Genomic DNA, 55,177 nt, shown 5'->3' with positions numbered 1-55,177 from the left:
GAGGACATCGGCCTCGAAGCTCGCATCGGTCACTTTCGTCGTCGCCATGGCTGTCGCCTTTTCGATTTGCGGACGGCTTCGCGCCGTCGTTCGGAGTGGAAGCTATGAACCGAGCCCGCCAGGGTCAAGGCTGGCTCGCCTCACGATGAAGCAGGTCTACCCTGCCAAATTCGCCAGAACGGCATCGAGTTCCGCCGCGCTCGGCTCGAGCACGGTGAGGCTCGCCGTATAGATCGCCAGCGCCCTCACCGGCCGGCCGGGATAGATCTCGCCGACCAGCCGGCGATAGACCGCGAGCTGCGCCAGCGTCGCCGCCGGCAGGGAGGCGGCGTCCTTCGGCGCCCGGGCGGCCGTCTTGAAATCGGCGATCAGCACCTCGTCATCGGTCGCGGCCAGCCGGTCGATCCGCCCGATCACCGGGCGCTTCTGGCCGCCGGGCAAGGTGACCTCGCCGGCGAGTGGCGCTTCGGCAAGGCTGCCCGGCGCGAACAGCGCCGCGAGCTCCGGCCGTTCGATCAGTGCCAGCGCGTCGGCGCAGATGCGCTGGCGGCGCTCGGCCGAGAGATTGGCCCCGCGCGCTTCCGCCAAAGCGCGGGCGGTCTCGCCGCGTCTTTCGTGCGGAACCTCCGGCAGGATCTGGAGCAGGAGATGCGCCAGGCGCCCGGCCGCGGCCGCCTCGGCGAGGAAAGGGCCATCGGCCGGGCGGGCGGTCGCATCGGCGGCGCCGAGCGCGTTGGAGGGCCGCAGCGGCGGCAGGGCTTCCTGCTCCGGCGGTGCGGAGCGGGCGAGCCATGCCGGGGCAACGGCGCCGACCGGCGCGGTCTGCGTCTCGGCCTTAGCCTGCGCCTGCGGCTGCGAGACCATGAAGCGCCGGACCGTGCCGTCGCCATCGGGCGCCGCGACCTCGCCGAGCCCGCTCGTCGAGGCGGTGAGCCCGAGCTCGGCCATGGCGTACCAGGAGCCCTCCGGCGCCTCGCCCTTGGCCTGCACGCCGCACAGTATCAGCCGCTCCTCGGCCCGCGTCATCGCGACATAGAGCAGGCGGTGATGCTCCTCGATCATCTGGGCGACGATCTCGTCCTTGGCGCCGCGGGTCGCGCTGGAATCGCCGGCCCTGGCCGGCGCCCAGATCGGCACCGGCACGCCGCCCGGCGTCTCGACGCCGATCAGTTTCGGCAGGCGCCGCTCGCCCGGCGCGACGCCGAGATCGGCGAGGATGACGATCGGCGCCTCCAGCCCCTTTGAACCGTGCACCGTCATCACCCGGACCTCGCCGGCGCTGGCCGAGAGATCGCGCTTCACCTGCGTCGCGACCGCCCCGACATGGTGCAGGAAGCCGGCGAGCGAGGGCCCGTAGCGCCGCTCATGGTCGAGCGCGGCGCTGAGGAAGGCGTCGAGCGCGTCGCCCGCCTCCGGCCCTAGCCGTGCCAGCGCCAGATTGCGCCCGCCGCCGGGGCCGAGCAGCCCGGCGAAGAAGCGGAACGGGCCGTTGCGCCCGGCATCCTCGGCGAGTTCGGTCAGCCTTGCGTGGGCAGCGGCATAGCGCGGCTCGCTCTCGGCCGCCTGGTGCAGCGCCTCGCGCAGCGAGCCTGTCCGCTCCGGCGCAAAGCGCAAGAGGTCGTCGTCGTCGAGCCCGAACAGCGGCGTCTTCAGCGTGATCGCCAGCGAAAGGTCGTCCTGTGGCAGCAGGATGGCGCGGCCGAGCGCGACCAGGTCCTCGATGGCGGGGTGCTCGGCGAGCGTCAGCCGGTCGCGCCCGGCGACGGGCACGCCGGCATCCTTCAGCGCCTTGACGATCGCCTCGAACAGCGCCCCGCGCTGGCGCAGCAGGATCATCACGTCGCCCGGCTTGAACGGCCGGCCGAGATCGTCATGGCCGGCCTGTTTCCAGCGCTTCAGCACCTCGGCGATGCGCGCGGCGAGCTTGACCAGCCCGGAGCGGCGCTCGGGCGCATCGACCGGTGTCGTCCAGGCGTCGGGCTTGTCGCCGGCATCGTCGGCGGAGATCGGCCAGAGATCGACCGCGCCGATCGCCGCCTGCCTGACCGTGTCGTGCCGTTCCGGCCCGGCGCCGCCGTCGAAGACGAGTCCGCGCCAATGCGCCTGCGGCGCGAAGACGGCGTCGACCGCTTGCATGATGTCCGGCGCCGAGCGGAAGGAGGTGTTGAGGCTGATCGGCGCGAAGCGCTGGCCGGCAGCGTCCAGGCGCTTGCCCAGCCTGGCGCGCTCCTCGCCGAAATGCCGCGGCGCCGCGCCCTGGAAGCCGTAGATCGACTGCTTCTCGTCGCCGACGACGAACACGGTGCGCGGCCGCGCCTGATCGCGTGCGCCCTCGCCGGCGGAGAATTCCTCGGCGAGGCGGCGCAGGATCGCCCATTGCGCCTCGCTGGTGTCCTGCGCCTCGTCGAGCAGGATATGGTCGATCCCGGCATCGAGCTTGTAGAGCGCCCAGGCCGGATCGACCCGGTCGAGCAGCGAGCGCGTCTTGCCGATCAGGTCGTCATAGTCGAGCAGCGAGCGCTGCGCCTTCAGCCGCTGATAGGCGGCGAGGATATGGGTCACCAGCACGGCCAGCGCATTGCTGCGCTCGCGCACGGCGATGGCGTTGAGCTGTTCGATCGCGCGGAGCAGGCAGCCGGCGACGGTATCGAGCGCCTCGTCGAGATGAGCCGGCAGGGCGCTGTTGCCCTTGCCGCGGACATGCTGGCTGACCGTGCCTTCGAGGGTCAGGATGCCGGCTCGGCAGGCGGCGACCGGGTCGATGCCGGCTTCCGTCGAGAGCGCGAGACGCAGCGCCGCCGCCGCCTTCTGCCGCGTTGCGCTGCCGGCATCGAAGCTGTCGATCAGTGCCGAGATGCCGCCGATGCTGGCGAGCTCCGCCCCGAAGCGCTGCTGAACTATCTCCGGCGTCAGCGCCGTCGCGATGCCGAGGAAGGCGGCGATGCCGGCTTCCATCTCCTCCGGGCTGCGCGCCCGGCCGAGGCTGTCATTGAACAGCGCGCGCTGGTGCAGCGCCTCGCGCATGATCTGGTCGAAACTGTCCTGCGCCGCCTCGCGCGCCATGAAACGCAGCGCCCGCGCCTGCGGTCCGTCGGGGTCGGCGGCGGCGGTCGCGAGCAGGTCGCGCCTGGCATCGCGCATCAGCTCGTCCTGGGCGAGATCGTCGGCGACCTCGAAGCGCGCCGGCACGTTCGCCTCGAAGGGCGCGCTCTGCAGAACGCGGGTGCAGAAGGCGTGGATGGTCTCGATCTTGAGCCCGCCCGGCGTCTCCAGCGCCTGTGCGAACAGCCGCCGCGCCCTGGCGAGGCCGGCGGCACCGGGCGCCTGCCCGGTCAGCTTCGCCAGCTCGTCCCGCAGGCCGTCATCGGAGGCGACGGCCCAGGCCGAGAGCGCCCGGAACAGCCGGTTCGACATGTTGGCGGCGGCGGCCTTGGTATAGGTGATGCAGAGCATCCGCCCGGGCGCGACCCCGTCGAGCAAGAGCCGCAGCACCCGGTTGACCAGCACATGGGTCTTGCCCGAGCCGGCATTGGCGGCGACCCAGGCGCTGAGATCGGGCTCGGCCGCCAGCGCCTGGTTGGCCTTCGTCAACTCAGGGATGACCCAACCGGCCGGGGTCGCGTGGGCGCTCATGCCTCCTCTCCCGCCTCGGAGCCGAGGCCGGGCGCGGCCGACCATTCCTTGACCCGCGCGAGCTGGTCATAGGGGCTGGCATATTTGATGTAGGCCGGCGCCCGCCGCGAGACATAGGGCTCCTTGCCGGCCCGCAGCGCCGCAAGATGGGCGAGCAGATGCGCAAGATGGCGGGCGGTGACGTCGGCCTGGCTCTCGTCCTTGAAGGCGAGCTTCTTGTCCTTCTGCCAGCTTTTCGGGTCGTGGCCGAGCTTCAGGTACATGAGCGCCTCGACAGGCGCGGCCCTGACGGTGGGCGGAAAGCCGTGGCGCAGCGCAAGCTCGGCTTCGAGCGTCAGTTGCGGCGCGAAGCCGAGCCTGACCTGCTCGTCGCTCGGCGGCGCGCCGGTCTTGAAGTCGATGATCCTGAGCTTGCCTTCGCGCGTCACCTCGATCCGGTCGGCGCGGCCGGTGAGCAGGATGCCGCCGCCGCCCGGCAGGGGAAACTCGCCTTGGGTGTCGTGCTCGACCGCGACCCTGGCGAGTTCCGGCCGGCGCCTCTCCTCCCAGCCGACGAAGTTCTGCACGATCATCAGGAAGCGCGGCCACCAGAAGGCGCGCACCTCCGGCGTCTCGTCGAAGGCGCGGAACATCCGCTCGCCGATCTCGATCAGGCTCGCGGCGGCGCCGGCCGGCATCTGCTCGGGATAGGTCTGCGCGAACTCGGCGACGATGTCGTGCAGCAGCGAGCCGCGATCGGAAGCGCCGGGATCCTCCGCCATCTCGGGCAGGGCGTCGAGCTTCAGGATCTTGCGGGCGAACAGCGCATAGGGGTCGCGATAGAGCGTCTCGACCTCGGTGACGCTGAGCCGCTTCGGATGCAGATGCGGCGCCGGAACCGGCTTCGGCCGGCTCGCCGGCCTCGCCCGTGCCGGGGCGCTGAGCAGGCCGGCCCAGCCGATCAGCTCGCGGCCGCGCGCCTCGGCCGCCTGCCAGGTATCGGCCGGCGTCACCGCCTTCAGGCGCTGCCAGAAGCGCGAGGGGATGGTCTCCGCCTCGCCGGCCTTGCGGGCGCGGGTCAGCGTCACATTGCCCGCCAGCGCCGCCTGGACGAAGTCATGCCCGGTCTGGCCGATGCGCCGTTCCGGCGAGGTGAGGCCGAGCTCGGCCCGCATCGGCCGGTTGAGGAAGGAATCGGTCTGCGTCGCCGGCGGCCAGACGCCCTCGATCAGGCCGCCGAGCACGACATGCTCCGCTTCGAGCAGGCGGGCTTCGAGCAGGCCCCAGATCTTCAGGCGGGGATGACCGGGCTCGCGCCTGACCACCGCGCGCTCGTCGATCAGCCCGGAGAGGATAGCGATCCAGTCGCGCGCCCGCCCTTCCGTCGGGGCCTCCGCCAGCGCGGCCTCGATCTCGTCGAACAATGCGGCCAGCGCCTCGCCATCGGGCCCTCGAAAGACCAGCGAGCTGCCGCTCTCGTCGCTGCCGAGTGCCGCGACGGCGGCGCGGGCGGCTCCCGCGATCTCTGCGAGTACCGGCTCGCGCCGGGCGGGCGCCACCGCCAGCGGCGACAGGGCCGCGTCGAGGCGGGCGAGAACCTGCTCGGCGGCGGCGCGATCCTCCGCTGTCAGCTTGCGGCGCGGGCGCGGAGCATGCTTGGCATCGATCAGGTCCTCGATCCCGGCAAAGGCCCGGTGCAGCCCGGCAAGGCCGCGGCCGACCGTCTCGCCGCGCCAACAGCCGATCTCCAGCGTCGCCGCACCCTGGCGCAGCATGGCTTCGCTGAGGCCGAGCCGGCAGAGCGGGTGCGCCAGCAGCGCGACCAGGCTGGCCGGCGCGAATTCCGTCGCGACAGCGTCGAGCACGAGGCGCAGCAGCGCCCCGGCCGGCCAGCGCCCGAGCGCCAAGCCGGCGGAATCGTCGGCCACGATGCCCCAGCGCCGAAGCTCGATCGCGACGCGCTCGGCGAGACCGCGATCCGGCGTGATCAGCGCGGCCCGTTCGCCCGGCCGTTCCAGCGCCTCGCGCAAAGCAAGCGCGGCGACCAGCGCCTCCTCGCGCTCATCGGCCGCTTCGACCACGCGCAGGCCGGCGAGCGCCGTGTCCGCGCCGGGCGCGGCGGCGATGCCGGCCCAGCCATCGGTCACCGTCGCCGGCAGCATCGCCTGCCGCAGCAGGTCGCGCCGGGCGGCCAAGGTCTCGGTGGGCTTCGCCAGGCTCTCGACCTCGTCGCGGTCGGCCCCGATCACCTCGAGGAGATGATGCAGGGCGGCCTGCGGGTGCGAAGGCGCCGGCTCGCCGGAGATCGCGCGCCAGGCTTGTTCCGGCAAGGCTTCGTCTAGATCGGGCAGGACCACCGCGCCGTTCGGCAGGCGCGCGATCGTGGCGAGCAGCCGCGCTGTCGCCGGCACCGTGCCGGTCGAGCCGGCGGCGATCACCGGGCCGGAAAGTCCGCCGGCCTCGAGGCGCCGGCGCTCGGCCTCCAGCATGCGGTTGCGGAAGTCGGCCGGGTCGCATTCGCAGCGCTCGGCAAGGATCGCCGGCCAGGTCTCGGCGACGATATCGAGGAAACGGGCGTTGAACTGCCAGATCTCGTCGAAGCGGGCGGCGTCGAGCCCGCGTAGCCGCTCCGGCGCCACGCCCTCGGTCTGCATCTGGTCGAGCAGGCCCGCGAGGTCGCCGGCGAGACCCCAGGCCTCGGCGAGCGTCGAGGGCACCAGAGCCGGCTCTGCCGGATCGAGCCGCAGATGCTGGCGGTTGGCGGCCTTGCCCCATTGCGCGATCAGCCGGGTCAGGATCAGCCGGCGCTGCAGCGGCTCGATCGGCGCGACGCGCGCCAGCATCTCGCCGGAGCCGGCGATCAGCGCCGTCTCGGCTTCGTCGACATCGCCGAGCGGCACGATGCGCGGCAGGAGCAGCGGCCGGCCGCCGAGCTTTTCCGACAGGATCGCCGCCAGCGCGCGGGCGGCGCGCTGGGTCGGCAGATAGAGCGTCGTGCGCGACAGCGCCGTCGGGTCGCCGGGATCATGGGCCTTGCCGAAGCGCCCGGCCAGCAATGTCTCCGCCAGCACCGCGAGAAACGGCGCGCCGGCCGGGATGCTGAACAGGTTGAGCCCGGCCATGCCGTTCAGGCCCGATGGGCGGCGTAGGCGGCCTCCGCCAGCGGGATCGCCTCCGGCGTGCCGACATGCAGCCAGCGCCCGTCGAGCTCATGGCCGAAGAGTCGCCCGGCCGCGATCGCCCGGTCGAAGAGCAGGTTGAACGAGAACGAGCCCTCGGGCGTGTCGGCGAACAGCTCCGGCTTGAGGATCGCGACGCCGGCATAGACGAAGGGGGCGCTGGTGGCCTTGCCGCGCCTGGTCAGCCGGCCCTCCGCATCGCGGAAGAAGTCTCCGGCGCCGTCGAAGCCGACGCTGCCCTCGCGTTCCGAAAGCAGCAGCAAAAGGTCCATCCGGGCCGGGTCCCAGGCCGCAGCCATGGCGGAAAGATTGGAGACGCCATTCTCGCTCCATAGCGAATCGGCGTTGACGCTGAAGAACGGCTCGCTTCCGAGCTCGGGCAGCGCCTTCTTGGCGCCGCCGCCGGTTTCCAGCAAAAGGCCGCGCTCGTCCGAAATGATGATCCGCGGCCGATGGCGCGCCGCGACATGCTGCTCGATGCGCTCCGGCAGATGGTGGACATTGACCACCGCCCGCTCGACGCCGGCTTCCGCCAGCCGGTCGAGGGCATGGTCGAGCATGGTCTTGCCGCCGATCGCGACCAGCGGCTTCGGCAAGGTGTCGGTGATCGGGCGCATGCGCTTGCCGAGCCCGGCCGCCAGCACGATCGCGCGGCGGATCGGCGGCGTTGTCGTCTGCGTCAAGCGAATCTCCTGGCCGTTCGGCATGTCCAGCCTATCAGCCACGGCGACGGGATTCGCTCAAGTCCCGCGCCCGCCGACGCGTCATCCCAACGCTCGGCTTCGCTGCGGGCGGGATGACGCAGATATGGGGTGCTCAGCTGGGCTGGCCGCCGTCGTCGGCATCCGGCCCGGCTTCTGCCGCTGCCTCCGGCTCGGCCTCGGCCGGCGCTTCGGTGGGCGTCTCCGGCACGGCGAACAGCTTCGGCAGATGCGCCTGGTACCAGGCCTTGAGCTCGGCCAGGGCCGGGTGCTCGAGGTCGCGACGCAGATAGGTTTCGATGCGCGGCAGGTGCTTCAGATAGCCCGGCTTGCCGTCGCGCTTGTCGAGACGGGCGAAGATGCCGGCGATCTTGGTGTTGCGCTGCGCGCCGAGGATCGCATAGGCGCGGGCGAAGCCGGCGAGGTCGAACGCCGGGTCGTTGCCGCGCCGCGCCCCGGCATAGGCGGCGAGCAGCTTCAGCTCCAGGGCCGCCGGCACGTCGATGCGTGCGTCCTGGCCGAGCGAGACAAGGTCATAGGCGGGGTGGCCGAGCACCGCGTCCTGGAAGTCGATCAGCCCGAGCCGGGCGTGGCCGACCCGGTCGGGCAGCCAGATCAGATTGGGCGAGTGATAGTCGCGCAGCGTCCAGGTCGCCGGCGTCTCGAAGACCTCGTCGAACAGCCTGTCCCAGATCCGGCCGAACTCGGCCCGCGTCACCGCCGGCAGGGTCACCCCGGCGATGTGCGGGGCATACCAGTCGAGCACCAGTTCGGTCTCGATGGTCAGCGCCTCGCGGTCATAGTCGGGGATGACGTGGTCGCGCGCCTCGGCCACCGGCAGGATGGTTGGCAGCGCATGGCGATGCATCTCGGCAAGCAGACGCGCAGCCGCCTCGTAGCGCTCCGGAATCGGCCCGTTCTCGTCGATCACCAGGCCGGGGCCGAGATCCTCGATCAGCAGCAGTCCGGTCGAGAGGTCCTGGGCGAGAATCTGCGGTGCCGAGAGCCCGAGCGAGCGCAGCCCCTTGTCCATCGCGACGAAGGCGTCGACCGTCTCGGCGAGATGGGCGATGGCGCTGTAGGGCTTGCCCTGCCGGATCGCCGGGCCGTCGGGCCGCGGCGGCGAGATCATCAGGATCGCGGTCTCGCCATTCTCCCGCGCCAGCCGCTCATAGGCCCGGCTCGAGGCATCGCCCAGCATGAACTGGCGGTCGGCATCGCTCCAGCCGGCGGCGTCGATCATCCGCCGTGCCCCGATGGCGATGGCAAGGCGGGCGCGCCAGAGCACGCCGCCCGAAAGGGTCGCGATCCGCCCGGTCTCGGGATTTTCCGGGTCGACCTCGATGACGATGTCGAGCCGGCGCCCGGCCGGCAGCCGCGCCCCGGCGCGGTCGGGCCACTCGACCAGCGTGATCGCCCGCTCCAGATCCTCGATCAGCCCGAGATCGTCGAGCTCGTCGGGGCTGCGCACGCGGTAGAGGTCGGCGTGCAGCAGCAGCCCCTTCGGGGCGTCGTAGCTCTGCACCAGGGTAAAGGTTGGGCTCGGCGCCTCCAAATCCGGGTCTTCGGCCAGCCGCCGCAGCATCGCCCGGGCGATCAGGGATTTGCCGGCGCCGAGATGGCCGGAAAGCGCGACGATGTCGCCGGTCCTGAGAATGTCGGCGATGTCGCGCGCCAGCCGGATGGTCGCGGCCTCGTCGGTCAGGAGGACTGTATGCGTGCCCGCCCTGGCGGCTTCCTCGCTCATTCCGCGGCGTCCGAGATGCGCATGCCCTCGGGCGGGAAGACGGCGGTGACGCGAGTGCCGGCGCCCGGTGCCGATTCCAGCTCGATCCGCCCGCCATGCAGCTCGACGATCGAGCGGACGATCGAGAGGCCGAGGCCGACGCCGCGATGGCGCGACCCCAGCGAATGGCTCTCGAACCGGTCGAACACCTTCTCCTTGACCTCGTCGGGGATGCCGCGGCCGTCATCGGCGACGGTGATGCGGATTTCGCCGCCGATGCGTCCGGCGCTGACCCGGATGGTCTGGCCGGGCTGCGAGAAGCCGATGGCGTTCGAGATCAGGTTGAACAGGATCTGGCGCAGGCGTTTGCCGTCCGCCCGCAGCGGGCCGGTATGCGGCGCGATCTCGACCTTGAGTTCGAGCTTGCTGTCGGCGAGCCGGTCCTGCAGGCCGGTTGCCGCCTGGGCGATGGTCTGGGCGACGTCGACCTCTTCAAGATCGAGTGAGAGCGCGCCATTGTCGATCGAGGCGAGGTCGAGAATGTCGTTGATGATGGCGAGCAGCGCGCCGGAGGAACGCACGATATGGCCGGCATAGTCGCGCTGCTTCTCGTTGAGTGCGCCGATCGTCTCCTCGCCGAGCAATTGCGCGAAGCCGATGATGTTGGTCAGCGGCGAGCGCAGCTCGTAGGAGACGTGATGGACGAATTCCTCGCGCAGACGCGAGGCCTTCTCCAGCGCCTCGTTGCGCTCGGTCAGCGCCCGCTCGACATTCACGCCGGCCGTGACGTCGGCGAAGGTGATCAGGGTCGCACCGTCCGGCAGCGGCGCGGCGCTGCAGTCCAGCACCGTGCCGTCGCGCCGGGCCATATGGCAGCGGTAATCCTCGCGCGCATCGCGCACGCCGGCGACGGCGCTGCGGATCTCCGTCCAGACCGCATCCTCCGGGAAGAGCGGGCGGCACAGGCTGACGACCTCGTCGATATGCGGGGTTCCGGCGGTGCGTTCCGGCGTCAGCTTCCAGAGCTGTGCAAAGGCCGGGTTGGAGAGCTTGAGGCGACCGTCGGAACCGAACACCGCGACGCCTTCGCGCAGCGAGTCGAGCGTCTCGCGCTGCGTGCGCGACAAGGCGTTGAAGCGCGATTCCAGGGTGAAGCGTTCGGTCTCGTCGTCGAAGAGATAGGTCACGCCGCCCTGCGGATGTGGGCTCGCGACGACATGGATGGTGCGCCCGTCGGGCAGGTACCACCAGTCCTCGCTGGCGCGGGTCGCGGTGTAGGCGGCCTGCACCCCGGCCTTCCAGCTCCGGTAGTCGCCGAGCTCGGGCAGGCGGCGCTCGGTGCGCAGCCGGTCGAGAATCTCGCCGTCGCTGGGCCGGCTCTCCAGGAAATTCGGGTCGAGCGACCACAGGGTCTCGTAGCCGCTATTGTTGTAGACCAGCCTTTGCGAGGCGTCGAAGACCGCGACCGCGGTCTTCAGCCGGTCGAGCGTGCTGACATGCGCATCCATCTGGCGCTGCAGATCGGCGCGCACCGCCTCGAGCTCGCTCATATCGGTGGCGATGCCGGCGGAGCCCGTCGGCGTCGGCGTTTCCAGGATGTCGACGATGCGGCGCTGGCCGGCCATCACCACCGGCGCGCGCATCGTGAAGGCGCGGCCCTCCTGGCGTGCCCTGCCGGCGGCCTCCCGTTCGGAGCGGTCGAACAGCTCGAGGCCGTTCTTGACCGCCTCGGCGCCGTCGGCCGCCTCGACCGCCCTTGCATAGGCGCCATTGACCCAGCTCAGGCGGCCATTGGCGTCGCGCGTCCAGACCGGCTGAGGCAGGCCGGCGAGCAGCGCGGCGAGAGTCGCCTGGTCGGCGCTGACCCGGACGAGATCGTCCTGCAGCGTGAGGGCCCGGGCCCTTTCGCCGCTGGCCTCACGCAGCCGGATCACGGCGCGGCCGGCGACCGGGCGGCCCTCGGCATCGACATATTGCCCGCCCTTGGCCCGGAAGGTGAAGGCGAAGGCCTCGCCCCGCTCCTTCAGCGCCTCGGTCGCGACTTCCAGCCGCTTGGCGTCGGCGGGCGGCGCCCAGGAGCCATAGGCGAGCGCCATGGCCGAGCCGCTGACACCGAGGAAACCGCTATCGCCCTCGAAGACCGGCTTGGCGTCGGGACCGTCCCAGCTCAGCACCACCTGCGGGTCGGCGGCGAGCAGCGCGGCGAGGCGTTCCTGGTGTCCGCGCGCCGCCTCCAGCCCGGCTGCGAGCTCGCCCTCGCGGCGCTGCCAGCGCGAGCGCTCGCGCACATAGAGGACCGAGGTGGTGGTGGCGAAGACCACGAGGCCGGTGAACATCAGCGAGAGCCCGCCGGCGCTGAGCGTGTCGCCGTGCAGCGAGAGGAGGGACTCGGCCTGCGCCAGGACAGGACTCGGGCACAGGCCGCCGGCCAGGCCGGGAAGGACGAGGCGGGTCGCCGCTCCGTCCAATCTGCGCCCCAACTGCCTTGCACGTCTCATCATCGCTTCCGTCATCTCGTCCGGCCAGCCTTGGATGGCCGGAATCGGAAAGGGCCGCCGTCATAGCGCGCAAGCGCCACGGCTCCGGGAAATGTCCACGCCGCAACGCCGCAAAGCCACTTGTGAACGAAATCCGGCCGCAACCCGCGTGGGCGGTCGATGGTCCGAATCACTGCCACTCTAATCATCGGGAGAGTCCGGCAGGAAGAGCTTAATCGTCCGTAAAGCATGATGATGCGCCGCAGCCCCGGGACGGCCCCGAAAAGGCCTGTCTATTCAGCGCGTCCGCTTCGGGGATGCCGGACGGCATTCGCCGTGAAGCGGGCAAGACCGCCCGGATTCGGTCATTCGCCGCCCGCCCGGCGTTTGCGGCCTTCGCGATCCGGATCATTCTCGGCCGTGCCGCGTTGTCGGCTCGAATGGACCGGGGGGTGCGATGGCTATCGGGCAAGAGAACGGGCAGGCGCGCCTGCCGGATTCAAGCAAGGCGGGGTCCCTCGCCGGCACGGCGATCATGCCGGAGGCGTTGCCGCCGCTGCTGGTCCTGGTCGGCGCGATCGCGGTCCTCTATTTCGCGCGGGAGGTCTTCATGCCTCTCGCTATCGCGGTGCTCCTGACCTTCGCCCTGGCGCCGGTGGTCTCGCTGATCCGCAAGACCGGGCTGCCGCGCATGCCGGCAGTCATCGCCGCCGTCACGGCGGCCTTCATCGCCATATCCGCCTTCAGCTTCGTCGTGATGACGCAGGTCGGCGAGCTCGCACAGCAATTGCCGACCTATCAGTCGAACATCCTGACCAAGATCAGGTCGGCCAAGGATACCGGTGCCGGCAGCGGCATCGTCAAGCGGATCACCGACGCCGTCGAACGCGTCGGCAAGGAGATCAGCCAGCCCGAGGATGCCGGAAAGACCCTCGAGAGCCCGCGCCCGGCGAACCCGATCCTGGTCGAGATCTACTCGCCCGAGCGGCCGATCCAGCTGCTGACGAGCATGATCCTGCCTCTGGTCGGGCCGCTCGCGACGGCGGGACTGGTCATTGTGGTGGTGATCTTCATGCTGCTCGAACGGGAGGATCTTCGCGACCGCTTCATCCGCCTGGTCGGCTACAGCGACCTGCACCGGACCACCGAAGCCCTGCAGGATGCCGGCAGCCGGGTCGGCCGCTATCTCCTGATGCAGCTCGTCGTGAACGTCACCTATGGCATTCCGATAGCCATCGGCCTGTGGCTGATCGGCATCCCCAATGCGATGCTATGGGGCGCGCTCGCCATCATTCTGCGCTTCGTGCCCTATATCGGCCCGGCCATCTCGATGGTGCTGCCGCTCTTCCTGGCCGTCGCTGTCTCGCCGGACTGGTCGCTCGTGCTCTGGGTCGCGGCGCTCTTCCTCGTCATGGAGCTGATCAGCAACAATGTCGTCGAGCCTTGGCTCTACGGCTCGGGGACCGGGCTTTCACCGCTCGCCATCATCGTCGCCGCGATCTTCTGGACCTGGCTCTGGGGGCCGGTCGGGCTGGTGCTGTCGACGCCGCTGACCGTCTGCCTCGTCGTGCTCGGCAAGCACGTCCCGCAGTTCCGCTTCTTCGAGGTCTTGTTCGGCAGCGAGCCGGTGCTCGATCCCGAGGCCAGGCTCTATCAGCGCCTGCTCGCCAATGACCCGGACGAGGCGACCGACCAGCTCGACGAACTGCTCGAGGAGCAGACCCTGCCCGAGGTCTATGGCCGGGTCGCAATCCCGGCCCTGATCCTCGCCGAGCGCGACCGCGCCCGCGGCGTGATGAGCGCCGAGCAACGCGAGGGCGTCGCGGCGACGGCGCGCACGCTGGTCGCCAATCTCAGCGAGCTGGCCGAGCCCAGAGGCGATCCGGATCAGGCCGAGGAGCACGAAGCCTCGCAGAACGGCGACGCGGCCGGCAGGAATGGGCAGCTGCCGTCCCTGGCTGGCCGGAGCATCCTCTGTCTCGGCGGCAGGAACGCGCTCGACGATGCGAGCGCCGCCATGCTCGCGCAGGTCCTCGTTCATCAGGGCGCGGACGCATCGAGCGCCGGCTTCGCCGATCTGGAGGCCGCGCGGCTGCGGGAGCGGCTGGCCGAGGGGCCGGATGCCGTCCTGCTCTGCCTGCTGAGCCGCGATTCCCTGCGCCATGGCCGCTTCCTGGTGCGGCGGCTGAAGCGGGCCAGGCCCGACCTGCGGATCGGCCTGGTGTTCTGGCGCGACGCCGACGAGCCCCGTGGTGCCGATGAAAGCGCCGCCGCGCTCGACGCCGATTTCATCGCCCACGATATCGAGGAAGCGGTTGCCGGGCTCAGCCCCGCGGCAAGCGAGCCCGCAGCGGCGGCTGCGGCCGGTCGAGGGGCCGCATAGAACGAGCGGCATGAAAAAAGCCCGGCGCGAGGCCGGGCTTTCGTCGTCTCAGCAGTTCATGCCGCTCAGTAGCGGTAGAGTTCCGGCTTGAACGGGCCGGCCTGCGCCACGCCGAGATACTTCGACTGCGCGTCGGTCAGCACGGTGAGCTTCGCGCCGACCTTGGCGAGATGCAGCGCCGCGACCTTCTCGTCGAGGTGCTTGGGCAGGGTGTAGACCTTGTTCTCGTACTTGGCGTGGTGGTTCCACAGCTCGATCTGGGCGAGCGTCTGGTTCGAGAACGAGCAGGACATCACGAAGGACGGGTGGCCGGTCGCGTTGCCGAGGTTCACCAGGCGGCCTTCCGAGAGCAGGATGATCCGCTTGCCGTCGGGGAACTCGACCTCGTCGACCTGCGGCTTGACGTTGTCCCACTTGAAGTTCTTCAGGCCGGCGACCTGAATCTCCGAGTCGAAATGGCCGATATTGCAGACGATGGCGCGGTGCTTCATCGCGCGCATATGGTCGACGGTGATGACGTCGCAATTGCCGGTGGCGGTCACGAAGATGTCGCCGCGCGAGGTGGCTTCCTCCATGGTGACGACCTCGTAGCCCTCCATCGCCGCCTGCAGTGCGCAGATCGGGTCGATTTCGGTGACGAGCACGCGGCAGCCGGCCTGGCGCAGCGAGGCGGCCGAGCCCTTGCCGACGTCGCCATAGCCGGCGACGACCGCGACCTTGCCCGACATCATCACGTCGGTGCCGCGGCGGATGGCGTCGACCAGCGACTCGCGGCAGCCATAGAGGTTGTCGAACTTCGACTTGGTGACGCTGTCGTTGACGTTGATCGCCGGGAAGGGCAGGCGGCCGGCCTTGGCGAGCTCGTAGAGGCGGTGCACGCCGGTGGTCGTCTCCTCGGAGACGCCCTTGATCGCGGCGCGGGTCTTGGTGAACCAGCCCGGATTGGCGGCCAGCTCGCGCTTGATCAGCTTGAAGAAGATCGTCTCTTCCTCATTGCCCGGCTTGTCGAGGAAGGCGGCGTTGCCGGCCTCGGCCTCGGCGCCGAGGATGATCAGCATGGTCAGGTCGCCGCCATCGTCGAGGATCATGTTCGGCGTGCCGCCATCGCCCCAGGTCGCGGTGCGCAGCACGTACTCCCAGTACTCCTCCAGCGTCTCGCCCTTGATGGCGAAGACCGGCACGCCCGTCGCGGCGATCGCGGCGGCGGCGTGGTCCTGGGTCGAGAAGATGTTGCAGGACGACCAGCGGACATCGGCGCCGAGCTCGGTCAGCGTCTCGATCAGAACGGCGGTCTGGATGGTCATGTGCAGGCAGCCGGCGATGCGGGCGCCCTTCAGCGGGGCCTTGCCCTTGTGCTCGGCGCGGATCGCCATCAGGCCCGGCATCTCGTCCTGGGCCATGTTGATTTCCTTGCGGCCGTAATCCGCAAGGGTGATGTCCTTGACGACGTAGTCCTGCTTCGACACGGGAGCGCTCCAATCGATGGTTCTGCGATGATGGCGCGTTCTCTAGCAGGGCCGTCGGCCGAGCGCAATCAAAGATATAAAGATGTCTTTATGTGCTCTGTGTCGGCTGCCGAAATGCTCGGCAAGGCCATTCGGGCGTCCCGCGATCCTGAAAGTGGTCAGCCGGCCTATGCCGCGGCGAGCTTGCTCAAATCGGTGCCACTCGCAAGCTGCTCGGTGGCGTCGAGGATCTCCACTGCGACGATCTTGCCCTCGGCATCGAAGTCGAAGACGATGCCCGGGCGCACTTCCTCGCTCTCGCTTACCGGGGTGTCGGCGAAGCGGAGATAGAGAGCGTCGGCCTCGGCATCGTAATGGGTCTTCATCGCTTACGGCCCCGGTCGAGGAAGAGCGTGATCACGCGAAAAGCCTGATCCGATCGAACATATACCACACGCAGAACTCTTCCGTCGCGCTCGGGCAAAGCCTTGTATGCCCTTGTCCGGTCGGCGTGCTTGGGGTCGGTTTCGATCGCATCGGGATCGAGCACCGTCCTTTCGACCAATTCGCGCGAAATTCCGCGCTCTTTCAGCATCTCGGCTGCGTGGTCGGAATAGTCGAAACGACCTCTCCGCTCGATCATCTGTTGTCCCTTCGCGAGAAGCCTGCCGACTTGCACAGCGATACAACGTGAATGGTTGCGCGGATGAGCTCCGGGGCGCGACCGGAGTTAGTCGAGTTCGTGCTACTCGCCTTCGCCGAACTTGTCGGCGACGAGCGCTTCCAGCGCCTTCAGCGCCTGCTGGGCCTCGGCGCCCTGGGCGACCACGGTGATGGTCGAGCCGATGCCGGCGCCGAGCGTCAGGATGCCCATGATCGAGGTCGCGCCCACCGTCTCGCCGCAGCGGGTCACGGTGATGTCGGCATCGAAATTCGAGGCGCATTGCACGAATTTTGCCGTGGCGCGGGCGTGCAGGCCCTTCTTGTTGACGATCTCGAACTCGCCGTGGACGGCGCCGGCCGGGATCTCGACCTCGGGGCAGTCGCAATCCTCTTCGCGCATCTCGTCCAATTCGGGCCTCATTTGCCAGCCAGTACGCGGCTGGCGACCGTTATGTATTTGCGGCCGGCATCCTGCGCGCTGGTGACGGCCTCGTCGAGGGTCTTCTCCTCGCGCACGCTGGCGAGCTTGATCAGCATCGGCAGGTTGATGCCGGCGACGACGTCGATGCGACCCGGCTCCATCACCGAGATGGCGAGGTTGGAGGGCGTGCCGCCGAACATGTCGGTCAGCACGATGACGCCGCTGCCGGTCTCGACCTGCTCGACGGCCGCGATGATGTCGCGGCGGCGCCCTTCCATGTCGTCATCGGGAGCGATGGCGATGGTAGCGAGATTCGTTTGGGGGCCGACGACGTGTTCAAGGGCGGCGCGGAATTCCGTCGCCAGGTGCCCATGCGTCACAAGCACTAGTCCGATCATTCAACACCACCGGAGAGCGCCTGCGCGCCCGGACAAGGTCGCGGTTTATGCGGCAGGTGCGAAGGATAGGCAAGCCATTGTCTCGAACTCGTCGAATCCGACTTAGCCGGCATCGTGGAAAAGTCCGAGCGCGGCCAGCACCAGACGCTCGTCTCCGGCCCGCCCCAGCACCTGCAGGCGCGGCAGGGCGACGCCGGCGAGGGTTTCGACCAGCTCTTCCGGCTCCGGCATGCGCTGCGGCTCGGTGCCGCAGTCGACGACGAGGCGGATGACCACCGCGGCGAGATGCGGCTCGGGCGTCAGCCCGAGGCCGCGCCGCTCGACGAGCCCCTCCAGAGGCGCGACGGGCCGGGCGATCAGCCGCCCGGCATGCGCCGTGATCCGGGTCCGGTCATCTGAGACAAGCCGGGCGAAGCGGCCCTGCGCCTTCGCGAGGCTGATCAGGGCGAGGGCGAGGCTCGACTTGCCGGAGCCGGCGGGGCCGCGGATCAGGATGCCATCTTCGCCGATCGCGACGGCGCCGGCATGGAGATTTTCAGAGCGGATTGAGGTCATGCCGGTTGCGCGACCGCCGGCAGGCGCACGACGAAGCGTGCGCCGAGGCGCTTGTCCTCGCCCTCGGACTGCTCGGATTCGTAGCGGTTCTCGGCCCGGATCGAGCCGCGATGCGCCTCGACGATCTGGCGAGAGATCGACAGGCCGAGGCCCGAGTTCTGGCCGAAGCCATGTTCCGGGCGGTCGGTGTAGAAGCGCTCGAAGATCCGTTCCAGCGCGTGCGGCGGAATGCCGGGCCCGTCATCCTCGACGGTGATCAGCACGTCGCCGGCGACGCGCGAGAGCTTGACCCTGACCGGCTTGTCCGCCGGCGAGAAGGAGCGGGCATTCTCGATCAGATTGACGATCACCTGGCCGAGGCGGGAATCATGGCCGAGCACGCGGAAGGCGCTGCTGCCGGCGGGCGCTGCCGGCCTTTGCCCGCGCCGCTCGACCGAAAGCTCGACCTCCGGCTGGCCTTCGCGGCGGGTCTGGTTCTGCACCGAGACCACCGCCTCGAGCAGCTGCGCGACATCGAGCGGCACCGCGTCGTCGCGGGCGAGCTCGGCGTCGAGGCGCGAGGCGTCGGAAATGTCGGAGATCAGCCGGTCGAGCCGCTTCACATCGTGCTGGATCACCGCGAGCAGCCGGCCGCGCGCCTCGTCGGTCTTGGCGAGCGGCAAGGTCTCGACGGCGCTGCGCATCGAGGTCAGCGGGTTCTTGAGCTCGTGGGCGACGTCGGCTGCGAAGCTCTCGATCGCCTCGATGCGGTCGTAGAGCGCCCGCGTCATCTCGCGGAAGGAGGTCGAGAGATGGCCGATCTCGTCATGGCGGCTGGAGAAGTCCGGCACCTCCTCACGTGACTTGACCCCGCGGCGGACGCGCTGGGCGGCGTCCGCGAGCTTGCGGATCGGTTCGGCGATGGTGCCGGCCAGCAGCACCGACAGCACGATCATCACGCCGGCGGCGACGGCGAAGACCTGGAAGATGGCGTAGCGCTCGGAGGCGATGACGGCATCGATGTCGCCGCCTTGCGTCGAGAGCAGCAGGGCGCCGCGCACGGCACGGAAGCGCTGCACCGGAACCGCCACCGAGACGATGGTCTCGCCGCGGGTGTTGACGCGCACGACGCTCGCCGGCGAGCCGGCCAGCGCCCTGGCGACCTCGGCATAGGATTTGCCGTTGGCATTGGCGAAATCATCATAGACCGGCAGGTCGGCGCGTCCGAGCCGGTTGCGGAACAGGTTCCAGGTCCGCTCCAGCAGCGGTGGCTCGTCGGATTCGCCGACGCGCGGCAGGTCGAGCCGCATGATGTCGCCGCGCGTATAGAGATTGCGCGAATCGAGCGTCAGCATCCCGTCCTTGTCGTAGATCCGGGCGCGGGTCTTGGTCGGGGTGACCAGCCGGCGCAGCAGCGGCGCGACCTTTTCCGGATTGATCGAGAAATCGAGCGGATCCTCGGCGATCGAGCCGCTCTCGCCGGCCTGCATCTGCAGGAGCTTGTCGGGGTCGATCGCGATCGTGTCGGTCTCGACCGTGGCCGAGGCCGCGATCGCGCCGGCGATGATCTCGCCCTGGGTCAGAAGGCTCTGGACCCGGGCCTCGATCAGCCCCTCGCGGAACTGGTTGAGATAGAGAAAGCCGACGAGCAGCGCGACGAGCCCGGCGAGGTTGAGCACGACGATGCGCCGCGTCAGGCTCGAAGCGGCGCGGGCCGAGACGGCGCGCAACGCCCGCCGGCCGATCAGCGCCAGCCGGCGGCGCAGCGTCGAACTCCAGCCTGGTGCGGCGGGGCGGGGCCCATCCTGTTCGATCGTCGCCATAACCGGCTCATACCCTCGCCATGCGAGCCTGTGAATCCGTTATCGGCGGCACCGATGCCGGGCTCAGCTCTCCTTGAAGCGATAGCCGACGCCGTAGAGGGTCTCGATCATGTCGAATTCGGCATCGACCTGGTTGAACTTCTTGCGCAGCCGCTTGATGTGACTGTCGATGGTGCGGTCGTCGACATAGACCTCGTCGTCATAGGCCGCGTCCATCAGGGCGTTGCGGCTCTTCACCACGCCCGGTCGCTGCGCCAGCGACTGCAGGATCAGGAATTCGGTGACCGTCAGCGTCACCGGCTCGCCCTTCCAGGTGCAGGTGTGGCGCTCCGGGTCCATGCGCAGCAGGCCGCGCTCGAGCGCCTTGGCGTCTTCGGTGCGGGCGGGGGTGGCGGCGTCCTTGGCGCCGGCCCGGCGCAGGATCGCCTTGACGCGCTCGACCAGCAGGCGCTGCGAGAACGGCTTCCGGATGAAGTCGTCGGCGCCCATCTTCAGGCCGAACAGCTCGTCGATCTCCTCGTCCTTCGAGGTCAGGAAGATCACCGGCAGGTCAGATTTCTGGCGCAGGCGGCGCAGCAGCTCCATCCCGTCCATGCGCGGCATCTTGATGTCGAAGATCGCCAGATCCGGCGGATTCTGCTTCAGCCCGTCCAGTGCCGAGGCGCCGTCGGTGTAGGTCAGAATCCGGTATCCTTCGGCCTCGAGTGCAATGGAGACCGACGTCAGGATGTTGCGGTCGTCGTCGACCAGCGCAATGGTTGGCATAAGGCTTTCATCTTTCGACGTTGCAATCAAAGGGTCCACTCTCGCGCGAGAACGGCCAAAGCATGGCTGCAATCTAGCCAAGCCAAGGCGGTTTCGCTACGTCTTCATCGAAAAACCCGGCAACAACGGAAAAGTGCCATGGCGATCGATCCGATCCGCCCGACCGACGCGACTGCGCGCGGCCTGGCGAAGACCCTCCTGCGCAGTGCGCGCTCGGCCGCCCTGGCGACGCTGACCCCTGACGGGCACCCCTTCGCCAGCCTGACCAGCCTCGCCACGGACGTCGACGGCACGCCGCTGATCCTGATCTCCGCGCTCTCGGGCCATACCGGCAACCTCGAGGCCGATCCGCGCGCCTCCCTGCTGATCGCGCCGGGCGGCAAGGGCGATCCGCTCGCCCATCCGCGCATCACGCTGCTGGCGCGCGCCGAGAAGGTAGAGCGCGACAGCGAGGACGGGCGGCGCATCCGCCGGCGCTTCCTCGCAAGGCAGCCGAAAGCCTCGCTCTACGCGGATTTCCCTGATTTCTCCTTCTTCGCCCTCAAGCTTGAGCGCGCCAGCCTGAATGGCGGCTTCGGCAAGGCCTATGAGCTCGAGGCGTCGGACATCATGAGCGACTGCGCACAGGCGGCGGCGCTGATCCAGGCGGAGGAAGGCGCGGTCGAGCACATGAACTCCGACCATGCCGATGCAATCGGCCTCTATGCGACGGCGCTGCTTGGCGCCAAGGACGGGGCATGGCGGATCAGCGGCCTCGACCCGGACGGTTGCGATCTCGCCCTCGGCGATCAGGCGCTGCGCCTCAACTTCGACGAGCCGGTGACCAGCCCCGACGCGCTGCGCAAGACATTGGTCGCGCTGGCGGGGAAAGCGCGCGCCGCAGCATGACCGCGACCATTCACCACGCCTGAATTTTTTAAACGATTTAGTTGGAGATCCCCCTATTGCGCGCTTTCCAGGTGACTTGAGCCGGCCTCATCATGCGCCTAAAGAGCCGTCGCATTCATCGCCCTTCGGCGCGGGTCGGCATGGTCTGACCCCGCTACATCCCCAAGCGCCGGCGTCCAAAGCAGGCGGCTACATGGCAGGAGGAATTGCCAGTGGAGACCATCGGTCACGTCAACGCCGCTTACGGCGCCGACAAATTCGGGCTGCAGCGACTCAAGGCGGTCTACTGGAATCTCGAGGCGGCGCGGCTCTATGAGGAGTCGCTGAAGCGCGGCGAGTCGCAGATCGCCCGCGGCGGCGCGCTCTGCGCCGATACCGGCACCCATACCGGCCGCTCGCCCAAGGACAAGTTCGTCGTCAAGGACGCGACCACCGAGAATACCGTCTGGTGGGAGAACAACGGCGCGATCTCGTCCGAGCAGTTCGATGTCCTGCTCGGCGACTTCCTGAAGCATGCCGAGGGCCGCGAGCTCTTCGCGCAGGACCTCTATGGCGGCGCCGATCCGGCCCATCGGGTCAAGGCGCGCGTCTTCACCGAGCTCGCCTGGCACTCGCTCTTCATCCGCAATCTCCTGATCCGCCCCGAGGCGGCCGAGATCGCCTCCTACGTACCCGAGCTCACCATTGTCGACCTGCCGAGCTTTCGCGCCGACCCGAAGCGCCATGGCTGCCGCAGCGAGACGGTGATCGCCATCGACTTCACCCGCAAGATCGTGCTGATCGGCGGCTCCGCCTATGCCGGCGAGATGAAGAAGTCGGTCTTCACCTATCTGAACTACACCCTGCCGACCAAGGGCGTGGTGCCGATGCACTGCTCCGCCAATGTCGGCTCCAAGGACGATCCGGCCGTCTTCTTCGGCCTCTCCGGCACCGGCAAGACCACGCTCTCGGCCGATCCCGACCGCACCCTGATCGGCGATGACGAACATGGCTGGTCGAAGGATGGCATCTTTAATTTCGAGGGTGGCTGCTACGCCAAGACGATCAAGCTCTCGGCCGAGGCCGAGCCGCAGATCTACGCGGCCTCGCAGCGCTTCGGCACGGTGCTCGAAAACATCGTCATGGATCCGATCTCGCGCGAGGTCGATTTCGACGATCAGACCAAGACCGAGAACACCCGCTCGGCCTATCCGCTCGATTTCATCCCGAACGCTTCGCGCACCGGCCGCGCCGGCACGCCGAAGAACATCGTGATGCTGACCGCCGACGCCTTCGGCGTGATGCCGCCGATCGCCAAGCTGACTCCGGCCGAGGCGATGTACCACTTCCTCTCCGGCTACACCGCCAAGGTCGCCGGCACCGAGCGTGGCCTGGTCGGCGTCCAGCCGGAATTCTCGACCTGCTTCGGCTCGCCCTTCCTGCCGCGCCACCCGTCGGAATACGCCAACCTGCTGCGCGACTTCATCGCCAAGCACCATGTCGACTGCTGGCTGGTGAACACCGGCTGGACCGGCGGCGGCTATGGCGTCGGCCGGCGCATGCCGATCCGCGTCACGCGGCGCCTGCTGACGGCGGCGCTCGACGGCTCGCTCAACCGCGCCGATTTCCGCCGGGATCCTTATTTCGGTTTCGCCGTTCCCACTTCGGTGCCCGGCGTCGAGCCGCACATCCTCTATCCCGTCAAGACCTGGGCCGACAAAGCCGCCTTCGCCGAGACCGCGAAGAACCTGATCGGCATGTTCGCCAAGAACTTCGAGAAGTTCGAGGAGCATGTCGACGATGCGGTGAAGGCGGCGGCGCCGACCAACTCGCTCGCGGCTTGAGCGTCTGCCGACATGGCGTGCTATGAGAGGCGGCGATGAGCCGCCTCTTTCTTTTTCTCCTGCAAGCTCTGCTGACGCTCGTGGTTCTCGGAACCACGCTGTGGGGCGTCGGGCTTCTGGTCTTTCGCCTGCCCGGCGCGATCGGCATTGCCGGCGCGGTCGGCTTCGGGCTCGCGGGCCTCGCCGGCGCAGTCGGCCTGTGGACCGGTGCACCGCGGCTGCCCTTGTCCTTCGCCGTGCTCTTCATCGGCCTGCTCGGCTGGTGGCACGGTATGCAGCCCTCGCATCAGCGCGACTGGATTCCCGAGCTTGCCCGGCTGCCCGAGATCGCCCGCGAGGGTGACAAGCTCACCGTCAGCAATCTCCGCAATTTCCGCTGGCGCACCGAGACCGATTACGACCAGCGCTGGGAGACGCGCAGCTTTGACCTGACCAAGGTCGAGGGCGTCGATCTTTTCCTCTCCTACTGGTCGGGCGAGGCGATCGCCCATCTCCTGGTCAGCTTCAACTTCCGCGATTCCCTGCCGCTGACCTTCTCGATCGAGGTCCGGCGCGAGAAGGGCGAGGAATGGTCGTCGCTCGCCGGCTTCTTCCGGGTCTACGAGATGGCCTATGTCGCGGCCGACGAGCGCGACGTCGTCGGCCTGCGCACCCATGCGCGCGGCGAGGATGTCCGGATGTTCCGCCTGCGCGCCTCGCCCGAGCAGGCCCGCGAGGTGCTGCTCGCCTATGTCGCGGATGTGAACCGGCTGGCGGCGCAGCCGCGCTGGTACAACACCATCACCACCAACTGCACCACGGTGGTCTACCGGCTCGTCCGCTCGGTCGCGCCCGAGTCGAGCTTCACGCCGCGGCTCGATCCGCGCGTCCTGCTCTCCGGCTATCTGCCGGGCTATCTCAAGGATATCGGCGCGGTCAGGCAGGACATGCCGCTCGACGAACTCGTGCGGCTCGGCAGGATCAGCGAGCGGGCGAAGGCGATCTCCCTCGATGACCCGGATTTCTCGCGCCTGATCCGCGAGGGCGTACCCAAGCCCTGAGACCGGCGCTCAGCCATAGCCGTGCAGCGAGGCGCCATGGCGCTTCAGCCAGGCCTCGGCCTCTTCCGTGCGCGGGCAGAGCTTGTGCGTCAGCGCCCAGAAGCGGTGCGAGTGGTTCATCTCCTTGAGATGCGCGACCTCATGGGCGGCGAGGTAGTCGAGCACCAAAGGCGGCGCCAGGATCAGCCGCCAGGAGAAGTTGAGATGGCCCTTCGACGAGCACGAGCCCCAGCGGCTGGTGGTGTCGCGGATGGTGATCTTGCGGGCGGGGATGCCGAGCGTCGCCGTATGGACCCGCACCGCCCGCTCGATATCGGCGAGCGCCTCGCGGCGCAGGAAATCCTTGACCCGCCTTGCGACATGGGCCGCCTCGCCGCAGACCGTGATGATCGGCTCGCCCTCGCTTGAAAGCGCGGCGCGGGTGATGCCGCGGACCTTCGTCCAGTGCACGATGCGGTGCGGCGTGCCGCGCAGCGGCACCAGCGCGCCGGGCTCGAAGGGCACCCCGGCCGGCCGCTTGGCCAGCCTTGCCGCGATCCAGCCGCCATGGTTCTGGGCAAAGCTGCGGCCCAGGGCGAAATCGGCGCGCTCGGGCAGGGTCAGGGTGATCTCGCCGGTCGCCTGCGAGACCCGCAGCGTCATGCGCCGCGCCGTGGCGCGCCGCTTCACGGCCACCGGGTAGACGGCGCCGGCATGCGCGACCTCGATCCGGTCCGGATCGGGCTGACGCTTGAACAGGGAGAACCGCATCGCCGCGATTGTGCGGGATTCGCGCCGGGAGAGGAAGGGGCGGGCTCGCGGCCCGCCGTCTCAGCCGGCGACCTTCAGCGCCTTGCGGGCGGTGGCGGCGCTGTCGTTGCGGCGCTCGCTGGCTGCCTTCATGTCGAGCGTCAGCATGAAGTCGGAGATTCGCGGCGCGATCTCGGAGCGGAAGCGCGAGCCGTTGAAGACGCCGTAATGGCCGACGCCCATCTGCAGATACTCGGCCCGCAGATCGTCCGGGATGTTGACGCACAGATCATGCGCCGCCTTGGTCTGGCCGACGCCTGAGATGTCGTCCTTCTCGCCCTCGACCGTCATCAGCGCGACGCGGCGGATCGCGGTCAGGTCGACCGGCTTGTCGCGATGCATCAGCTCGCCCTTGGGCAGCGCATGCTGGACGAAGACCTTGTCGACGGTCTGCAGATAGAACTCGGCCGTCAGGTCCATCACGGCGAGGTACTCGTCGTAGAAGTCGCGGTGCTTCTCGGCCGAATCGCCGTCGCCGGCGACGAGATGCTTGTACATGTCGTAATGCGCGGTCAGGTGGCGGTCGAAATTCATCGCCATGAAGCCCGAGAGCTGCAGGAAGCCGGGATAGACCTCGCGGAAGGCGCCAAGATGCGGGAACGGCACCCTTGTGATGCAGTTGCGGCGGAACCAGTCGGTGCCGCGCTCCATGGCGAGCTGGTTGACCGCGGTCGGCGAGCGGCGGGTGTCGATCGGCCCGCCCATCAGCGTCATCGAGCGCGGCGCGTTCGGGTCGCCCTCGGCCTCCATGCGCGCGACCGCCGCCAGCACCGGCACGGAAGGCTGGCAGACGGCCATCACATGGGTGTCCGGGCCGAGCTTCTGCAGCATGGCGATGACGTAGTCGATATAGTCGTCGAGATCGAAGCTGCCGGCCGCCATCGGCACCAGCCGGGCATCGATCCAGTCGGTGATGTAGACCTCGTGATCGGGCAGGAAGGCCTCGACCGTGCCGCGCAACAGGGTGGCATAGTGGCCCGACATCGGCGCGACCATCAGCACCTTGGGCTGCGGCTTGCGGCGCTGGCCGATCTGGCGGTCGAAATAGATCAGGTTGCAGAATGGGCGCTGCCAGACGATGCGCTCCTCGACCGCGACCTTGACGCCGTTCATCGTGGTGGTGTCGAGGCCGAAGGCCGGCTTGCCGTAGCGGCGCGTCGTGCGCTCGAACAATTCGCAGGAGGCGGCGACCGAGCGGCCGAACGGGGTGTAGGTCAGCGGATTCGCCGGGTTCTTGAAGGCCAGGTGCATGGCGTCGGACACGGCCCGCGCCGGGCTGACCATCATATGAACCGCTTCATAGGCGTGATAGGCGAACGACATGGCAGCCCTTTCGTCCCGGCAGTTACCTTTTCGCAGTGCCAAATTCTGTATGCACTGCAACAGGGGAACGCAGCGTAGATGGAATTTGTTCTCATTCAATCGTTCAAAGGGCTAAGATTTCCTTGTGATGCCGGTTAGACACAGTTTTGCACTGCCGAAGAGCCTCGCCCGTTCCAGAAATTGCGCGACCTGACCATGTCCGACCTCTTCCCCGAAGCGCCGGTCCGCGCGCTCCGCCATCTGCGCCTCGACACGCTGGTGCGCCTGCGCTGGCTCGCCATCGCCGGTCAGAGCCTCGCGGTCGCCGGCGTGCATTTCGGCCTCGGTTTCAGCCTGCCCTTCGGCTGGTGCTTCGTGGTGATCGCCGTCTCGGCCTGGCTGAACATCGCGCTGCGCATCCGCTTCCCGCTCAACCACCGCCTGCGCGAGGGGGCGGCGACGGCGCTGCTCGCCTTCGACATCCTGCAGCTCGCGGCGCTGCTCTATCTCACCGGCGGTCTGCAGAATCCGTTCTCGATCCTGTTCCTGGCGCCGGTGATGATCTCGGCGACGGCGCTGCCGCCGCGCCACACGCTGGCGCTCGGCCTGCTGGCGGCCGGGCTTGCGACCCTGCTCACCTTCCTGCACTGGCCGCTGCCCTGGTCCGGTAGCGACCGCCCGGTGCTGCCCCCCTATTACCAGGCCGGCAACTGGATCTCCTTGCTGCTCGGGCTCGGCTTCACCGGCATCTATGCCTGGCGGGTCAGCAAGGAGGCGCATGATCTCTCGGCTGCGCTCGCCGCGACGGAGCTGGTTCTGGCGCGCGAGCAGCATCTCTCGCAGCTCGACGGGCTCGCCGCCGCCGCCGCGCACGAGCTCGGCACGCCGCTGGCGACGATCACGCTGGTCGCGCGCGAGCTCTCCCGCCTCGCGCCGCCGGAAGGCGAGATGGCCGACGACATCAACCTGCTGCGCGAGCAGGTCGACCGCTGCCGCGGCATCCTCGGCAAGCTCGCCTCGCTGCAGGATGACGATGCCGGCCCGCTCGACCAGCTCTCGCTCAGCCTCCTGATCGAGGAGGCGGCCGGGCCGCAGCGGCCCTTCGGCGTGCCCTTCGAGATCTCGCTGGTCGGCGACAAGCCGGAGCCGGTCTGCCGCCGCAATCCCGGCATGATCTACGGGCTCGGCAACATCGTCGACAACGCCGTCGACTTCGCGCGCTCGAAGGTGACGATCTCGGCGCAGTGGACGCAAGGGGCCGTCGTCCTGACCATCGCCGATGACGGGCCGGGCTTCACCTCGGAGGTGCTGATGCGCGCGGGCGATCCCTATCTCTCGCGCTCGCACAACAAGGAAACGCGCGCCGGCGGCGGCCTCGGCCTTGGTCTCTTCATCGCCAAGACGCTGCTCGAGCGCAGCGGCGCGGTGCTGGAATTCTCGAACCTGCCGCTGCCGGCGACGGGCGCCTCGATCCGCATCACCTGGCTGCGCGAGGTGTTCGAACGCGATGATCGGCCGCTCGGGGCTTCAAATTTCGAGCTTTCGGCCCCACATGCGACAGCATGATGCCTTGCGGCGCGTCGCCGCGCCGGACAATCGATGCCGGATTGGTGTCGATGCGAGACTCGCAAACGGGTGCTTCGCATCGGGTCCGTTCCGGCTCTAGAGTAAGGAGCCGGGCCGGGGCCCGGAGGAGATGAAGGCGATGGAAGCGGCTCTCAACGCAGGCCAGGCTCACGACGGCGCGGGCAGGGACATGTCCCTCTTGATCGTCGATGACGACAAGCCCTTCCTCAACCGTCTCGCCCGGGCCATGGAAGGCCGCGGCTATCTCGTCCGCATCGCCGAGTCGGTCCAGGCCGGCATCGCGGCCGTCGAGGAATCCGCGCCTGCCTTCGCGGTGATCGACCTGCGCCTCGGCGACGGCAACGGCCTGGATGTCATCGCCCGCCTCAAGGAGAAGCGGCCGGATGCGCGCGGCGTCGTCCTCACCGGCTATGGCAATATCGCGACTGCGGTCAGCGCGGTGAAGCTCGGTGCCTATGATTTCCTGGCGAAGCCCGCCGATGCCGACGAGATCCATTCGGCGCTGGCGGCCTCGCCCGATTCGCGTCCGGTCCCGCCGGAGAACCCGATGTCGGCCGACCGGGTGCGCTGGGAGCACATCCAGCGCGTCTACGAGCTCTGCAGCCGCAATGTCTCCGAGACGGCGCGCCGCCTTGGCATGCATCGGCGTACCCTGCAGCGCATCCTGGCCAAGCGCGCCCCGCGCTGAGCGCGGCCCGTCGCCTGGCCTGCGGTTCTGCGAAGATGAAAGAGACGGGCGCGCCTATCGCGCGCCTGAATCGCCCTTGTGGTCGTGCAGGAACCGGGCGATCCGGGTTTTCAGTTCCATCGCGTCATAGGCCTCGCCGCTGACAGCGCGCTGGAAAATGACGCGCTGGACCGGCGTCGGGAGCTGATGCCATTCGCTGACCACCCCGGCACCGAGGCATTCCAGGACGCGGCGTTCCGCATCCCCGAGTTCGCCCTGCTCATATCGAACTGCCGAAGGCAAAACCGGGGCGCCGCCTTCCCCCTCCCAGCGCGCGAGAGAAGAGACGAGGTCTTCGGGTGCGGTCGGAGGCTTGGGAGCTTTTTCCGCCATGCCTCATGATTGCACATTTCTGCAGCGGCGGCCATTGCGGGCTTCCGGAGGCAGGCACGTCGCCTCGCCTCAGCCGCCCTTGCAACGGCCCTTGTCGCGACGCAGGTCGATGGCGACATCGGCGAGTTCGGCGCGCATGCCGCAATAGGTCGCCCTGCAGGAGCCGCCGGGATCACGCGTCGTCAGCCTTCCGGCCGGCGACACGACGAGCGTGAGTCGGCACGGACCCTTGACCCCCTCGAGCTCGAGCTGCCAGCCGGTGCCCGCCGGCCGGCCGATGCCTTCGAGCCCGCAGGTGTGTCCGGCCTGGCCGAGATGATCGAGGCTGATCTGGGCGTTGCCCGAGGGCTCGACCTCGATCCTCAACTGCGACGCGCGACTGGCGAAGCAGTAGCGGCCGGGCCGGCGCAGGCCCTCCGGCCCGGATGCAGCGTTCGTTGGGGCGGCGGAGGCGGCTCGCACACCGCGGCATGGCGTGGCGGACAGTCGCCAGCGATGGTCCCGGGTCAGCGAGGCGATATCGGCAATCTTCCAGCCCTCGCCCGCCCGCACGAAATCGAAGCGGAAATGGTTGGCTATGCCCAGGCTGCGGAAACGGGCCTCGACCACCGCGCGCTCGCCCTCCTGCCGGGTTTCCAGCCGCAAGCTGCGGGCGATCTCCCGCTCATCGTAATCCTGGCCGATGATGTGCAGGCCGAAATCGATGCATTCGTCGCGGTCATTGGCATCGAAGAGGCGCACCAGCGCCGGCTGAAAATAGCGGTTGCGCGCGTCGGGTGCCCGCATGCGGTCGATCGAGCTTCTCGTCCCACCGCCCTCATAGATGCCGCGGACGATCTCCTCGGGCATCTGCGCGGTGGCGCTGCCCGCAGCCGCAATGAGGCCGAGCATGGCGGCCGCAACCCAGTTCAAGAGCTTCATCCCGACACCTCCCCAAGGCCGGTCGAGCCCAACCGGTTAGCGCAAGCGCCGCCAGGGGTCATGCACTCTAAGGCGGTAATCCGATCAGGCCCGCCGGGCGTCAGCGCGCATCGGGGTCCTCCAGCGCCGCGAGCCGCCCGGCCGCGAGCTTGGCGAAGGCGATGGTCAGCATCTTGCGCCGGGCCGGGGCGAGCGGGTGGCGCGGCGCCTCGCGCAGCATCTCGCCCCCCCAGGCATCGGCGACGATCAGGCCGACATCCTCGGGAATGATCTCGTGCGGGAACTCGGGCGCGACGGCGAACAGGAAGGCGTCGCAATAGTCGCGGTAGTCCGGCCACTTCCCGTCGACGCGGTAATCCTCCAGGCTCGACTTGACCTCGATCACCAGCAATTCGCCGCTCGACGACAGCGCGACGATGTCGCCGCGCCTGCCATTGGCGAAGGTCATCTCCTTGACGATGGCATAGCCGCGGTCGCGCAGATGCCGGGCCGCGCCGCGGCAGACCGCGCGGGTGACCTCCGGCCGGGTCGGGGCCGGGTTGAGGGCGGATTCGGTCGTGCTCATGTTTGCATGTTCTGCTTTTGTGCCTGTCGGTGCAAGCGTAGATGCCGCTTTGCAGCGATGCCACTGCAACAAGCCCTTGCGGCCGGCCGAAGGCTGGCTATGGTCCGCCCGCCTTGGAAACCTTAGCCCCAGCCCTGTCGACCATCCTCGCTGCCGCAGGCCTCGCCTGGTGGTTCTGCCGGCTGCTGCGCCCGCTGATGATGCGCTATGCCCTGGCGCGGCCCAATGCCCGCTCGAGCCATCGCGTCCCGACGCCGCAGGGCGGCGGCATCGCCGTGCTCGCCGGCGCCTTCCTGGCACTGGGGCTGGTGCCCTTGCTGTGGCCGCTACCGGCGGGAGCCGGTGCCGGTCTGCTCGTGGTGGTCGGAGCCGCGGTCCTCGTCGCCTTCGTCGGCGCCTGGGACGACATCCGTCCGCTGCCGGCAGGCCTGCGTCTCGTCCTGCAGGTCGTCTGCGTCGCGCTGGTCGTGCTGCAGGGGGCGCCGGACATCCGCCTGCTGCCGGAGGTGCTGCCGCTCTGGGCCGAGCGTGGCCTCGCCATCCTGGCCGGCGTCTGGTTCGTCAACCTCGTCAATTTCATGGACGGCATCGACTGGATCACGGTGGCCGGCATCGTGCCGCTCTGCGCCGCGCTGGTGCTGGCGAGCCTTCATGGCGGGCTCGACCCCGCCGCCGGCCTGCTCGCCGCCGCGCTGCTCGGCGGGCTCCTCGGCTTTGCCCCGTTCAATCGCCCGGTGGCGCAGATCTTCCTCGGCGATGTCGGCTCGCTGCCGCTCGGCCTGCTCACCGCCTATCTGCTCTATCGCCTCGCCGGGACCGGCGCGCTGGCCGCGGCGCTGATCCTGCCGCTCTACCATGTGATGGATTCGACCATCACGCTGTTCCGTCGCCTCGCGCGCGGCGAGAAGGTCTGGCAGGCGCATCGCTCGCATTTCTACCAGCAGGCCACCGATAACGGCTTCTCGGTCAGCGAGATCGTGGCGCAGGTGGCGCTGCTCAACCTCGCCCTGGTCGTCCTCGCCGGCTTCACCATGGTTTTCCCGGGCCTCTGGGCCCAGCTTGCAGGCCTCCTGGGCGCGCTCCTGCTCGTCGGGCTGCTGCTGCGCCGCTTTGCCCGCCGGCGCCCCGCATGAGCGGCGAGCGCGTCCTCGTCACGGGAGCCAGCGGCTTCGTCGGCCGTCATCTCCTGCGCGAGCTTTCGGCCGCGGGCTACAAGGTACGGGCGGCGGCCCGGCGTCCGGGGCCGGAGATCGCGGGGGTCGAGCAGGTCGTCATCGGCGATCTTTCGGGCGTCGTTGACTGGGGTGCGGCACTGGCCGGTGTCCGTCATGTCGTCCATGGCGCCGGTCTCGCCCATGCCGATTCCGAGCTGCCGGAGGAGGCCTATCGGCGCGTCAACACGGACGCGACCCTGGCGCTCGCCGATGCCGCACGGGCGGCCGGTGTCGCCCGCTTCGTCTTCCTCTCCTCGATCCGGGCCCAGAGCGGCCCGGCCAGCGACCGGCCGCTGAGTGAAGGAGATGCACCCGCGCCGACCGACGCCTATGGTCGCTCCAAGCTTGCGGCCGAGCGGGGGCTGGCGGAGCGCGACCTCGACTGGGTCGCCCTGCGGCCGGTGCTGGTCTACGGGCCGGGCGTCAAGGCCAACATGGCCGGGCTGGTCAGGCTGGCGCGCCTGCCCTTTCCGCTGCCGCTCGGCGGGCTCAAGGCGCCGCGCTCGCTGCTCGCGGTCGAGAATCTCTGCGATGCCGTTATCTTCGCGCTCGGCGAAGCCTGTCCGGCCCGCCGCAGCTACATCGTCTCCGATCCCGGTGCGCTCGGCGTGGCGGACATGCTCGCGGCGATGCGCGCCGGGCTCGGGCGACGGCCGGGGCTGATCGCGGTGCCGCCGGCCCTGCTCGGGTTCGCGGCGCGCCTCCTCGGTCGTCCGGGGGTCTATGAGCGGCTCACGGGCGGGCTTGTGGCGCCGCCCTATGCCCTGCTCAGCGCTGGCTGGCAGCCGCGGCTGGCGACGAAAGCTGCGCTGGCGCGTCTGGCGGAGTCGCCGGCTGGCGAAGTCTGAAGTCCGGGATCGCTTCGTCCAGCACAGCCTCGGCTCCGCGCCGGTCGTGGGCGGCGACGGCGCGCTCCAGCTCCTCCAGCCAGGCGAGCATGCGCTCGCGCCCGGCGAAGATCGGCTTGGCCGCCATCACCCCGTCGAGCCCGGTCTCGGCCATCGGCTCGTCCTTGGCGAACAGGATCTCGTTCAGGCGCTCGCCGGGGCGCACGCCGGTGACGGCGATCTCGATATCGCTGCCGGGCTCGTAGCCGGCGAGGCGGATCATGCGCTCGGCGAGATCGATGATCTTCAGCGGCTGGCCCATCTTCAGCACGTAGACCGCGGCGCGGTCGTCGGCCGCGTCGTGCTCGGGCGCATGCGAGGCGGCGCTCAGCACGAGGTCGCAGGCCTCGCGGATGGTCATGAAATAGCGGATCATGTCCGGGCTGGTCACGGTGACCGGCCCGCCGCGCTCGATCTGCGCCTTGAATTTCGGCACCACCGAGCCGACCGAGCCGAGCACGTTGCCGAACCGCACGGCGACGAGGCGCATGCCGCGATTTCCGGCAGCGAATTCGGCGTCGCGGGTCTGCGCATACATCTCGGCGAAGCGCTTGGTCGCGCCGAGCATCGAGACCGGCTCGATCGCCTTGTCGGTCGAGATCATCACGAAGATGCCGGCGCCGGCAGCGATCGCCGCCTCGGTGACGGTGACCGAGCCGAAGATGTTGGTCTTGATGCCCTCGCCCCAGTCGGCCTCGAGATAGGGCACGTGCTTCAGGGCGGCGGCATGGATGACGATATCGGGCGCGAAGGCCTTGAACAGCGGGCCGATGCGGGCCTCGTCGCGGACATCGGCGAGCGCGCCGGTGACGCGCATCGGCAGGTCCTGCGCGGCGAGCGCCTCGGTGACATGGAACAGGGCGGGCTCGGAGCTTTCGACGACCAGCAGCTCGGCGGCGCCGAAGGCGGCGCAACGCAGGCAGATCTCTGATCCGATCGAGCCGCCGCCGCCGGTGACGATGACGCGCTTGCCCTTGAGGAAGCCTTCCAGCCGCTCGCGGTCGATCTTGACCGAGGGACGCACCAACAGGTCCTCGATCTCGAGCGGCGCCAGTTCGCTGCCGCGCATGCCTTCGCCGAGCGTATCGAGCCGTGAGATCGGGATGGCGAGCTTGCGGGTGCGGGCGAGCCATTTGTCCGGCTCCGCCTCGGGCAGGAGCGCGCTCGGCGCCGCGACGATGCGGCGGAAGGGCTCGCCGCGTTCGGAGGCGTCGGTCGCGATCTGCTCGATCTGCGAGAGCAGGCCCAGCACCGGCACGCCGCGGATCGACTGGCCGAGATCGTCCCTGCGCGGCGACAGGATGCCGTCAGGGCGCATCTTGCCCATCGTGCCGGCTTCCATGGCGCGAATCACGATCTCGACATCGGCGCTGCGGCCGAGCAGCAGCGCCGGCAGCGTCGCCTCGCGGGCGGCATGGTGCTTCGAGCGCGAGTATTTGAAGTAGCGATAGGCCAGACGCGGGCCGCCGAGCAGGGCGGCCTGGACCAGCCAGTACAGGACGATCGCGATCTTGCCGAAGTAGAAATAGCCGTAGAGGTTCGGCGCGACGAGCACATAGTCGACGACCAGGAGGGTCAGCGCCAGGATGCTGACCGCCCTCACGATGTTGGACAGGTCCGGCAGCGAGGCGAAGCGCCATTTCGAGCGGTAGAGCTGGAAGAACCAGTAGACGACGCCGGCATAGGCCACGAAAAACGGTAGGAAGCTCGGCAGGTCGCGCATGCGCTCGTCGAATTGCGCGCCCTCGAAGCGGACGGCGAAGACGAACAGAATCGCCAGCGCCGTCATCGCCAGGTCGTGGACGATCACGGCGAGCTTCTTGGCGCCTTGTTTGGTGATTTTCAGCATGCGCGGCGGGGTATCCCGCTCTCGTGAAGCCTTGTCAACGCAAGGCAGGCGGCAGGGTCGCTTTCCCGTCGATAAGCCGGCGGTTCAGCCGGCCGCCGCCCGGTAGCCGAGACCGGCGAGAACGAAGTCGATCATCTCGTCGACGCCGGGGCCGGGCAGAGCGCCGCATTGGGTGAGCAGCAGCGGATTGCAGAAGCGGATCATTGCGGCGCGCACGCAATAGGTGGCGGTGCGCGCATCGCCGGCGGTGAATTCGCCCTTGGCCATGCCGTCGGCGACGACGCCGCGCAGGATCGCGTCATAGCGCTCGACATGGGCGCGGATGACGTCCCAGCTCTCCTCCATCGCGCAGGCGACCATTTCGTGCAGCCGCTGATTGTCGAGATAGCGGGCCGAGTTGAGCCGGCAGGTCGTCGTCAGGATCTCGCGCAGCCGTTCGGCCGCCGGGCGCTTTTCGGCGGCGATCGCCGTCACCAGCGCCTCGAGCTCGCCCATCGAGCGCTCCGCGACGGCTTCGTTGATCGCCTTCTTGGAGTCGAAGAAGCGATAGACGTTGGCGGGGCTCATCCGCAGCGACTTGGCGATGTCTGCGACGGTTGTCTTCTGATAGCCGATCTGGCGGAAGAACCGCTCGGCGACATCAACGATGTCCTGCCTGGTATCGCGCTCTAAACTGGTCATGCCAAGCGGCTTCCCGCTCCGGTTGCTCTCGTGTCGAAAGGACGCCATCAGTCATTATGACGTTTTTCGTCAATCGTCAACAATTTGACTTGGCTCGCTTTATTCAGGTGCTCCTGACAATTTCTTGACGCAACGTCACGAAATCACGCCGGTGCGAGAGCGGGCCAGGGCGAGCAACGCTGCGATGTCGAGATGGCATTCGAGATGCCGGGCCAGCGCATCGAGCGCCGCCTCGACGCTGGCCTCGTACCCCGGTCCGGCTACGAGGCCGCGTCCCGCGATGCCGCCGAGCCAGGCGGCGCGGAGCGGGTCGGAAGCGAGCACGCCATGCAGATAGGTGCCGCTGACGCGCCCGTCGCGGCTCTGGGCGCCCTCCGGCAGGCCCGCGACCTCGAAGGGCGCGCGGTTCGTGTCCGGCCCGGAGCTGGCGCCGAGATGGATCTCATAGGCCTGTCCGGTTGCGCCGCTTTCCGCATGCACCGCAGAAACCTCGCGCACCGTCTTGTCGGATGTCAGCTCGGTTTCGATGTCGAGCAGCCCGAGGCCCGGCGCTTCGCCGGGCGGACCTTCGAGGCCGAGCGGATCGCGCACCACGCGGCCGAGCATCTGGTAGCCGCCGCACAGGCCGAGCACATGGCCGCCGCGCCGGTGATGGGCGAGGATGTCGGTGTCCCACCCCTCGCTGCGCAGCCGGGCGAGATCGCGCAGCGTCGTCTTCGAGCCTGGCAGGATGACGAGGCTGGCGTCGCCCGGCAGCGGCTGGCCGGGGCCGACAAGCACGAGGTCGATCTCGGGCTCCTGCTTCAGCGGGTCGAGATCGTCGAAGTTCGAGATGCCCGGCAGCACCGGCACCACGACCTTGAGCGCCGCGCCCGGGCGGCGGGCATCGCGCTCGAGATCGAGCCCATCCTCGGCCGGCAGTCGCGCGGCCTCTGGGAACCAGGGCACGATGCCGAGCGAGGGCCAGCCGGTCGCCGTCTCGATCGTCGTGATGCCCTCGCGGAACAGGCCGACATCGCCGCGGAACCGGTTGATCGCGAAGGCGCGGATCATCGCCCGGTCGGCCTCGTCGAGCACCGCATGGGTGCCGACGAGGCTCGCAATGACGCCTCCACGGTCGATGTCGCCGACCAGGACTGCCGGCACCCCGGCGGCACGGGCGAAGCCGAGATTGGCGATGTCGCGGGCGCGTAAGTTTGTCTCGGCGGGCGAGCCCGCACCCTCGACGATGACGAGGTCGGCGCCGTCGCAGAGCCGCTCGAAGCTCTCCAGCACCTTGGGCAGGAAATCGCCGCGCCGCGAGAAGTCGCCGGAGGAGAGGCGCCCGGCGACGCGGCCCTGCAGCACGATCTGGCTGCCGGTATTGCTCTCCGGCTTGAGCAGCACCGGGTTCATGTCGACATGCGGGGCGACGCGCGCGGCGCGCGCCTGCAGCGCCTGGGCCCGGCCGATCTCGCCGAGCGGCGTCGCGGCCGCGTTGTTCGACATGTTCTGCGGCTTGAACGGGCGCACCTTCAGCCCGCGATCGGCGAAGAGCCGGCACAGCCCCGCGACCAGCAGCGACTTGCCGACGTTCGAGCCGGTGCCGAGCACCATCAGCGCGGGAGCGGGGCGTAAGGGAGCCATGGCGCCTGATAGGCCGCTGCCATCGGGGCGGCAAGCAGACGGCCTGCCTTAAAAAAGCTCACCGACCCACGTCAGCATCCTGCAGCTCCAAAGGGGCGAAGAAACCGCAGGCCGCTGTCGTGAATCGGCTGGCCGTAAAAAGACACTGACCGCTGACGAATGTCAACATTCTTCATTTCGTAGTCTTCAACGCGCTTTCCGGCGCGTGCGAACCGCTGCGGCGCGTGCTATGGCCGCCTGCCGCCAGGAGCGGATCGAGGCGGGACTGAGGTTCTCGGCTCGTGACGCTCCCATTTCTCCGACGAGGGACGGATTTTGGGTCGCATCGAAGCGCAGGGCGCTTCGGCCGCGCCGGATCAGCCTCTCCCAGACGACTGCATGACGCCGCGATGAATCCGATCTTCTCCGCTCTCCAGACCAGCGTCTTCGAGGTGATGTCGCGGCTCGCGAACGAACACCGGGCCGTCAATCTCGGTCAGGGCTTCCCCGACGATCCCGGTCCTGAGGATGTCCGGCGCAAGGCTGCCGATGCGGTCATGGGCGGCTGGAACCAGTATCCGCCGATGATGGGCCTGCCCGAATTGCGCAAGGCGACGGCGACGCATTTCAAGCACTGGCAGGGGCTCGATCTCGATCCCGACGCCGAGGTGATGGTGACCTCCGGCGCGACCGAGGCGATCGCCGGCGCGCTGATGGCCCTGGTCTCGCCCGGCGACGAGGTCGTGCTGTTCGAGCCGATGTACGACGCCTATGTGCCGCTGGTTCGCCGCGCCGGTGGCATCCCGAAATTCGTGACGTTGAAGCCGCCGCATTTCGGCCTCTCGGAGGAGGCGCTGGCGCAGGCCTTCTCGCCCAAGACCAGGGTCGTGCTGTTCAACAACCCGCTGAACCCGACCGCGACGATCTTCAGCGACGCCGATCTCGACCTGCTCGCCGACTTCTGTGTCCGCCATGACGCGGTCGCGATCTGCGACGAGGTCTGGGAGCATGTCGTCTTCGACGGCCACCGCCACCGGCCGCTGATGAGCCGGCCCGGCATGCGCGAGCGCACGGTCAAGATCTCCTCGGCCGGCAAGATCTTCTCGCTGACCGGCTGGAAGGTCGGCATGGTCATGGCGGCGCCGGAGCTGATGCGCGTGCTCGCCAAGGCGCACCAGTACATCACCTTCACCACCCCGCCGAACCTGCAGGCCGCGGTCGCCTACGGTCTGGGCAAGGAGGACGGCTATTTCGAGGGGATGCGCGCCGATTTCCAGCGCTCGCGCGACCGCTTCGCCAAAGGGCTGACGGAACTCGGCTACAGCGTGCTGCCGAGCAAGGGCACCTATTTCCTCAATGTCGACATCGCCCCGCTCGGCGAGAGCGACGACGTCGCCTGGTGCCAGCGCCTGGTGACCGGCAACGGCGTCGCCGCGATCCCGGTCAGCGCCTTCTATGCCGAGGGCGCGGTGCGCAATGTCGTGCGCTTCTGCTTCGCCAAGCACGATGCCACGCTCGATTCGGCGCTGGAGCGGCTGGAAGCTGCCCGCAAGGGCTGATCTCGCTCAGGGCTGGCGCAGCTTGCTGACCAGGGTTCCGGCGCGGATCAGCGCCGGCTCGAAGCGCTTGGCCTCGGCGGCGAGCCCGAGGCCGCGTAGGGTCTCGATCGCCCCCATCAGCTCGGCTGTGGCGGTTTCGGCCATCTGGCGCTCGCTGAGCTGCTCGGCGAGCCGGAGCCGGGCATCGGCGCGGTTGCCGGCGCTCTCGGCCCAGAGCGCGGGCACGATCTCGCGGCGCCGTTCCAGCAGGGCGGCGTCGAAGGCGGCGATCGCCTCCTCCAGCACCACCGGCTCGCGGTAATAGGCGGCAAGGCCACAAAGGGCGGCGCCGATCCGGTCCTGCACCTCGGCCCATTCGAGCGGCCGGCTGGTCTGCTGCCAGTCGTCGAGCACGCGCTTGAAGGCGTTGATCGCGGATTCGAGTGCTGCCGCGCCGCTGGCCCGCAGGCCGAGCGCGACATAGGCTCGGCCGAGTTCGAAGTTCAGCCGCGTCCACTCCGCCGGCATGGCGCTGCGCTCCATCGCCGAGAGCGAGGCGCGCAAGGCGGTGATGCCTTCCTCCAGCAGCGCGGCATCGTCCTCGGCCTCGCCGAGCGAGGTCAGGGCTTCGCCGAAGCGGCTCTGGATCGCGGCCCAGAGCGCCGGTGCCTGCTTCGGGGTGAGGTCGTCGAGGACGGTGCGATAGATCTCGATCGCCTGGCGGGTCAGTCTCCGGTCGCCCTGCTGACGCGCCAGCCCGTTGATCGCCCGGGCCAGCCGCTGCTGGGTCGCGGCCCAGGGCACGGTCTGGTCGAAATTGTCGAGCTTGCTCAGCATCGCCCGGAAATGTGCGATCGAGGCCTCGAAGCCGGCCTTGTCGCGGAAATCGGCGCCGATCCGGGCGAGCGCGTCGCCCTGGAGCCAGGCATAGACACGAGCCTGGTCCGGATCGGCCGAAGCCGCGATCAGCGCCGCTTCGGCGAAACGTTGCGCGGCGTCGTGATAGGCTTGGGCATTGAGGCGCAGCATCGCGACCGCGCCGCGATCGGCGCGCCCCGCCGCGGCCGCGAGAAGCTTATCCTTCGACATCTTGTCGAGCGCGACGGTGCCGTCGAGATTGCGCAGCTCGGCCTGGGCGAGCGCCCGGTCGGCCTCGGCGAAGCGGCCTTCCGTCAGCGAACGCGCAGCGTCGGCGCGCAATCGGTCGAGTTCGGTGTCGGCGGCGGAGGATTGCAGCAGGCGCTTGCTTAGGCTGCGAAATTCGCCGGCCTTGCGCCGCAGGTCATGCTCGATCCGGCTGAAATCGGGCTTGCCCGAAGCTTCGCCCATGGCCGCGAGCACGGCCAGCAGCAGCGCGGGGGGCACGCCCTCGCGCTGCGAGACCCGCGCCAGGATGGCAGTGATTTCCTGGTTCATGCGCGCGGGCCTTATGTGGGTCTGCCTCAGCGGGCGGCGATGACCGCGATCTCGACCGTGAACTGCGGGCCGGCGAGCTTGGCTTCGACGGTGGCGCGGCCGGGGGTGTTGCCCTGCGAGACCCAGGAATCCCAGACGCCGTTCATCTCGGCGAAGGTCGACATGTCGGAGAGCCAGATGTTGACCATCAGCAGCTTGCTCTTGTCCGAGCCGGCCTCGGCCAGAAGCCCGTCGATGATGCCGAGAATTTCCTTGGTCTGCTCGGCGACGCTCTTGCCCGCCGCCTTGTCGGCGACCTGACCGGCCAGATAGACGGTGTCGCCGTGCACGACGGCCTTGGACATGCGGGGGCCGGGGGCGATGCGCTTGATGCTCATGACCTATCTCTCCAGTAGGATGGGGTTTGCTGGTAGCCCGAGACCTCGGGCTGTGCAATCGCTGCAAGCACCGGGCGGGGAAGCTGACGCTGTTTTTCCGGCTATTATGACGCTTTCGCAAAGAGATAGGCCACAGCTTCGCGCCAGGTGACGCCCCGATCTAGGAGGCGGCGACCCAGCCGGCCCAGAGCAGGGCGTAGCGCGCCGCCTTGCCGATGAAGACCAGCAGGACGAAGCGGCCGAGCGGGTAGTTGAGCGAGCCCGCGACGAAGGTCAGCGGATCGCCGCCGATCGGCAGCCAGGCGAAGAGCAGGGACGGCCAGCCGAAGCGCGCGAACCAGCCCTGCGCCTCGGCGAAGCGCACCGGATCGGGCCGCAGCCGCGCCGGCAGGCGCTCGATCCCGCCTTTGGCGATCAACCGGCCGAGCCACCAGTTGACGACCGAGCCGGCAGTGTTGGCGATGCTAGCGACGGCAAAGAGCAGCAGCGGGTCGACTGTCTTCGCGACGAGCAGGCCGACGAACACGGCCTCGGATTGGGCCGGCAGCAGCGTCGCGGCGACGAAGGCCGCCCCTGCCATAAGGCCCAGGGAGGAGAGGGTTTCCATTCAACGGTCCGAAGGCAGGCCGAAAGCTGAGCCCTCATCCTGAGGAGCCGCGCAGCGGCGTCTCGAAGGATGTTCCAGAGCGCGCTGGAGCATCCTTCGAGACGCAAGGCTTGCGCCTTGCTGCTCGGGATGAGGGATCGGAAACGCGGGTCGTTCCGGACTCAAAGCCGTCGCAGCGCGACCTGCTGGATGCGGTGGCTGGCGCCCTTGGTCAGGATCAGGCTGGCGCGCTGCCGTGTCGGCAGGATGTTCTCGCGCAGGTTCGGCAGGTTGATTCCGGTCCAGAGCTTCTCGGCGATCGAGAGCGCCTCCTCCTCGCCGATCTCCGCATATTTCCGGAAGAAGGAGCGCGGGTCGCGGAAGGCGGTCTGGCGCAGCGTCATGAAGCGGTTGACGTACCAGCGGTGCAGGTCGTTCTCGTCGGCGTCGAGATAGACCGAGAAGTCGAAGAAGTCCGAGACGAAGGGGATGATCGAGCCGTCCCGCGGCAGGCGGCTTGCCTGCAGCACGTTGAGCCCCTCGAGGATCAGGATGTCCGGCCGCTCGACCGTGACCTGCTCGCCGGGCACGACGTCGTAGACCAGGTGCGAATAGACCGGCGCGGCGACGGCGCGCTTGCCGGCCTTCACATCCGAGACGAAGCGCAGCAGCGCTGCCCCGTCATAGCTCTCCGGGAAACCCTTGCGCTGCATCAGCCCGCGCCGTTCCAGCTCGGCATTGGGCAGGAGGAAGCCGTCGGTGGTGACGAGCTCGACCTTCGGCGTGTTCGGCCAGCGCGAGAGCAGCGCCTGGAGCACGCGCGCCGTGGTCGACTTGCCGACCGCGACCGAGCCGGCGACGCCGATGATATAGGGAACCTTGACCTCGGCCTCGGCCATCAGGAAGCGCTGGGTCGCCTTGAACAGCCCTTGCGTCGCGGCGACGTAGAGCGAGAGCAGGCGCGACAGCGGCAAGTAGATCGCGACGATCTCGTCGAGCGAGATCGGATCGTTGATCGATTGCAGCCTGGTGAGGTCCTCGACCGCGAGCGTCAGCGGCGTGTCGGCACGCAGATGGGCCCATTCGTCGCGCGTGAAGGCGCGATAGGGCGAGACCAGCTCGGGGTCCTTGGACGAGAGGGCGAGACGCTGGTCCATGGTGAAGCGACCCGCATTCCAGGCTTCGAGGTTCAACGCGTGACTCGCCTCGTGTTCAACGCGGGCGCGAGGCCTTTTCTGCCAGGCCGGAGCGCCCCGTTCGAGCCTCAAGCTGGCTCAACACGTCCCGCAATGCAACATCACGGGCCTTGAGCACAACCAAAAGATGATAGAGCAGGTCGGCGCTTTCGGCGATCAGCTCATCGCGATCCCCCTTCACGGCTGCGATCACGGCCTCGACCGCCTCCTCGCCGAGCTTTTTCGCAGCCCGCTCCGGGCCGGCGGCCAAGAGCTTCGCCGTCCAGGATTCCTCCGGGGAGGCGGCGCCGCGTTCGGCGACGATGCGTTCGAGATCGGCGAGGGTGAAGCTCGTCATCGCCGTCAGTCCAGCCGCATGGCCAGGCCGGCCGCTGCCATGTGGGCCTTGGCCTGCGGGATGGTGAAGGTGCCGAAATGGAAGATCGAGGCGGCGAGCACGGCCGAGGCATGGCCGTCGCGCACGCCCTCGACGAGATGGTCGAGCGTGCCGACGCCGCCCGACGCGATCACCGGAACGGCGACCGCATCGGCGACCCGCCGCGTCAGCTCGATGTCGAAGCCGGTCTTGGCGCCGTCGCGATCCATCGAGGTCAGGAGGATCTCTCCCGCGCCCAGCGAGGCGACCTCGCGGGCATAGGCGACGGCGTCGAGCCCGGTCGGGTTGCGCCCGCCATGGGTGAAGATCTCCCAGCGTTCGGGTGAAACCTGCTTGGCGTCGATCGCGACGACGATGCATTGCGCGCCGTATTTCTGCGCGGCCTCGCGCACGAATTCGCGCCGCTTCACCGCTTCGGTCATGATCGAGACCTTGTCGGCCCCGGCGAGCAGCAACTGCCTGATGTCCTCGAGCGAGCGCACGCCGCCGCCGACCGTCAGCGGCATGAAGCAGGCCTCGGCGGTCCGCGTCACCACGTCGAACAGAATGCCGCGATCCTCGCTGCTCGCCGTTATGTCGAGGAAGCAGAGTTCGTCTGCGCCGGCCGCATCATAGGCCTTGGCCGCCTCGACCGGATCGCCGGCATCGACGAGGTCGAGGAACTGCACGCCCTTGACGACGCGGCCGTCCTTGACGTCGAGGCAGGGGATAATGCGGGTTTTCAGGGTCATGTCTGCTTGCCGGCGAAAAGGCGGAAGGTAATGGCGCGCGACCCTAGAGCAAGCGCCGCCCGGTTGGAATGCTCCCGGCCGCAGGGCCGCCCGCGATTGAAGCGGCCGCGGGCTCCTGCTTTCCTGACGCAAGGGCCGTCCGAGCCCGCAAAGGGGAAGCCGTTCGTGAAGATCACCGCACTCATCGCCGGCGCCGTCAGAGGCGCCGCGTTCCTGACCGCCACGGGCCTCGCATGCGCCGGTGCGGCTCGCGCCGAGACACCTGCCAGCCAGCTCGACACCATCCTGAGCGCCGGCACGCTGCGCATCTGCACGGCGGGCGACTACAAGCCGTTCACCGTCGCGGTCGGCGAGGGCTATGAGGGCGTCGACATCGAGATGGCGCAGTCGCTCGCCAAGGCGCTCGGCGTCGAGCCGCGTTTCGTGCGCACCAAATGGGCCGATCTGATGCCGGATTTCCTCGCCGGCAAATGCGATATCGCCATGGGCGGCATCGGCGTCACGCTCGAGCGCCAGAAGCGCGCCTTCTATTCCGCGCCGACGCTAGCCACCGGCAAGGTCCCGCTGGTGCGCTGCGCCGACAAGGACAGGCTCCAGACCGTCGCCGACATCGACAAGCCCGGCACCACCGTGATCTTCAATCCCGGCGGCACCAATGAGCGCTTCGCCCGCACCAGCTTCAAGCAGGCCAAGCTGCAACTGCACACCGACAATGTCTCGATCTTCGACGAGATCCTCGCCGGCCGTGCCGACGTCATGATCACCGAGGCGCGCGAGGCGGCGATCCAGGAGAAGCTCAAGCCGGGGCTTTGCGCGGTCAACACCGACAAGCCGCTGACCTTCTCGGAGATCGCCTATCTGCTGCCGCGCGGCGACGTCGTCTTCAAGGCCTTCGTCGACCAGTGGCTGCACATCGCCAAATCGACCGGCGAGTACCAGCGCATCTTCGACAAGCATTTCCGCTGAGGAAAGGATCGGCAATTCCGCTCGGATTTGCCGAAGCGCCTTAACCGGAGCCCAACGCTCCCTTGTGCACTCTGCGTTCCCTGCCGTAAGGGCAGCGCAAGGATCGGGCCCGGCGCTCCGCCGGGCCGCTTCGGGGGAAGATCATGTGTGACCAATGCGCTGATGGCCTGTCCGTCTCGGGCTCGCGTCGTGGCTTTCTCAGGGCGGGCGGGCTCCTGGCGCTCGGCGCCTGCTTGCCGGGCGTCGCGGGCCTAAGCTCGCCCGCGCATGCCCAGAGCCCGGCCGTCAATGGCGACGAGGCCCTGAAGCGGCTGGTCGAGGGCAATGCCCGCTATGTCGCGGGCCAGCTCAGCGAGCGTGACTTCTCCGCCGGCCGTGCCGCACGCGCCGCCTCGCAATCGCCCTTCGCCTCGATCGTCAGCTGCGCCGATTCCCGCGTCGCGCCCGAACTCGCCTTCGATCAGGGGCCGGGCCAGCTCTTCGTCACCCGCGTCGCCGGCAACTTCGTCAACAAGGATACGCTGGCGAGCCTCGAATTCGGGGCGCAGGTTCTGGGCTCGCAGCTCATCCTGGTGCTCGGCCATACCAGTTGCGGCGCGATCTCGGCGACGATCGACGTGGTCAAGAACAAGACCAGGCTTCCCGGCCATCTGCCGGCGCTGGTCGAGGCGATCCGCCCCGCCGTTCTTACGGCCCAGAAGGAGAAGCCGCAGGACATGCTGGACGCCGCGACCATCGCCAATGTCAGGCTCAACGTCGAGAGACTGAAGAAGGCGACGCCGATCCTCTCGAAGCGCTTCGCCGAGAAGAAGCTGGTCGTGGTCGGCGGCGTCTACGATCTCGCCACCGGCAAGGTGAACCTGGTCTGAGCGGCGGCGGGCGTCATCGCAGCGCGATCTCGCGCGTGGCGATCGCCCTGAGGTCGTAGGGACAGGCCTCGGGAAAGACGGACGCATCCAGCCCCGTCTCGCTGGATGCCTCCAGGCGTGCACGCCGATAGGCCCGCGCCAGTGCCTCGTCGAAACGCGGTTTGAGACCCGGGCTGTCCTTGAGGATGTCAGCCAGTTCCAGTCGCTGGCTGGCGATGGTCAGCTCCCAGCTCCGGCTGCGCTTTTCGGGCTGATGGTCCCATTTCAGCAGGTGCATGGTCAGGACGCGCAAGGCGCTGACAAGCGAGTTGAATTCCGCGCGGCCCAAATCTCCGAGCTCCTCGGCAAGATTCGCGGCGTCCAATTCGGAGAGCCTGCCCTGGCGGAGCAGCGCGGCCTGTTCAAGCGCCCAGCCATAGAAATCCTGCTCGTACCGAATGGTACGCGCCGGACGCTTGCTCAGGATGTTCTGGCTCGCCATGGCGGCAGCATAGCACGGCGTCGTGCGATTGGTCAGCGGCGAGCTTCCGCGAGCCTCGCCAGCGCGGAGGCGGGGTCGATCCGGCCGTCATAGAGGGCGCGGCCGGTGATGGCGCCTTCGAGGATCGCCGCATCGGGCGCGCAGAGCCGCTCGATATCGGCCATCGAGGCGAGGCCGCCCGAGGCGATCACCGGGATCGAGAGCGCATGGGCGAGGCCGATCGTGCCGTCCCAGTTGATGCCCTGGAGCATCCCGTCGCGGGCGATGTCGGTGTAGATGATCGCGGCGACGCCGGCATCCTCGAAGCGCCTGCCGAGATCGTCGGCGGCGAGCGCCGAGGTCTCCGCCCAACCTTCCACGGCGACATAGCCGTCACGCGCATCGATGCCGACCGCGACCTTGCCCGGGAAGGCTTTTGCCGCCTCGCGCACGAAGGCGGGATCGCGCACCGCCGCCGTGCCGATGATGACGCGGGCGATGCCCTTCTCGAGCCAGCCCTCGACCGTCTTCATGTCGCGGATGCCGCCGCCGAGTTGGACCGGGAAGGCGACGCGCTTCAGGATCGCCTCGACCGCAGCCGCGTTCATCGGCTTGCCGGCGAAGGCGCCGTCGAGATCGACGACATGCAGCCATTGGAAGCCCTGGGCCTCGAAGGTCGCGGCCTGGGCGGCGGGATCGTCGTTGAAGATCGTCGCCTGCTCCATGTCGCCCTGTTTCAGGCGAACGCAGCGGCCTTCCTTGAGGTCGATGGCGGGGAAAAGGATCAAGGCTTCCACCTCAGGAAATTGGCGATCAGCGCGAGGCCGAGCCTCTGGCTCTTCTCGGGATGGAACTGCGTGCCCGCCATATTGCCCTGCGCGACCATGGCGGTGACCGGGCCGCCGTAATCGGTCAGGGCGAGCACGTCCTGCGCCCGTTCGGCGACGAGCGCATAGGAGTGCACGAAATAGGCGTGCCAGCCGGCGGGTCCGGTCTCGATCCCGTCGAGCAGGGCGTGCTCGTCCTGCTTGTGCAGGGTGTTCCAGCCCATATGCGGGATCTTCAGGCTCTCATCCTGCGGGCGGATCAGGCTGACATCGCCGGGAATCCAGCCGAGCCCTTGCGTGGTGACGTACTCCAGCCCGCGGCTCGCCATCAATTGCATGCCGACGCAGATGCCGAGGAAGGGCCGGCCCTTGCCGCGCACGGTGTCCTCGAGTGCTTCGACCATGCCGGCGACCGCGTCGAGCCCGGCCCGGCAATCCGCGAAGGCGCCGACGCCCGGCAGCACGATACGGTCGGCGGCGCGGACCGCGTCGGGATCGCTGGTGACGCGGATGCTGGCGGCGATGCCCGCTTCATCGGCCGCGCGCTCGAAGGCTTTTGCGGCCGAGTGCAGATTGCCAGAGCCGTAGTCGACGATCGTGACGGTCTGGCTCATCGTCCGCTCGCTTCCGGGAAGAGGCCGATCACCGGCGTCGGGCCGCTGGCGAATCGAGGAGGAGCGCTCGTCGGAGCGACGGGGCGCGGCGGCTCGCCGGCCGGCAATGCGCGCTCGAAAAAGCGGCGCTCGGCGCTCGAAAGGTCCGCTGCCTCGACGACGTCGACCAGCCGCCAGCCCTTTCGCATCAGCTTGCGCGCGATCAGGTTCTGGCCCTCGAGGCCGAGGAAGATGCCGAGCGCCAGATGCGACAGCGAGACCGCGGCGAAGGAGAAGCCGAACTGCCGCTGCAGATAGACGATGCCGGCCCAGACCAGCGCATAGACGAAGAAGACGAGCCAGAGCCGCTTCAGCAGCAGCCAGACCCCGCCGAACAGGAAGGCTGGCCAGGTGAAGCTCTCCGGCAGGACGCGGGCCTGCTCGATTTCCTCGCGCAGCCCGCCGGCGCCGGGCGGCGGAATCAGGACCTGATAGAACGCCATGACATCGGCCTCTTAAAGCGCGCCCTTGGTCGAGGGCACGCGGCCGCCCTCGCGCGGATCGACTTCCAGCGCCTGGCGCAGCGCCCGCGCCAGCCCCTTGAAGCAGCTCTCGGCGATATGGTGGGCATTGTCGCCATAGAGCGTCTCGACATGCAGGGTGATGCCGGCATTCGTCGCAAAAGCCTGGAAGAATTCGCGCACCAGCTCGGTGTCGAAGCTGCCGATCTTCTGCGCCTTGAATTCGGTGCGGAAGACCAGGAACGGCCGGCCGGAGACGTCGACCGCGACGCGTGTCAGCGTCTCGTCCATCGGCAGGTGGACGTCGGCATAGCGGCGGATGCCCTTCTTGTCGCCGAGCGCTGCCTTGAGCGCCTCGCCGAGCGCGATGCCGGCATCCTCGACGGAGTGATGGTCGTCGATATGCGTGTCGCCCTTCACCATGACCGTGGTGTCGATCAGCGAATGCCGCGCGAACAAATCGAGCATATGGTCGAAGAAGCCGACGCCGCTCGAAATCTCGGCCTTGCCGGTGCCGTCGAGCACGAGCTTCACCGAGATGTCGGTTTCGTTTGTGCGGCGCTTGACCTCGCCCGAACGCATGCTGACCTCTGTCTCTTGCGGATTTGGCGTCGCTTTAGCAGGCGCGGAGCGCCATGGCCAATGCCCTGCGCTCGATGCCGGCCTCCTTTGTCATGCTGGGCGGCCGCGGGCCGTCCCGGGATCCATCGTAAGGCTCGGTGTTCTCCAATGGATCCCGGCGCTCCGCGGAGTTTATCCTCGGGCCGGCCGAAGGCCGGACCCAGGGGCTACGGCCAGGATGACGCGGAGCTTGTCGCGGCCTGTCCGGCATAGCCGCCCCGACCTCGATTCCTGCCCTTGCCCTTGATACCGGGCCTTCGCCTGAACATGTTGGCGGCACCCGTTCCGACCGAGACTGAATCGCGATGTCAGAGACCTCCAGCATTCCCAGCATGCACGCCACCACCATCCTGATGGTGCGCAAGGGCGGGCGCGTCGTGATCGGCGGCGACGGTCAGGTCTCGCTCGGCCCGACGATCATGAAGGGCAATGCGAAGAAGGTGCGCCGCCTTGCCAAGGGCGCGGTGATCGCCGGGTTCGCCGGCGCCACCGCCGACGCCTTCACCCTGTTCGAGCGGCTCGAGGCCAAGCTCGAGCAATATCCGACGCAGCTGCTGCGCGCCTGCGTCGAGCTCGCCAAGGACTGGCGCACCGACCGTTATCTGCGCCGGCTGGAAGCGATGCTGCTTGTCGCCGACAAGGAGGTCTCCCTCCTGATCTCCGGCACCGGCGACGTGCTCGAGCCGGAAGCGAGCGAGCACGGCTCGGTGATGGCGATCGGCTCCGGCGGCAATTATGCCCTGGCCGCGGCCCGCGCGTTGGTCGATGTCGAGCCCGATGCCGAGACGATCGTGCGCAAGGCGATGAAGATCGCCGGCGACATCTGCGTCTACACCAACCACTCGCTCGTCATCGAGAGTCTGGAGCTGGCATGAGCGGCGCGCCGGCGCGGTCGATCGCGTTCCGTCCCGTCGTGGCGGCGGACTATTCGATGCTGGCCGACTGGCTCGCCCGCCCGCACTGGCGGCAATGGTGGGGCGAGCCACAGAGGGAGCTCGGCTATATCGGCGACATGGTCGAGGGTCGCGACGACACTTGCGAGCCCTACATCTTCGAGCTGGACGGCGCGCCTGCCGGCTATATTCAGGTCTGGCAGGTTGCGCCCCACCAGACGCCGGATTGGGCGACCGACAATCCCTGGCTGATGGAACTGCCGGCGGAGGCGGTCGGCGTCGATCTCTCGCTGGCGGACGGCGAAAGGCTCGGGCAGGGGCTCGGCTCTGCCGTGTTGCGGCGCTTCTGCCAGACGCTGCGGGATCGTGGCCACGCGACCATCATCATCGACCCCGACCCGGAGAATGCCCGGGCGATCGCGGCCTATCGCAAGGCCGGCTTCCGGCCGATGCCGGCGGTCCGTTCGGGCGCCGACAAAGCCCTCATCATGCAGTTCATGCCGAACACGGAAACGCAATGACCACCTTTTCCCCCCGCGAGATCGTCTCCGAGCTCGATCGCTTCATCGTCGGCCAGAACGACGCCAAGCGCGCCGTCGCCATCGCGCTGCGCAATCGCTGGCGCCGGCAGCAGCTCGAAGGGCCGCTGCGCGAGGAGGTCGCGCCCAAGAACATCCTGATGATCGGGCCGACCGGCTGCGGCAAGACCGAGATCGCGCGGCGCCTCGCCAAGCTGGCGAATGCGCCCTTCCTCAAGGTCGAGGCCACCAAGTTCACCGAGGTCGGCTATGTCGGCCGCGACGTCGAATCGATCGTGCGCGACCTCGTCGAGGTCGCGATTGGGCTGGTGCGCGACAGCCGCCGCAAGGACGTTCAGGCCAAGGCCCATATCGCCGCAGAGGAGCGCGTGCTCGATGCGCTGGTCGGGGCGACGGCGAGCGCGACGACGCGCGACGCCTTCCGCCGCAAGCTGCGCGCCAACGAGCTCGACGACAAGGAGATCGAGATCGAGGTCGCCTCAGCGGGCAGCGGCCAGCCGATGTTCGAGGTGCCCGGCATGCCCGGCGCCTCGATCGGCGCGATCAATCTCTCCGACATGTTCGGCAAGGCCTTCGGCCAGAAGGGCAAGCCGCGCCGCGTCCAGGTCAAGGACGCCTATGGCCCGCTGCTCGCCGAGGAGAGCGACAAGCTGATCGACCAGGATGCGATCGTCCAGCAGGCGATCCGCGAGGTCGAGAACAACGGCATCGTCTTCCTCGACGAGATCGACAAGATCTGCGCCCGCGAGGGCCGCTCCGGCGCCGATGTGTCGCGCGAGGGCGTGCAGCGCGACCTGCTGCCGCTGATCGAAGGCACGACGGTCGCGACCAAGCACGGGCCGGTGAAGAGCGACCACATTCTGTTCATCGCGTCCGGCGCCTTCCACGTCTCGAAGCCTTCCGACCTCCTGCCGGAGCTGCAGGGCCGCCTGCCGATCCGCGTCGAGCTCTCGCCGCTCGATGTCGAGGACTTCAAGCGCATCCTGACCGAGACCGAGGCCAGCCTGATCAAGCAGTCGGTGGCCATGCTCGCGACCGAGCAGGTCGAGATCTCCTTCGCGCCCGATGCGATCGACGCGATCGCCCGCATCGCGGTCGAGGTGAACTCCACAGTCGAGAACATCGGCGCGCGCCGGCTCCAGACCGTGATCGAGCGCATCCTCGACGAGATCTCCTTCACCGCGACCGATCGCGGCGGCGAGAGCGTGACGATCGACGCCGCCTATGTCGAGGCGCGCATCGGCGATCTCGCCAGGAATGCCGATCTGAGCCGGTTCATTCTGTAGGCGCCGACCGCGGAGTGGCGCTTGTCTTCAATTTTGTGCATATTGAAGACAAGGAGCGAGCCGATGCCGCGCACGACCACCATGACCGTCCGGATCAGCGGCCCATTGAGCGATTTCGTCGCTGAGAACGTGGGTCCGGACGGGGACTACGAGAATGTCAGCGAATACGTGCGCGATCTGATTCGCCGCGATAAGGAGCGCGCTGAGCAGGCGGCGTTCGGCCGCCTGAAAGCGGAGCTGCAGCAGGCTTTTGCCGCCCCCGATTCTTCCTATCGGCCGCTCACCGCCGCCGAGGTGATCGCGCGCAACGAAGCCTGACCGCGCATGGCCGCGATCCGGATACAGGAAGCGGCCTCGCACCGCCTCGACGAGATCTATCGCTATACGCGTGAGCGCTGGGGCAAGGACCAGGCGCAGCGCTATATCGAGGGGCTGTTCGAGACATTCGGCCGCATCGAAACGCGTGCGGTGACGTCGCGGCCCGTGCCAGCCGAGTTCGGCGTCGACGGCTTCGCGGTGCGTTACGAGCGCCATGTCATCTACTGGCGCCGGTTGGCGAATGGCGACATCGGCATCGTCACGATCCTGCATCAGCGCATGCACCAGATCGATCGCCTGCGTGAGGACCTCGGATTATGACCAGGGATGCGCGCTCGTGAGCGATACGCCGGCGCAGCCTCCTTCCCGCCTCGCCCGCGATTCCCTCGTCGTCGGCGCGGCGACGATCCTGTCGCGGCTGCTCGGCTTCGCGCGCGACGTGCTGATCGCCCGCCTGCTCGGTACCGGGCCGGTGGCGGATGCCTTCCTCGCGGCGCTGCGCCTGCCCAATCTGGTCCGCCGCGTGCTCGGCGAGGGCGGGCTGAACGCGCCCTTCGTGCCGCTCTACCTCTCGATCAAGACTGAGAACGGCGAGGCGGCGGCGCGGCGCTTCGCCGGCGAGGCCGCGAGCCATCTCGGCCTGCTGCTGCTTCTCTTCGTCGTGCTGGCCGAGCTGTTCGCGCCCTGGGTGGTGCTCGGCCTTGCCGGCGGCTTCGCCGGCGAGCCCGATACGCTCGCACTCGCCGCCTTCTACACCCGGTTGATGCTGCCCTTCGTGCTGCTGACGACGCTCGCGGCCCTGCTCGCGGCCCTGCTCAACGCCGAAGGCCGCTTCACGATCGCGGCGCTGGCGCCGGCGCTGATGAACGCGATCCTGCTCGCGGTTCTCCTCGTCGAGCTCTTCCGCGGCGGGCCGAGCGAGCAGAGCGCCACACTCCTCGCCGCCTGCCTCAGCCTGAGCGGGCTCGCCCATCTCGCCTTGATCCTCGCTCCGCTGCGTCGGATCGGCGTGCTGCGCCCGAGCCTGCGCTGGTCGCCGGAAATGAAGCGGCTTGTCCGCACCGGCGGCGCGACCCTGCTCGCCGCATCCGCCGCGCAGCTCGTCCTCCTGGTCTCGACGCAGATCGCCTCGGCGGAGGCCGGCTCGGTCGCGGCGCTCTACTATGCCGATCGTGTCTTCCAGCTGCCGCTCTCCTTCTTCGGCGTGGCGATGGGCACGGTGGTGCTCTCGGCGATGGCGGGCGAGCAATCTCAGGTCGAGCATGACGCGCTGCTCGGCCGCGCTTTGGCGCTTGGCCTCGCGCTCGCCGTTCCCGCCGCGACGGCCCTGTTCCTGCTGGCGGAGCCGATCGTCTCGGTGCTGTTCGAGAACGGCCAGTTCGGTGCGGCCGATCGCGTGCGCACGGCTGCCGCGCTTTCGGCCTTCGCCCTCGGCCTGCCCTTCGCGCTGGCGGCCAAGGTCTTCGGGCAGGTCTATTTCGTTCGGCGCCGGCCGCGCCTGCCCCTGCTTGCGGGCTTTGCCGCTGTGTTCGTCGCCGCCTGTGCCGGCTACGCTCTGCTCGGCTGGCGCGAGGCCGCCATGATCGGCGCGCTCGCCGCGAGCCTCGCCTTCCTCGTCCAGGCGCTGCTACTCGCGGGCTTCCTGCTCCGGGACGGGCTGTGGCGGCCCGACCGTGAGACGATTCGCACCATCGTCGCCATCCTGCTCGCGGCGGCGCTGATGGCGGCGGCGCTCGCTGTCCTGTTGCCGCAGCTGCTGCCCTCGCTCGCGCCCGGCCAGCACACGCTGATGCGCGCCGCGGCGCTGGCGGCGCTCTGCCTCGGCGGGGCCCTGGTCTATGGCCTCGCGGGCTGGATCCTCGGTGCTTTCGGGCCGCTGCTCTTGCGCCTTCGCGGCGCTTCCGTCAGAACGCCGCGTTCCTGAGCCGAAAATCCTCGGCTCGGGCCCGATAACGCCCCTGACGACGGAGCGCCCGATGGCTGCTTTCCTTCCCCGCGTCTTCTCCGGCATGCAGCCGACCTCGACGCTCCATCTCGGCAATTATCTCGGCGCCCTCGTGAACTGGGTGGCGATGCAGGAGACGCATGACTGCATCTATTGCGTCGTCGACATGCACGCGATCACGCCGTCCATGGACGTCTGGGGCGGTCCGGTCGAGCTGACCCGCGCCACCCGCGAGGTCGCCGCGGCCTATATCGCCGCCGGCGTCGATCCCAAGCGCAGCATCATCTTCAACCAGAGCCAGGTCTCGGGCCATGCCGAGCTCGCCTGGGTCTTCAACACGGTCGCCCGCCTCGGCTGGCTGAACCGCATGACGCAGTTCAAGGAAAAGGCCGGCAAGGACCGCGAGAACGTCTCTGTCGGGCTCTACGACTATCCCGTGCTGATGGCCGCCGACATCCTGCTCTACAAGGCGACTCATGTCCCCGTCGGCGAGGACCAGAAGCAGCATCTCGAGCTGACCCGCGACATCGCCCAGAAGTTCAACAACGACTTCGCCGAGCAGATCGAAAAGCTTGGCACCGGCACCGGCGATCTCGGCTTCTTCCCGCTGGCGGAACCGATGATCCAGGGCCCGGCGACCCGGGTGATGAGCTTGCGCGACGGCACCAAGAAGATGTCGAAATCCGACGCCTCGGATTTTTCGCGCATCAACCTGACCGACGATGCCGACACCATCGCCCAGAAGATCCGCAAGGCGAAGACCGATCCCGAGGCCCTGCCTTCCGAGGAAAAGGGGCTGGAGGGCCGGCCCGAGGCCGAGAACCTCGTCGGCATCTATGCCGGCCTCTCCGGCGCCACCCGGGCTCAGGTTCTTAGCCAGTTCGGCGGCGGCCAGTTCTCCGGTTTCAAGGCCGCCCTGGTCGATCTTTCCGTGGCGAAGCTCGCGCCGATCGCCGCCGAGATGCGCCGGCTGCTCGCCGACCCCGGCCATGTCGACGCCATCCTGAGCGACGGTGCCGACCGTGCCGACGCGATCGCCGCGCCGATCATGCGCGACGTCAAGGATATCGTCGGCTTCGTCCGGCGCCGCTAGGCGATCTAGTCTTTGATTTGAAACGACTATTCTGCCCGGTCTCGACTGGCCGGGCAGAATGCGGCTCGGGCGGCGCGCCCGGCCGGGGCTTGCGCTGACCTTGCGGCGCCTGCCACGATATCAGGCTCTGGAAGCGGCGACAGGCGGCGGCAATGGTCAAGAGACGGCGGTCCTATGAGACGGGCCATCGCCCGAAATTCCTCGCGGTGGTGGACGACAGCCCGGAATGTGCCAAGGCGGTGCGCTTCGCGGCCCGGCGCTGCGCCCGCGTCGGCGCGACCATCGTGCTGCTCGGCGTGGTGACGCCGCCGGCCGAGGAGAACTGGCTCGGCGTCGGCGAGGTGATGCGGGCCGAGGCCGAGGCGGAAGCCGAGGCGCTGATCACCGCGGCCGCCGCTTCGGTGCGTTCGCTCGCCGGGCTCGAGCCCGAGAAGGTCGTGCGCACCGGCATCAAGGCCGACGAGATGGTCAAGCTGATCGAGGCCGACGAGGACATCTCGCTGCTGGTCCTCGCCGCCGGCACGGGCAGCGCCGGGCCGGGCCCGCTGGTCAGCGCGCTCGCCGGCAAGAGCGCCGGCACCTTCCCGATTCCGGTCGCCATCGTGCCCGGCCATCTCGCCGATGAGGAAATCGACGCCCTCGCCTGATCCGGCATGCCGGCGCGGCTGGAATGATTCCAGCGATGGGCCTATATCGGGAACAGGAACGGCGGCCTTGACCCGCCGGTGCCGGAGGTAAGATCGATGTTCATCCAGACTGAAGCCACGCCGAATCCCGCTACCCTGAAATTCCTGCCCGGCCGCAGCGTCTCGCCCGGAGGGCCGGTTGAACTGCGCGACCCCGCACAGGCCGACCGCTCGCCGCTCGCCTCGCGCCTGTTCGGTGTCAAGGGCGTCTCGGCCGTGTTCTTCGGCTCCGACTTCATTACCGTGACCAAGGCGGAGGGCGAATGGCCGCATCTCAAGCCCGCCATCCTCGGCGCGATCATGGAGCACTACATGTCGGGCGCGCCGCTGATGGCGGACGGCGCCGCGGATGCCGGCCCGGAGGAGAGCGAGGAAGAGTTCTTCGCCGACGAGGACGCGCAGACCGTCGAGACGATCAAGGAGCTGCTCGAGACCCGCATCCGCCCGGCCGTCGCCGGCGACGGTGGCGACATCACCTTCCGCGGCTTCAAGGACGGCACCGTCTATCTCGCCATGAAGGGCTCCTGCTCGGGCTGCCCCTCCTCGACCGCGACGCTGAAGCACGGCATCCAGAACCTGCTCCGGCACTTCCTGCCGCAGGTTCGCGAGGTCGAGGCGGTCTGAGGGCTGCTTCGCTTCGGTTTCTTCCACACCTCCGGCGGTCATCCCGGCCGGAGCGCAGCGCAGAGCCGGGATCCATGCCTGAGCCTTCATCGGTGATGTCAGGGCATAGGTCCCGGGTCTTCCTTCGGTCGCCCGGGACGACCGGCCACGTTTCATGCCCGGTAGGCAACTAATGCGCATCCTCGCCATCGACACCGCGCTCGGCGCCTGCTCCGCCTGCGTGCTCGAGGCCGGCTCGGCGCAGCCCATCGCCATCGAGCAGGTGGCGATGGAGCGCGGCCATGCCGAAGCGCTCATGCCGATGATCGAGCGCGTTATGGGCAAGGTCGAGGGTGGCTTCTCCTCGCTCGACCGGGTCGCAGTCACCATCGGCCCCGG

54 protein-coding genes (2 of these 54 only partly in view) are annotated in these 55,177 nt (G+C 68.7%); 21 read left to right on the top strand and 33 right to left on the bottom strand.

All coding sequences use genetic code 11. The annotated features are described in order from the left end of the window. From trxA to AC1REK_RS21770, 6 genes are all read right to left on the bottom strand, one after another. A protein-coding gene (gene trxA, locus AC1REK_RS21795; RefSeq protein ID WP_291638482.1) for a thioredoxin crosses the window boundary here: on the bottom strand, positions 1-48 show its 5' portion. The gene continues 273 nt to the left of window position 1, outside the view; 48 of the gene's 321 nt are visible here — the first part of the coding sequence; its start codon is at positions 46-48; the stop codon falls past the left edge of the window. A 108-nt stretch (positions 49-156) separates the two neighbouring features. Continuing rightward, on the bottom strand, positions 157-3,633 hold the full coding sequence (gene addA, locus AC1REK_RS21790) for a double-strand break repair helicase AddA (protein ID WP_492270219.1): 3,477 nt from the start codon (positions 3,631-3,633) through the stop codon (positions 157-159). Then, the gene (gene addB, locus AC1REK_RS21785; protein ID WP_492270220.1) at positions 3,630-6,734 is read right to left on the bottom strand and encodes a double-strand break repair protein AddB; all 3,105 of its coding nucleotides are present in this window, start codon (positions 6,732-6,734) and stop codon (positions 3,630-3,632) included. Before addB ends, addA begins: the two co-directional genes overlap by 4 nt. A gap of 5 nt (positions 6,735-6,739) precedes the next feature. Then, on the bottom strand, positions 6,740-7,474 hold the full coding sequence (locus AC1REK_RS21780) for a nucleotidyltransferase family protein (protein WP_492270221.1): 735 nt from the start codon (positions 7,472-7,474) through the stop codon (positions 6,740-6,742). A 133-nt stretch (positions 7,475-7,607) separates the two neighbouring features. Then, positions 7,608-9,239 carry a tRNA (adenosine(37)-N6)-threonylcarbamoyltransferase complex ATPase subunit type 1 TsaE gene (gene tsaE, locus AC1REK_RS21775; RefSeq protein ID WP_492270222.1) on the bottom strand — a complete coding sequence of 544 codons (1,632 nt, stop codon included), beginning with the start codon at positions 9,237-9,239 and terminating at the stop codon, positions 7,608-7,610. Further along, positions 9,236-11,719 carry a sensor histidine kinase gene (locus AC1REK_RS21770; RefSeq protein ID WP_492273821.1) on the bottom strand — a complete coding sequence of 828 codons (2,484 nt, stop codon included), beginning with the start codon at positions 11,717-11,719 and terminating at the stop codon, positions 9,236-9,238. The genes tsaE and AC1REK_RS21770 overlap by 4 nt, the downstream gene beginning before the upstream one ends. Before the next feature lie 433 nt (positions 11,720-12,152). On the opposite strand from AC1REK_RS21770, the gene AC1REK_RS21765 reads away from it, so the two are divergent. Next, entirely contained in the window at positions 12,153-14,078 is a 1,926-nt protein-coding gene (locus AC1REK_RS21765; protein WP_492270224.1) for an AI-2E family transporter, read from the top strand. Positions 14,079-14,143: 65 nt separating this feature from the next. On the opposite strand, the gene ahcY is transcribed toward AC1REK_RS21765, so the two are convergent. The 8 genes from ahcY to AC1REK_RS21725 all read right to left on the bottom strand — a co-directional run bounded on the left by ahcY (position 14,144) and on the right by AC1REK_RS21725 (position 20,127). Further along, on the bottom strand, positions 14,144-15,544 hold the full coding sequence (ahcY, locus tag AC1REK_RS21760; protein WP_316019414.1) for an adenosylhomocysteinase: 1,401 nt from the start codon (positions 15,542-15,544) through the stop codon (positions 14,144-14,146). A 167-nt stretch (positions 15,545-15,711) separates the two neighbouring features. Next, complete coding sequence (locus AC1REK_RS21755) at positions 15,712-15,909, bottom strand: DUF2283 domain-containing protein (protein ID WP_492270225.1); 198 nt, start codon at positions 15,907-15,909, stop codon at positions 15,712-15,714. Then, a complete protein-coding gene (locus AC1REK_RS21750; protein ID WP_492270226.1) occupies positions 15,906-16,166 on the bottom strand; it encodes a DUF4258 domain-containing protein in 261 nt (86 codons plus the stop codon). Before AC1REK_RS21750 ends, AC1REK_RS21755 begins: the two co-directional genes overlap by 4 nt. Before the next feature lie 102 nt (positions 16,167-16,268). Continuing rightward, the gene (locus AC1REK_RS21745) at positions 16,269-16,586 is read right to left on the bottom strand and encodes an HPr family phosphocarrier protein (protein WP_414644962.1); all 318 of its coding nucleotides are present in this window, start codon (positions 16,584-16,586) and stop codon (positions 16,269-16,271) included. Positions 16,587-16,603: 17 nt separating this feature from the next. Next, positions 16,604-17,005 carry a PTS sugar transporter subunit IIA gene (locus tag AC1REK_RS21740; RefSeq protein ID WP_066473161.1) on the bottom strand — a complete coding sequence of 134 codons (402 nt, stop codon included), beginning with the start codon at positions 17,003-17,005 and terminating at the stop codon, positions 16,604-16,606. A gap of 102 nt (positions 17,006-17,107) precedes the next feature. After that, positions 17,108-17,560, bottom strand: a complete 453-nt coding sequence (locus AC1REK_RS21735) for an HPr kinase/phosphorylase (protein ID WP_492270227.1) — start codon at positions 17,558-17,560, stop codon at positions 17,108-17,110. Beyond that, positions 17,557-19,362: a stimulus-sensing domain-containing protein gene (locus AC1REK_RS21730; protein ID WP_492270228.1), complete on the bottom strand. Its 1,806-nt coding sequence runs from the start codon at positions 19,360-19,362 to the stop codon at positions 17,557-17,559. Before AC1REK_RS21730 ends, AC1REK_RS21735 begins: the two co-directional genes overlap by 4 nt. A 63-nt stretch (positions 19,363-19,425) precedes the next feature. Continuing rightward, positions 19,426-20,127, bottom strand: coding sequence for a response regulator transcription factor (locus AC1REK_RS21725; protein WP_316019418.1), 702 nt, complete (start codon positions 20,125-20,127; stop codon positions 19,426-19,428). Between the two features lie 138 nt (positions 20,128-20,265). Between AC1REK_RS21725 and AC1REK_RS21720 the strand changes: the two genes are divergently transcribed. The 3 genes from AC1REK_RS21720 to AC1REK_RS21710 all read left to right on the top strand — a co-directional run bounded on the left by AC1REK_RS21720 (position 20,266) and on the right by AC1REK_RS21710 (position 23,878). Next, positions 20,266-21,015 carry a HugZ family pyridoxamine 5'-phosphate oxidase gene (locus AC1REK_RS21720; RefSeq protein WP_316019419.1) on the top strand — a complete coding sequence of 250 codons (750 nt, stop codon included), beginning with the start codon at positions 20,266-20,268 and terminating at the stop codon, positions 21,013-21,015. A gap of 212 nt (positions 21,016-21,227) precedes the next feature. Beyond that, positions 21,228-22,838 carry a phosphoenolpyruvate carboxykinase gene (locus AC1REK_RS21715; RefSeq protein ID WP_316019420.1) on the top strand — a complete coding sequence of 537 codons (1,611 nt, stop codon included), beginning with the start codon at positions 21,228-21,230 and terminating at the stop codon, positions 22,836-22,838. Positions 22,839-22,873: 35 nt separating this feature from the next. Then, complete coding sequence (locus tag AC1REK_RS21710; RefSeq protein WP_492270229.1) at positions 22,874-23,878, top strand: Lnb N-terminal periplasmic domain-containing protein; 1,005 nt, start codon at positions 22,874-22,876, stop codon at positions 23,876-23,878. A 9-nt stretch (positions 23,879-23,887) separates the two neighbouring features. Here the strand turns inward: AC1REK_RS21710 and AC1REK_RS21705 are convergent, their stop codons facing one another. Both AC1REK_RS21705 and AC1REK_RS21700 read right to left on the bottom strand, forming a co-directional pair. Beyond that, positions 23,888-24,628 (bottom strand): M48 family metallopeptidase, encoded by a 741-nt coding sequence (locus tag AC1REK_RS21705; RefSeq protein WP_492270230.1) that lies wholly within the window; start codon positions 24,626-24,628, stop codon positions 23,888-23,890. 60 nt (positions 24,629-24,688) lie between these two features. Continuing rightward, positions 24,689-25,990: a polyhydroxyalkanoate depolymerase gene (locus tag AC1REK_RS21700; RefSeq protein ID WP_492270231.1), complete on the bottom strand. Its 1,302-nt coding sequence runs from the start codon at positions 25,988-25,990 to the stop codon at positions 24,689-24,691. Between the two features lie 195 nt (positions 25,991-26,185). Between AC1REK_RS21700 and AC1REK_RS21695 the strand changes: the two genes are divergently transcribed. Further along, a complete protein-coding gene (locus AC1REK_RS21695; protein ID WP_316019424.1) occupies positions 26,186-27,535 on the top strand; it encodes an ActS/PrrB/RegB family redox-sensitive histidine kinase in 1,350 nt (449 codons plus the stop codon). 130 nt (positions 27,536-27,665) lie between these two features. Then, positions 27,666-28,244, top strand: a complete 579-nt coding sequence (locus AC1REK_RS21690) for an ActR/PrrA/RegA family redox response regulator transcription factor (protein ID WP_492270232.1) — start codon at positions 27,666-27,668, stop codon at positions 28,242-28,244. Between the two features lie 54 nt (positions 28,245-28,298). Here AC1REK_RS21690 and AC1REK_RS21685 read toward each other — a convergent pair whose 3' ends face one another. From AC1REK_RS21685 to mmcB, 3 genes are all read right to left on the bottom strand, one after another. Beyond that, entirely contained in the window at positions 28,299-28,616 is a 318-nt protein-coding gene (locus AC1REK_RS21685) for a hypothetical protein (protein WP_316019426.1), read from the bottom strand. A gap of 69 nt (positions 28,617-28,685) precedes the next feature. Then, entirely contained in the window at positions 28,686-29,537 is an 852-nt protein-coding gene (locus AC1REK_RS21680; RefSeq protein ID WP_492270233.1) for a hypothetical protein, read from the bottom strand. Positions 29,538-29,637: 100 nt separating this feature from the next. Beyond that, positions 29,638-30,102, bottom strand: a complete 465-nt coding sequence (gene mmcB / locus AC1REK_RS21675) for a DNA repair putative endonuclease MmcB (protein WP_492270234.1) — start codon at positions 30,100-30,102, stop codon at positions 29,638-29,640. 113 nt (positions 30,103-30,215) lie between these two features. On the opposite strand from mmcB, the gene AC1REK_RS21670 reads away from it, so the two are divergent. Beyond that, the gene (locus tag AC1REK_RS21670) at positions 30,216-31,235 is read left to right on the top strand and encodes an MraY family glycosyltransferase (RefSeq protein WP_492270235.1); all 1,020 of its coding nucleotides are present in this window, start codon (positions 30,216-30,218) and stop codon (positions 31,233-31,235) included. Continuing rightward, positions 31,232-32,164, top strand: a complete 933-nt coding sequence (locus AC1REK_RS21665; protein WP_492270236.1) for an NAD-dependent epimerase/dehydratase family protein — start codon at positions 31,232-31,234, stop codon at positions 32,162-32,164. The genes AC1REK_RS21670 and AC1REK_RS21665 overlap by 4 nt, the downstream gene beginning before the upstream one ends. Here AC1REK_RS21665 and AC1REK_RS21660 read toward each other — a convergent pair. From AC1REK_RS21660 to AC1REK_RS21650, 3 genes are all read right to left on the bottom strand, one after another. Next, positions 32,085-34,043 (bottom strand): SDR family NAD(P)-dependent oxidoreductase, encoded by a 1,959-nt coding sequence (locus AC1REK_RS21660; protein ID WP_492270281.1) that lies wholly within the window; start codon positions 34,041-34,043, stop codon positions 32,085-32,087. The two genes, AC1REK_RS21665 and AC1REK_RS21660, sit on opposite strands and share 80 nt — an antisense overlap. A gap of 93 nt (positions 34,044-34,136) precedes the next feature. Then, complete coding sequence (locus AC1REK_RS21655; RefSeq protein WP_316019432.1) at positions 34,137-34,733, bottom strand: TetR/AcrR family transcriptional regulator; 597 nt, start codon at positions 34,731-34,733, stop codon at positions 34,137-34,139. A gap of 135 nt (positions 34,734-34,868) precedes the next feature. After that, entirely contained in the window at positions 34,869-36,359 is a 1,491-nt protein-coding gene (locus AC1REK_RS21650) for a cobyric acid synthase (protein WP_492270237.1), read from the bottom strand. Positions 36,360-36,748: 389 nt separating this feature from the next. On the opposite strand from AC1REK_RS21650, the gene AC1REK_RS21645 reads away from it, so the two are divergent. Further along, positions 36,749-37,897 carry an aminotransferase gene (locus tag AC1REK_RS21645; protein ID WP_492270238.1) on the top strand — a complete coding sequence of 383 codons (1,149 nt, stop codon included), beginning with the start codon at positions 36,749-36,751 and terminating at the stop codon, positions 37,895-37,897. Positions 37,898-37,903: 6 nt separating this feature from the next. On the opposite strand, the gene AC1REK_RS21640 is transcribed toward AC1REK_RS21645, so the two are convergent. The 6 genes from AC1REK_RS21640 to hisF form a co-directional block, all read right to left on the bottom strand. After that, complete coding sequence (locus AC1REK_RS21640; protein WP_492270239.1) at positions 37,904-39,292, bottom strand: hypothetical protein; 1,389 nt, start codon at positions 39,290-39,292, stop codon at positions 37,904-37,906. Positions 39,293-39,318: 26 nt separating this feature from the next. After that, entirely contained in the window at positions 39,319-39,669 is a 351-nt protein-coding gene (locus tag AC1REK_RS21635) for a RidA family protein (RefSeq protein WP_066473101.1), read from the bottom strand. 160 nt (positions 39,670-39,829) lie between these two features. Beyond that, on the bottom strand, positions 39,830-40,276 hold the full coding sequence (locus AC1REK_RS21630) for a YqaA family protein (protein ID WP_492270240.1): 447 nt from the start codon (positions 40,274-40,276) through the stop codon (positions 39,830-39,832). A 161-nt stretch (positions 40,277-40,437) separates the two neighbouring features. Then, positions 40,438-41,412, bottom strand: coding sequence for a type I pantothenate kinase (gene coaA, locus AC1REK_RS21625; protein WP_316019472.1), 975 nt, complete (start codon positions 41,410-41,412; stop codon positions 40,438-40,440). A 55-nt stretch (positions 41,413-41,467) separates the two neighbouring features. Then, positions 41,468-41,788: a phosphoribosyl-ATP diphosphatase gene (locus tag AC1REK_RS21620; protein ID WP_492270241.1), complete on the bottom strand. Its 321-nt coding sequence runs from the start codon at positions 41,786-41,788 to the stop codon at positions 41,468-41,470. 5 nt (positions 41,789-41,793) lie between these two features. After that, on the bottom strand, positions 41,794-42,558 hold the full coding sequence (gene hisF / locus AC1REK_RS21615; RefSeq protein WP_316019439.1) for an imidazole glycerol phosphate synthase subunit HisF: 765 nt from the start codon (positions 42,556-42,558) through the stop codon (positions 41,794-41,796). 165 nt (positions 42,559-42,723) lie between these two features. Between hisF and AC1REK_RS21610 the strand changes: the two genes are divergently transcribed. Beyond that, positions 42,724-43,524 (top strand): transporter substrate-binding domain-containing protein, encoded by an 801-nt coding sequence (locus tag AC1REK_RS21610; protein WP_492270242.1) that lies wholly within the window; start codon positions 42,724-42,726, stop codon positions 43,522-43,524. Positions 43,525-43,667: 143 nt separating this feature from the next. Then, positions 43,668-44,393 carry a carbonic anhydrase gene (locus AC1REK_RS21605; RefSeq protein ID WP_492270243.1) on the top strand — a complete coding sequence of 242 codons (726 nt, stop codon included), beginning with the start codon at positions 43,668-43,670 and terminating at the stop codon, positions 44,391-44,393. 13 nt (positions 44,394-44,406) lie between these two features. Here AC1REK_RS21605 and AC1REK_RS21600 read toward each other — a convergent pair whose 3' ends face one another. Genes AC1REK_RS21600 through hisB form a run of 5 tightly spaced genes read right to left on the bottom strand, consistent with a single transcriptional unit; the run spans position 44,407 to position 47,376 of the window. Further along, entirely contained in the window at positions 44,407-44,874 is a 468-nt protein-coding gene (locus tag AC1REK_RS21600) for a DUF29 domain-containing protein (protein WP_492270244.1), read from the bottom strand. A gap of 32 nt (positions 44,875-44,906) precedes the next feature. Next, the gene (gene hisA / locus AC1REK_RS21595; RefSeq protein ID WP_492270245.1) at positions 44,907-45,650 is read right to left on the bottom strand and encodes a 1-(5-phosphoribosyl)-5-[(5-phosphoribosylamino)methylideneamino]imidazole-4-carboxamide isomerase; all 744 of its coding nucleotides are present in this window, start codon (positions 45,648-45,650) and stop codon (positions 44,907-44,909) included. Next, positions 45,638-46,294 (bottom strand): imidazole glycerol phosphate synthase subunit HisH, encoded by a 657-nt coding sequence (gene hisH / locus AC1REK_RS21590; protein WP_066473087.1) that lies wholly within the window; start codon positions 46,292-46,294, stop codon positions 45,638-45,640. The genes hisA and hisH overlap by 13 nt, the downstream gene beginning before the upstream one ends. Beyond that, entirely contained in the window at positions 46,291-46,776 is a 486-nt protein-coding gene (locus tag AC1REK_RS21585) for a DUF2628 domain-containing protein (protein WP_492270246.1), read from the bottom strand. Before AC1REK_RS21585 ends, hisH begins: the two co-directional genes overlap by 4 nt. A gap of 12 nt (positions 46,777-46,788) precedes the next feature. Further along, positions 46,789-47,376, bottom strand: a complete 588-nt coding sequence (hisB, locus tag AC1REK_RS21580) for an imidazoleglycerol-phosphate dehydratase HisB (RefSeq protein ID WP_492270247.1) — start codon at positions 47,374-47,376, stop codon at positions 46,789-46,791. 344 nt (positions 47,377-47,720) lie between these two features. On the opposite strand from hisB, the gene hslV reads away from it, so the two are divergent. The 10 genes from hslV to tsaB form a co-directional block, all read left to right on the top strand. Then, positions 47,721-48,290, top strand: a complete 570-nt coding sequence (gene hslV, locus AC1REK_RS21575; protein ID WP_316019445.1) for an ATP-dependent protease subunit HslV — start codon at positions 47,721-47,723, stop codon at positions 48,288-48,290. Beyond that, a complete protein-coding gene (locus tag AC1REK_RS21570) occupies positions 48,287-48,829 on the top strand; it encodes a GNAT family N-acetyltransferase (RefSeq protein ID WP_492270248.1) in 543 nt (180 codons plus the stop codon). Before hslV ends, AC1REK_RS21570 begins: the two co-directional genes overlap by 4 nt. Continuing rightward, positions 48,826-50,133, top strand: coding sequence for an ATP-dependent protease ATPase subunit HslU (hslU, locus tag AC1REK_RS21565; RefSeq protein WP_492270249.1), 1,308 nt, complete (start codon positions 48,826-48,828; stop codon positions 50,131-50,133). Before AC1REK_RS21570 ends, hslU begins: the two co-directional genes overlap by 4 nt. A 63-nt stretch (positions 50,134-50,196) precedes the next feature. Continuing rightward, positions 50,197-50,451: a ribbon-helix-helix domain-containing protein gene (locus AC1REK_RS21560; RefSeq protein WP_492270250.1), complete on the top strand. Its 255-nt coding sequence runs from the start codon at positions 50,197-50,199 to the stop codon at positions 50,449-50,451. A 6-nt stretch (positions 50,452-50,457) separates the two neighbouring features. Continuing rightward, the gene (locus AC1REK_RS21555) at positions 50,458-50,772 is read left to right on the top strand and encodes a type II toxin-antitoxin system RelE/ParE family toxin (protein ID WP_492270251.1); all 315 of its coding nucleotides are present in this window, start codon (positions 50,458-50,460) and stop codon (positions 50,770-50,772) included. Between the two features lie 16 nt (positions 50,773-50,788). Then, entirely contained in the window at positions 50,789-52,375 is a 1,587-nt protein-coding gene (gene murJ, locus AC1REK_RS21550) for a murein biosynthesis integral membrane protein MurJ (protein ID WP_492270252.1), read from the top strand. A 52-nt stretch (positions 52,376-52,427) separates the two neighbouring features. Beyond that, complete coding sequence (gene trpS / locus AC1REK_RS21545; protein WP_492270253.1) at positions 52,428-53,489, top strand: tryptophan--tRNA ligase; 1,062 nt, start codon at positions 52,428-52,430, stop codon at positions 53,487-53,489. Positions 53,490-53,641: 152 nt separating this feature from the next. Next, positions 53,642-54,136, top strand: a complete 495-nt coding sequence (locus AC1REK_RS21540; RefSeq protein WP_316019452.1) for a universal stress protein — start codon at positions 53,642-53,644, stop codon at positions 54,134-54,136. A gap of 96 nt (positions 54,137-54,232) precedes the next feature. Next, on the top strand, positions 54,233-54,799 hold the full coding sequence (locus AC1REK_RS21535; protein ID WP_316019453.1) for a NifU family protein: 567 nt from the start codon (positions 54,233-54,235) through the stop codon (positions 54,797-54,799). 172 nt (positions 54,800-54,971) lie between these two features. Continuing rightward, a protein-coding gene (tsaB, locus tag AC1REK_RS21530) for a tRNA (adenosine(37)-N6)-threonylcarbamoyltransferase complex dimerization subunit type 1 TsaB (RefSeq protein WP_327521355.1) crosses the window boundary here: on the top strand, positions 54,972-55,177 show its beginning. The gene runs 478 nt beyond the window's last position; the window shows 206 of its 684 coding nt (coding positions 1-206); the start codon lies at positions 54,972-54,974; its stop codon lies beyond the right edge, outside the window.

The sequence above is a fragment of the Allobosea sp. GW823-FHT02B03 genome (genome assembly GCF_058797755.1).
Note: the sequence above shows the minus strand (reverse complement) of the source record. Positions and strands in the feature narration are given on the sequence as shown.

Excerpts from the sequence above, each read along its gene's own strand:
- AC1REK_RS21740 (WP_066473161.1), bottom strand. The coding sequence starts at position 17,005 with ATGATCGGACTAGTGCTTGTGACGCATGGGCACCTGGCGACGGAATTC.
- AC1REK_RS21650 (WP_492270237.1), bottom strand. The coding sequence starts at position 36,359 with ATGGCTCCCTTACGCCCCGCTCCCGCGCTGATGGTGCTCGGCACCGGC.
- AC1REK_RS21635 (WP_066473101.1), bottom strand. The coding sequence starts at position 39,669 with ATGAGCATCAAGCGCATCGCCCCCGGCCCCCGCATGTCCAAGGCCGTC.
- tsaE (WP_492270222.1), bottom strand. The coding sequence starts at position 9,239 with ATGAGCGAGGAAGCCGCCAGGGCGGGCACGCATACAGTCCTCCTGACC.
- AC1REK_RS21765 (WP_492270224.1), top strand. The coding sequence starts at position 12,153 with ATGGCTATCGGGCAAGAGAACGGGCAGGCGCGCCTGCCGGATTCAAGC.
- AC1REK_RS21685 (WP_316019426.1), bottom strand. The coding sequence starts at position 28,616 with ATGGCGGAAAAAGCTCCCAAGCCTCCGACCGCACCCGAAGACCTCGTC.
- AC1REK_RS21630 (WP_492270240.1), bottom strand. The coding sequence starts at position 40,276 with ATGGAAACCCTCTCCTCCCTGGGCCTTATGGCAGGGGCGGCCTTCGTC.
- AC1REK_RS21645 (WP_492270238.1), top strand. The coding sequence starts at position 36,749 with ATGAATCCGATCTTCTCCGCTCTCCAGACCAGCGTCTTCGAGGTGATG.
- AC1REK_RS21605 (WP_492270243.1), top strand. The coding sequence starts at position 43,668 with ATGTGTGACCAATGCGCTGATGGCCTGTCCGTCTCGGGCTCGCGTCGT.
- addB (WP_492270220.1), bottom strand. The coding sequence starts at position 6,734 with ATGGCCGGGCTCAACCTGTTCAGCATCCCGGCCGGCGCGCCGTTTCTC.
- AC1REK_RS21745 (WP_414644962.1), bottom strand. The coding sequence starts at position 16,586 with ATGCGCGAAGAGGATTGCGACTGCCCCGAGGTCGAGATCCCGGCCGGC.
- AC1REK_RS21705 (WP_492270230.1), bottom strand. The coding sequence starts at position 24,628 with ATGCGGTTCTCCCTGTTCAAGCGTCAGCCCGATCCGGACCGGATCGAG.
- AC1REK_RS21640 (WP_492270239.1), bottom strand. The coding sequence starts at position 39,292 with ATGAACCAGGAAATCACTGCCATCCTGGCGCGGGTCTCGCAGCGCGAG.
- AC1REK_RS21770 (WP_492273821.1), bottom strand. The coding sequence starts at position 11,719 with ATGATGAGACGTGCAAGGCAGTTGGGGCGCAGATTGGACGGAGCGGCG.
- AC1REK_RS21570 (WP_492270248.1), top strand. The coding sequence starts at position 48,287 with ATGAGCGGCGCGCCGGCGCGGTCGATCGCGTTCCGTCCCGTCGTGGCG.
- AC1REK_RS21620 (WP_492270241.1), bottom strand. The coding sequence starts at position 41,788 with ATGACGAGCTTCACCCTCGCCGATCTCGAACGCATCGTCGCCGAACGC.
- hisB (WP_492270247.1), bottom strand. The coding sequence starts at position 47,376 with ATGCGTTCGGGCGAGGTCAAGCGCCGCACAAACGAAACCGACATCTCG.
- AC1REK_RS21755 (WP_492270225.1), bottom strand. The coding sequence starts at position 15,909 with ATGAAGACCCATTACGATGCCGAGGCCGACGCTCTCTATCTCCGCTTC.
- AC1REK_RS21600 (WP_492270244.1), bottom strand. The coding sequence starts at position 44,874 with ATGGCGAGCCAGAACATCCTGAGCAAGCGTCCGGCGCGTACCATTCGG.
- AC1REK_RS21700 (WP_492270231.1), bottom strand. The coding sequence starts at position 25,990 with ATGTCGTTCGCCTATCACGCCTATGAAGCGGTTCATATGATGGTCAGC.
- AC1REK_RS21665 (WP_492270236.1), top strand. The coding sequence starts at position 31,232 with ATGAGCGGCGAGCGCGTCCTCGTCACGGGAGCCAGCGGCTTCGTCGGC.
- coaA (WP_316019472.1), bottom strand. The coding sequence starts at position 41,412 with ATGGACCAGCGTCTCGCCCTCTCGTCCAAGGACCCCGAGCTGGTCTCG.
- addA (WP_492270219.1), bottom strand. The coding sequence starts at position 3,633 with ATGAGCGCCCACGCGACCCCGGCCGGTTGGGTCATCCCTGAGTTGACG.
- AC1REK_RS21695 (WP_316019424.1), top strand. The coding sequence starts at position 26,186 with ATGTCCGACCTCTTCCCCGAAGCGCCGGTCCGCGCGCTCCGCCATCTG.
- AC1REK_RS21540 (WP_316019452.1), top strand. The coding sequence starts at position 53,642 with ATGGTCAAGAGACGGCGGTCCTATGAGACGGGCCATCGCCCGAAATTC.
- AC1REK_RS21555 (WP_492270251.1), top strand. The coding sequence starts at position 50,458 with ATGGCCGCGATCCGGATACAGGAAGCGGCCTCGCACCGCCTCGACGAG.
- hslV (WP_316019445.1), top strand. The coding sequence starts at position 47,721 with ATGTCAGAGACCTCCAGCATTCCCAGCATGCACGCCACCACCATCCTG.
- trpS (WP_492270253.1), top strand. The coding sequence starts at position 52,428 with ATGGCTGCTTTCCTTCCCCGCGTCTTCTCCGGCATGCAGCCGACCTCG.
- AC1REK_RS21655 (WP_316019432.1), bottom strand. The coding sequence starts at position 34,733 with ATGACCAGTTTAGAGCGCGATACCAGGCAGGACATCGTTGATGTCGCC.
- AC1REK_RS21690 (WP_492270232.1), top strand. The coding sequence starts at position 27,666 with ATGAAGGCGATGGAAGCGGCTCTCAACGCAGGCCAGGCTCACGACGGC.
- AC1REK_RS21585 (WP_492270246.1), bottom strand. The coding sequence starts at position 46,776 with ATGGCGTTCTATCAGGTCCTGATTCCGCCGCCCGGCGCCGGCGGGCTG.
- AC1REK_RS21710 (WP_492270229.1), top strand. The coding sequence starts at position 22,874 with ATGAGCCGCCTCTTTCTTTTTCTCCTGCAAGCTCTGCTGACGCTCGTG.
- AC1REK_RS21720 (WP_316019419.1), top strand. The coding sequence starts at position 20,266 with ATGGCGATCGATCCGATCCGCCCGACCGACGCGACTGCGCGCGGCCTG.
- hisF (WP_316019439.1), bottom strand. The coding sequence starts at position 42,558 with ATGACCCTGAAAACCCGCATTATCCCCTGCCTCGACGTCAAGGACGGC.
- AC1REK_RS21680 (WP_492270233.1), bottom strand. The coding sequence starts at position 29,537 with ATGAAGCTCTTGAACTGGGTTGCGGCCGCCATGCTCGGCCTCATTGCG.
- hisH (WP_066473087.1), bottom strand. The coding sequence starts at position 46,294 with ATGAGCCAGACCGTCACGATCGTCGACTACGGCTCTGGCAATCTGCAC.
- mmcB (WP_492270234.1), bottom strand. The coding sequence starts at position 30,102 with ATGAGCACGACCGAATCCGCCCTCAACCCGGCCCCGACCCGGCCGGAG.
- AC1REK_RS21730 (WP_492270228.1), bottom strand. The coding sequence starts at position 19,362 with ATGGCGACGATCGAACAGGATGGGCCCCGCCCCGCCGCACCAGGCTGG.
- AC1REK_RS21560 (WP_492270250.1), top strand. The coding sequence starts at position 50,197 with ATGCCGCGCACGACCACCATGACCGTCCGGATCAGCGGCCCATTGAGC.
- AC1REK_RS21735 (WP_492270227.1), bottom strand. The coding sequence starts at position 17,560 with ATGACCTCAATCCGCTCTGAAAATCTCCATGCCGGCGCCGTCGCGATC.
- hslU (WP_492270249.1), top strand. The coding sequence starts at position 48,826 with ATGACCACCTTTTCCCCCCGCGAGATCGTCTCCGAGCTCGATCGCTTC.
- AC1REK_RS21535 (WP_316019453.1), top strand. The coding sequence starts at position 54,233 with ATGTTCATCCAGACTGAAGCCACGCCGAATCCCGCTACCCTGAAATTC.
- AC1REK_RS21725 (WP_316019418.1), bottom strand. The coding sequence starts at position 20,127 with ATGCCAACCATTGCGCTGGTCGACGACGACCGCAACATCCTGACGTCG.
- AC1REK_RS21750 (WP_492270226.1), bottom strand. The coding sequence starts at position 16,166 with ATGATCGAGCGGAGAGGTCGTTTCGACTATTCCGACCACGCAGCCGAG.